The sequence below is a fragment of the Rhodanobacter caeni genome (assembly GCF_039523575.1).
Classification (GTDB): domain Bacteria; phylum Pseudomonadota; class Gammaproteobacteria; order Xanthomonadales; family Rhodanobacteraceae; genus Rhodanobacter; species Rhodanobacter caeni.
The window spans coordinates 55,998-99,214 of sequence record NZ_BAAAFO010000005.1; the positions used below are offsets into that span (position 1 = coordinate 55,998).

Annotated in this window: 27 protein-coding genes (1 of these 27 only partly in view); 20 read left to right on the top strand and 7 right to left on the bottom strand. The window is 63.9% G+C overall.

Going from position 1 to position 43,217, the window contains the following annotated elements; all coding sequences use genetic code 11:
- Positions 1 to 794: the 5' portion of a XylR family transcriptional regulator gene (locus ABD017_RS16155; protein ID WP_343883836.1), read on the bottom strand. 397 nt of this gene lie to the left of the window's left edge; 794 of the gene's 1,191 nt are visible here — the first part of the coding sequence; the start codon lies at positions 792 to 794; the stop codon falls past the left edge of the window.
- 618 nt (positions 795 to 1,412) lie between these two features.
- On the opposite strand from ABD017_RS16155, the gene xylF reads away from it, so the two are divergent.
- From xylF to ABD017_RS16215, 12 genes are all read left to right on the top strand, one after another.
- Positions 1,413 to 2,429, top strand: a complete 1,017-nt coding sequence (gene xylF / locus ABD017_RS16160) for a D-xylose ABC transporter substrate-binding protein (RefSeq protein WP_343883837.1) — start codon at positions 1,413 to 1,415, stop codon at positions 2,427 to 2,429.
- Complete coding sequence (locus tag ABD017_RS16165) at positions 2,419 to 3,993, top strand: xylose ABC transporter ATP-binding protein (protein ID WP_343883838.1); 1,575 nt, start codon at positions 2,419 to 2,421, stop codon at positions 3,991 to 3,993. Before xylF ends, ABD017_RS16165 begins: the two co-directional genes overlap by 11 nt.
- A complete protein-coding gene (locus ABD017_RS16170) occupies positions 3,990 to 5,183 on the top strand; it encodes a sugar ABC transporter permease (protein WP_343883839.1) in 1,194 nt (397 codons plus the stop codon). The genes ABD017_RS16165 and ABD017_RS16170 overlap by 4 nt, the downstream gene beginning before the upstream one ends.
- A 1,253-nt stretch (positions 5,184 to 6,436) precedes the next feature.
- Positions 6,437 to 8,779 carry a glycoside hydrolase family 31 protein gene (locus tag ABD017_RS16175; RefSeq protein WP_343883840.1) on the top strand — a complete coding sequence of 781 codons (2,343 nt, stop codon included), beginning with the start codon at positions 6,437 to 6,439 and terminating at the stop codon, positions 8,777 to 8,779.
- A gap of 385 nt (positions 8,780 to 9,164) precedes the next feature.
- Positions 9,165 to 12,017, top strand: a complete 2,853-nt coding sequence (locus ABD017_RS16180) for a TonB-dependent receptor (protein WP_343883841.1) — start codon at positions 9,165 to 9,167, stop codon at positions 12,015 to 12,017.
- A 71-nt stretch (positions 12,018 to 12,088) separates the two neighbouring features.
- Positions 12,089 to 14,359 carry a WD40/YVTN/BNR-like repeat-containing protein gene (locus tag ABD017_RS16185; RefSeq protein ID WP_425543757.1) on the top strand — a complete coding sequence of 757 codons (2,271 nt, stop codon included), beginning with the start codon at positions 12,089 to 12,091 and terminating at the stop codon, positions 14,357 to 14,359.
- Entirely contained in the window at positions 14,356 to 16,599 is a 2,244-nt protein-coding gene (locus tag ABD017_RS16190) for an alpha-galactosidase (RefSeq protein ID WP_343883843.1), read from the top strand. The genes ABD017_RS16185 and ABD017_RS16190 overlap by 4 nt, the downstream gene beginning before the upstream one ends.
- Positions 16,596 to 18,548, top strand: a complete 1,953-nt coding sequence (locus ABD017_RS16195) for a sialate O-acetylesterase (protein WP_343883844.1) — start codon at positions 16,596 to 16,598, stop codon at positions 18,546 to 18,548. Before ABD017_RS16190 ends, ABD017_RS16195 begins: the two co-directional genes overlap by 4 nt.
- Before the next feature lie 4 nt (positions 18,549 to 18,552).
- Positions 18,553 to 20,190, top strand: coding sequence for a GH35 family beta-galactosidase (locus ABD017_RS16200; RefSeq protein ID WP_343883845.1), 1,638 nt, complete (start codon positions 18,553 to 18,555; stop codon positions 20,188 to 20,190).
- 139 nt (positions 20,191 to 20,329) lie between these two features.
- Positions 20,330 to 23,236: a TIM-barrel domain-containing protein gene (locus tag ABD017_RS16205; RefSeq protein WP_343883846.1), complete on the top strand. Its 2,907-nt coding sequence runs from the start codon at positions 20,330 to 20,332 to the stop codon at positions 23,234 to 23,236.
- Complete coding sequence (locus ABD017_RS16210) at positions 23,233 to 24,177, top strand: 2-dehydro-3-deoxygalactonokinase (RefSeq protein WP_343883847.1); 945 nt, start codon at positions 23,233 to 23,235, stop codon at positions 24,175 to 24,177. The genes ABD017_RS16205 and ABD017_RS16210 overlap by 4 nt, the downstream gene beginning before the upstream one ends.
- A gap of 104 nt (positions 24,178 to 24,281) precedes the next feature.
- On the top strand, positions 24,282 to 26,693 hold the full coding sequence (locus ABD017_RS16215; RefSeq protein WP_343883848.1) for a glycoside hydrolase family 95 protein: 2,412 nt from the start codon (positions 24,282 to 24,284) through the stop codon (positions 26,691 to 26,693).
- 76 nt (positions 26,694 to 26,769) lie between these two features.
- On the opposite strand, the gene ABD017_RS16220 is transcribed toward ABD017_RS16215, so the two are convergent.
- From ABD017_RS16220 to rfbB, 5 genes are all read right to left on the bottom strand, one after another.
- Positions 26,770 to 28,179 carry a mannose-1-phosphate guanylyltransferase/mannose-6-phosphate isomerase gene (locus ABD017_RS16220; protein WP_343883849.1) on the bottom strand — a complete coding sequence of 470 codons (1,410 nt, stop codon included), beginning with the start codon at positions 28,177 to 28,179 and terminating at the stop codon, positions 26,770 to 26,772.
- An 84-nt stretch (positions 28,180 to 28,263) separates the two neighbouring features.
- A complete protein-coding gene (gene rfbD, locus ABD017_RS16225; protein WP_343883850.1) occupies positions 28,264 to 29,208 on the bottom strand; it encodes a dTDP-4-dehydrorhamnose reductase in 945 nt (314 codons plus the stop codon).
- The gene (gene rfbC, locus ABD017_RS16230) at positions 29,205 to 29,762 is read right to left on the bottom strand and encodes a dTDP-4-dehydrorhamnose 3,5-epimerase (protein ID WP_343883851.1); all 558 of its coding nucleotides are present in this window, start codon (positions 29,760 to 29,762) and stop codon (positions 29,205 to 29,207) included. The genes rfbD and rfbC overlap by 4 nt, the downstream gene beginning before the upstream one ends.
- Positions 29,759 to 30,649 carry a glucose-1-phosphate thymidylyltransferase RfbA gene (gene rfbA, locus ABD017_RS16235; protein WP_343883852.1) on the bottom strand — a complete coding sequence of 297 codons (891 nt, stop codon included), beginning with the start codon at positions 30,647 to 30,649 and terminating at the stop codon, positions 29,759 to 29,761. The genes rfbC and rfbA overlap by 4 nt, the downstream gene beginning before the upstream one ends.
- Positions 30,646 to 31,716 carry a dTDP-glucose 4,6-dehydratase gene (gene rfbB / locus ABD017_RS16240; RefSeq protein ID WP_343883853.1) on the bottom strand — a complete coding sequence of 357 codons (1,071 nt, stop codon included), beginning with the start codon at positions 31,714 to 31,716 and terminating at the stop codon, positions 30,646 to 30,648. Before rfbB ends, rfbA begins: the two co-directional genes overlap by 4 nt.
- Before the next feature lie 268 nt (positions 31,717 to 31,984).
- Between rfbB and ABD017_RS16245 the strand changes: the two genes are divergently transcribed.
- From ABD017_RS16245 to ABD017_RS16280, 8 genes are all read left to right on the top strand, one after another.
- On the top strand, positions 31,985 to 33,163 hold the full coding sequence (locus ABD017_RS16245) for a cystathionine gamma-synthase (RefSeq protein WP_343883854.1): 1,179 nt from the start codon (positions 31,985 to 31,987) through the stop codon (positions 33,161 to 33,163).
- A 5-nt stretch (positions 33,164 to 33,168) separates the two neighbouring features.
- The gene (locus tag ABD017_RS16250; RefSeq protein WP_343883856.1) at positions 33,169 to 33,969 is read left to right on the top strand and encodes an ABC transporter permease; all 801 of its coding nucleotides are present in this window, start codon (positions 33,169 to 33,171) and stop codon (positions 33,967 to 33,969) included.
- The gene (locus ABD017_RS16255; protein ID WP_343883857.1) at positions 33,959 to 35,317 is read left to right on the top strand and encodes an ABC transporter ATP-binding protein; all 1,359 of its coding nucleotides are present in this window, start codon (positions 33,959 to 33,961) and stop codon (positions 35,315 to 35,317) included. Before ABD017_RS16250 ends, ABD017_RS16255 begins: the two co-directional genes overlap by 11 nt.
- Positions 35,314 to 36,396, top strand: a complete 1,083-nt coding sequence (locus ABD017_RS16260) for an acyltransferase family protein (RefSeq protein WP_343883858.1) — start codon at positions 35,314 to 35,316, stop codon at positions 36,394 to 36,396. The genes ABD017_RS16255 and ABD017_RS16260 overlap by 4 nt, the downstream gene beginning before the upstream one ends.
- A complete protein-coding gene (locus ABD017_RS16265; protein ID WP_343883859.1) occupies positions 36,393 to 37,454 on the top strand; it encodes an NAD-dependent epimerase/dehydratase family protein in 1,062 nt (353 codons plus the stop codon). Before ABD017_RS16260 ends, ABD017_RS16265 begins: the two co-directional genes overlap by 4 nt.
- Positions 37,454 to 38,371, top strand: a complete 918-nt coding sequence (locus ABD017_RS16270; protein ID WP_343883860.1) for a glycosyltransferase family protein — start codon at positions 37,454 to 37,456, stop codon at positions 38,369 to 38,371. Before ABD017_RS16265 ends, ABD017_RS16270 begins: the two co-directional genes overlap by 1 nt.
- Positions 38,371 to 40,269 carry a methyltransferase domain-containing protein gene (locus ABD017_RS16275; RefSeq protein ID WP_343883861.1) on the top strand — a complete coding sequence of 633 codons (1,899 nt, stop codon included), beginning with the start codon at positions 38,371 to 38,373 and terminating at the stop codon, positions 40,267 to 40,269. The genes ABD017_RS16270 and ABD017_RS16275 overlap by 1 nt, the downstream gene beginning before the upstream one ends.
- A gap of 149 nt (positions 40,270 to 40,418) precedes the next feature.
- Positions 40,419 to 42,965: a sulfatase-like hydrolase/transferase gene (locus ABD017_RS16280; RefSeq protein ID WP_343883862.1), complete on the top strand. Its 2,547-nt coding sequence runs from the start codon at positions 40,419 to 40,421 to the stop codon at positions 42,963 to 42,965.
- 112 nt (positions 42,966 to 43,077) lie between these two features.
- Here ABD017_RS16280 and ABD017_RS16285 read toward each other — a convergent pair.
- On the bottom strand, positions 43,078 to 43,217 hold a 140-nt coding region (locus ABD017_RS16285; protein WP_343883866.1), incomplete at its 5' end, for a transposase domain-containing protein.

The following is a 43,217-nucleotide window of genomic DNA, read 5'->3' on the forward strand; positions in this document are numbered from 1 at the left end:
GTGTCGCTGCAGTCGGCGCCGTGCAGCATGCGGTGCAACACGTGCGCGGCGGTGCGCCCCATTTCCTCGGTGCCCTGTTGCACGGAAGTGAGCGGAATGCGGCTGAGCATCCGTGTCAGCGGATCGTTGTCGATGCCCACAATGGCCACTTCGTCGGGCACCGGGATGTCCGCCATCATGCAGGCCTGCAGCAACTGGCGAGCGCGCGCGTCGGTCACCGCCAGCACGCCGATCGGCTTGGGCAGGGATTGCAGCCAGTTCATCAGCGCCTCGGTGGCGTCGCTCCAGCCGGCGGCGGTGGTGGCATGCCCGTGATAGACGAAACCCTCGATGCCGTCGCGCCTGAGCATCGTGTCGAAAAGCCGTTCGCGCTCCTCGGCCCAGCCGGGGATATCGGGGGCCAGCGGCAGGGAATAGAACGCGAAGTTCTGCAGCCCTTGCTCGATCAGGTGGTCGTAAGCCAGTCGCACCAGTGCCGCGTTGTCGGTGGCGATGTACGGCACGCCCTTCGGGTAGCGCGAGGCATCGCTATAGGAGCCGCCGACGGCGACCACCGGCACGTCCACCTGATGCAGCGCCGCGTAGACCGGATCGTCGACGGCGGTGATGATGCCGTCGCCGCACCACTCGATCAGGTCGCTCACCCGGCAATGGAAATCCTCCTGCATGAACAGGTCCCAGCTGACCCGGGTGGACGCCAGGTAGTTGCCGATGCCGGCGATGACCTGGCGGTCGAATGCCTTGTTCGCGTTGAACAGCAACGCGATGCGATGGACGCCGTGTGGGTGGCTCATTGCTTCACCTTGGGGACCATCCCGTTGTGGTCCAGGCCTGGCGCACCGCGCGCGGCGCAGCCGGATTTCCCGAGGCTAGCACGAGCGCAACGGTTGGGCGTGGTGCATTGCGGTGGACGCACACGAAGAAATGTCGCCCGTCTGCGCGATTTCGTCATTGCGGGCCACGCGGCGTTACCGGCACCATCGACGGTCCTGGGCCTGCCGTCGGATCAGGCAAACGGTCTATGCTGCAGCGACGGCCGATGCGGGGGAAGCTTCGTCGGCGCTTGCGCCGGCCGGAAGGGCGGGAGCGAAGCGGCTCGATCGCAGGGGGTACGCGAAAGACCACTGATAGCGCTACCATCGGCGGGAGGGACCTCACTGGCGAGGGGGGCCGCGGCCAGCGCGGATCGCGTTGCCCGGGAATTCCGATGACCGTGCCGGGACGCAGCCGCGACGGGCATGGACGGCCAAACCCGGTGGCGGCCGTCAGGGCAGGGCGCCGCCGGTGCGGTTGTTGGCGTGAAGCCCGAACTCCTACCATGGGCGGCGGCGTGCCGTTGTCCGCGACATCCATACGGCCGAAGGGCTGGGGTATCCATGAAATCCTCGAACAACGCGAGTGACGGAGCAAGCATGAAACTGACGACTTTACGGGCGCTGGGGGTGCTGCTGTGCCTGGGCCTGGCGGGCCTTGCCAGCAGCTGCACGCAGGGCAGCAAGAAGCCTACGCTGATCGGCTTCAGCATCGACGACATGCGCCTGGAGCGCTGGGCGCGCGATCGCGACTTCTTCGACGCCGCCGCCACCAAGCTGGGCGCCAAGGTGCTGGTGCAGTCGGCCAATGGCAGCGAGGAGCGCCAGGTGGCGCAGATCGAGAACATGATCTCGCGCGGCGTTGACGTGCTGGTGATCGTGCCGCAGAACTCCAAGGTGCTGGGCAACGTGATCCGCGAGGCGCACCGCAACCACGTCAAGGTCGTCTCGTACGACCGGCTGATCCTCAATGCCGACGTCGATGCGTACATCTCCTTCGACAACCTCAAGGTCGGTGAGATGCAGGCGCAGGGCGTGGTCAACGTCAAGCCCAAGGGCAACTACTTCCTGCTCGGCGGCGCGCCCACCGACAACAACGCCAAGATCCTGCGCCAGGGCCAGATGCAGGTGCTGCAGCCGCTGATCGACAAGGGCGACATCAAGGTCGTGGGCGACCAGTGGGTGCCGGACTGGAACCCGACTCGCGCGCTGGGCATCGTCGAGGACGCGCTCACCGCCAACGCCAACAACATCGACGCCATCGTGGCCTCCAACGACGCCATCGCCGGTGGTGCCGTGCAGGCGCTGGCCGCGCAGCGCCTCGCCGGCAAGGTGGCCGTGTCCGGGCAGGACGCCGACCTGGCCGGCGTCAAGCGCGTGGTCGAAGGCACCCAGACCATGACCGTCTACAAGCCGCTCGACCAGCTGGCCAGCCAGGCGGCGAAACTGGCGGTGGACCTGGCCCGTGGCGAGAAGCCTGCGTTCAACGCGCACTACGACAACGGCGAGAAATCGGTCGACAGCATCCTGCTGCAGCCGGTGGCGCTGACCCGCGACAACGTCGACAAGGTGATCACCGACGGCTTCTATACCCATGCGCAGGTCTATGGCAACTGAGGCCGCCGCCCGCGCCGGGGAATACGGCGATTGCCTGCTGGACATGCGCGGCATCCGCAAGACGTTCGGCAGCTTCGCCGCTGTCGACGGCGTCGACCTGCAGGTGCGCGCCGGCGAATGCCTGGGCCTGTGCGGCGAGAACGGCGCCGGCAAGTCCACCTTGATGAAGGTGCTGTCGGGCGTGTATCCGCACGGCAGTTACGAGGGCGAGATCCTAGTCGATGGCGTGCCGCTGCAGGCGCACTCCGTGGCCGACAGCGAGCGCGCCGGCATTGCCATCATCCACCAGGAGCTGATGCTGGTGCCGGAGCTCAGCGTCACCGAGAACATCTTTCTCGGCCGCGAGATCCGCCGCTTCGGCGGCCTGATGGATTACCCGGCCATGCACCAGCGCGCCGAAGCGCTGCTGCGCGAGCTGGGCATCGAAGGCATCAATGTGGCGCAGCAGGTGCTGCACTACGGCAGCGGGCATCAGCAGCTGATCGAGATCGCCAAGGCGCTCAGCAAGCAGGCGCGGCTGATCATCTTCGACGAGCCCTCGTCCTCGCTCACCGCCACCGAAACGCGCACCCTGCTGTCGATCGTGGCCGACCTCAAGCGCCGCGGCGTGGCCTGCGTGTACATCTCGCACAAGCTCGACGAGGTGGCCGAGGTGTGCGACCGCATCACCGTGATCCGCGATGGCAAACATATCGGCACGCGGTCGATGGCCGAGCTGGACACCGCGCAGATCGTCACCATGATGGTGGGCCGCGAACTGGGCCAGATGTTCGAGCGCAAGCCACACACCATCGGCGAGGTGGTGCTTGAGGCAACGAACGTCACCTGCCTGGACGTGATGAACCCCAAGCGCAAGCGCGTCGACAATGTGTCGCTGCAAGTGCGCAAGGGCGAGATTCTGGGTATCGCCGGCCTGATCGGTGCCGGCCGCACCGAGCTGGTGTCGGCGATCTACGGCGCCTATCCGGGCACCTGGAGTGCGGAGCTGCGCATCGAGGGCAAGCCGGTGCACATCCGCAGCCCGCAGGCGGCGGTGGCCGCCGGCCTGTGCATGGTGCCGGAGGATCGCAAGCGCGACGGCATCGTGCCGTTGATGGGCGTGGGGCCGAACATCACCCTGAGCGTGCTCGACCATTACGCGCGCGGCGGCGTGATCGACGGCAACCGCGAGGCGCATGCGTTCCATCACGAGATGAAACGCCTCAACGTGCGCGCCAGCAGCCCGATGCTGCCGATCGCCAGCCTTTCCGGCGGCAACCAGCAAAAGGCGGTGCTGACCCGCATGCTGATGCCCGACCCCAAGGTGCTGATCCTCGACGAGCCCACCCGCGGCGTCGACGTGGGCGCCAAGCAGGAAATCTACCGGCTGATCTTCGACCTGGCATCGCGCGGCATGGCGATCATCGTGGTCAGCTCCGAAATGCCCGAGGTGCTCGGTCTCAGCGACCGGGTGCTGGTGATGGCCGATGGCCGCATCCGTGGCGACTTCATCAACGATGGGCTGCGCCAGGAAGACCTGCTGGCCGCCGCGCTGGAATTGCCGCACAGGATCGATAACGCATGAATGCTTCCGTGAACGTTTCCCCCGCACCCGGCGAGAAGAACCGGATGCCCGGATCCACCCGCATCCGGCAGTTCTTTTCGCAATACAAGATCGTGGCCCTGCTGGTGGCCGTGGCGCTGATCTGGGCGTACTTCTCGTATGCCACCAACGGCGCCTTCCTCACCTCGCGCAACATCTCCAACCTGTTCCGGCAGATGTCGATCACCGGCATGCTGGCGCTGGGCATGGTGTTCATCATCATCGCCGGCGAGATCGACCTCTCGGTGGGGTCGCTGCTGGGCCTGCTCGGCGGCGTGGCCGCCATCCTGGACATCAGCCAGCACCTGCCGTTGCCGGTGACGATCCTGCTGGTGCTGCTGCTGGGCGCCCTGGTCGGCACGTTCAACGGCCTGTGGGTGACGTGGCTGAGGGTGCCATCGTTCATCGTGGGCTTGGGCGGCATGCTGGCGTATCGCGGCGCGCTGCTGGGTGCCACCGGCGGCTCCACCATCGCGCCCTCGTCCGACGCGTTCGTGGTGATTGGCCAGGGCTACGTGTCGCCGGCCACCGGCAACGTGCTGGCGGTGCTGATCCTCGCCTTGCTGGCTTACATCACCTGGAGCCGGCGCAATGCGCGCCAGCGGCTGGATCTGAAGGTCAACCCGGTCTGGATGGATGCGGCCAAACTGGTCGCCGCCGCCGTGGCGCTGTTCGTGTTCGTGCACGTGCTCAACGATTACGGCGGCATCCCGGTGCCGGTACTGCTGCTGCTGGGCCTGCTGGCGGTGTTCTCGTTCATTGCCACGCAGACGGTGTTCGGGCGGCACATCTACGCGATCGGCAGCAACATCGAGGCCACGCGTTTGTCCGGCATCAACGTCGATCGCGTGCGCCTGGCGGTGTTCGCGCTGATGGGCGTGATGTGCGCCTTCGCCGGCCTGGTCAACACCGCCCGCCTGGCCGCGGGCTCGCCATCGGCCGGCATCAACGGCGAACTCGACGCCATCGCCGCCTGCTTCATCGGCGGCGCCTCGATGCGCGGCGGCGTGGGCACGGTCCACGGCGCGCTGGTCGGCGTGCTGGTGATGGCCAGCCTGGACAACGGCATGTCGATGATCGACGTGGACGCGTACTGGCAGATGATCGTGAAGGGCCTGATCCTGGTGCTGGCCGTCTGGGCCGACGTGGTCTCCAGCGGCGCCCGTCGCTGACCCCGTAGGAGCGCACCCTGTGCGCGAGCTCTTGCAGTTTGTAGGAGCGACTTCAGTCGCGACGCTTTTTGGTTTTGATGTTGGATTTAGAGCAAGAGCTTTCGATCGCCTACGGCGCTCGAGTTACTTTTCTCTTGCGTGGCCAAGAGAAAAGTAACCAAAAGAGAAGGCCACCCCGCTTCCGCGCCTCGCAGGCATCCTGCCTGCGAGGTACGCGCGCGGGCTGCGGGGTTTGTCGACAGGGCATCCTGCCCTGACGCCAAACTGGCTTGCATCCATGCAAGCCACCCTGCGGGCTGATCCTCCGCCCGCCCGCCGCTGCAGAGGGGCCCCGGGAAGAGCGCCGCGCCATCGTGGCGCGGACTCGGTACGCCGCGGCGTTGCCGCGGCGAGAGCGTCGTGGCGTGTGGTTTTCGGTGCTTCCTCTTACCTCCGATCGCCCTGAGCGTAGCCGCGCAGCGGCGAAGTCGAAGGGTGCGGTTGGCGGGAGCCCTTCGACTTCGGCCTTCGGCCTACGCTCAGGGCGAACGGTTGGGGTTGGCGGCTCTGCTCCTGCTTTCGCTCTTGCTCCTGCTTTTGAATTTGCCTTTGCTTTCGCTCCATCCCGAGTACGGGCCAGGATGGCCCGTCGCTCTACCCGGGGCCCCTGTGCGGCGGTGAGTTGGGGTCGACAGGCCGCGCAGCGGGCGTTGCCAGGGATGGCAACGCCTTTTCGCGCGGGCAGGAGCCCGCTCGAAAAGCCCGGCCCCGACTCACGGACTTGCCGGGCAGGAAGCCCGGCAAGCGCCAAGCGGGGTGGCCTTTCTCTTTGGTTACTTTCTCTTTGGCCACGCAAAGAGAAAGTAACTCGAGCGCCGAAGGCGATCGAAAGCTCTTGATCGTGCTTCTGCTCCAGCTCGACCAAAAGAGCGTCGCGACTGAAGTCGCTCCTACAAACAGCAAGAGCATCGCGCACGACCGAATGAAGTCCCTCATGGACAGGTGCGCTCCTGCAGGTGAGCGCTGCTCTGAGGCCTGCGTTGCCGAACATCTTCATTGATCGCGACCCCGGTCTTTTGCAGTAGGCCCGCCCGTCGGCACCCGCTGCACGACGGGCCGCGAAACCCCCGGTCTTTATCAAATCACCCAACCCGCATAACGAATTTTGCCGAAAGCGGGGCGGCGGAGCGGGTGCGGCCTATTTGTATGATAAATAGACAGGCATTCCGATGTGCGCCTGGTGGCGCGCGTCCGTAGCAGCGTTGGGGGATGCCGTGCGAATTTCCAGAATTGCCTTGTTGAGCCTGGCCTCGGCCCTTGCCGCCACGGTGGCCACGGCCGATGCCGCAGAGAGAGTCACGCTTGACCGCCACGGTGCGTGGGTCAGCGTCGAGGCGTACGGCCCGAACGTCGTCCACGTGACGATTGCCGCCGACAAGGCCAGGGCGCTGGCGGCGCCCGGCTACGGGATTCTTGCCGACCATGCCGATAATTCGGCCTTCCGGCAAACCCAGGACTCTAGCGGCGACACGTTTGCGTCATCGGCATTGACCCTGCATGTGGACGCGCCGCCGCCGCCGCGCGCACCGGGGATCACCGATCGCTATTTTGCGCCGCAGCTGGCGCCGGTGAGCCTGCAGGTGAAGAACGCCAGCGGCGCGACCGTCGTCGACATGACCGGTTGGGAGATGGCGCCGCATGACGTGGCGGGCGAGGCGACCTATCAGGTGGGCGCCACGTTCACGGCACCCGCCGATGAGCATTACTACGGCATGGGCCAGAACCAGGAAAGCCTGGGGCCGCTCGATCTGCGCGGCCGCGTGATCGACTGCAAGCACTGGTACGACGCGCCCAGCGGCGAAACGGTGTGCGTGCCCTTCATGGTCTCGTCGAAGGGTTACGGCATCATCTGGGACAACCCGTCGGAAACGCGCTTCGTTGCCGGTATCAACGGCCGCACCCGGTTCCAGTCGAAGGTGGGTGAGCGCGTCAGCTTCTTCGTCATCACCGGCGACACGCCGGAGCAGATCTACTCGGCCTACGCGCGGGTGACCGGCAAGACGCCGATCCCGCCCAAGGCCGCCTTTGGCCTGATCCAGTCCAAGGCGCGCTATGACAGCCAGGCCGAGATTCTGCGCGTGGCGCGTACCTATCGCGAGAAAAACTATCCGCTCGACGTGATGGTGCTCGACTGGTTCTACTGGACGCGGATGGGCCAGATGGACATCAACCCGGCGGAATTCCCCGACCCCGACGGCATGAACCGGCAGCTGCACGCGATGGGCATGAAATCCATCGTGTCGGTGTGGCCGCGCTTCGAGCAGTCCAGCCGCTATTTCAAGGAGCTCGACCGCAGGGGCTATTTCCTCAAGGACAAGAACGGCAAGACGGTCGATGGCCTGCCGTTCCGTTCCGATCGCGCCGGCGCGCTGATCGACGCCACCAATCCCGACGCGCGCCAGTGGTTCTGGACGCACATGCGCGACAACATCCTGTCGCACGGCTTCGACTACCCGTGGCTGGATGAGACCGAGCCGGACCTGGTGCCGGACGGCTATTTCTTCTCGATCGGCTCGGGCGACCGCTACCACAACGTCTATCCGCTGCTGCACGTGGAGGGCGTGGCCAAGGGCATGCGCGCGTGGAAGCCGGATGAGCGCGTGCTGATCCTTTCCCGCGCCGCCTACTTGGGCTCGCAACGCACCGGCGCGCTATTCTGGTCGTCCGACATCGACCCCAGCTGGGAAGCGCTGCAGCGACAGATTCCCACCGGCCTCAACATGACCGCGTCGGGTATCGCCTATTGGGGCAACGACATTGGCGGCTGGCAATGGCTGCCGCAAACCACCCATGCCACGAACAAGCCGCTGCTCGATCCTTCCGATGCGCGTGACACGGTAGGGCAGAACAACGATTACCCGGAACTGTTCACGCGCTGGTTCCAGTACGGCACCTTCCTGCCCACGCTGCGCATCCATGGCATGCGCAAGCACACGGAGATCTGGGCGTTCGGGCACGAGGCCGAGGCGATCCTGGCGAAGTACGACAGGCTTCGCTATCGCCTGATTCCCTACATCTACAGCCAGGCCAAGAAAACCTACGACACCGGCGCGCCATTCATGCGGCCACTGTGGATGGATTTCCCCGACGACCCCAAGGTCGCCGACCTCGGCACGCAATACATGTTCGGCCCCGCGTTCCTGGTGGCGCCCGTCACCGAACAGGGCCAGACGCAGAAAGACGTCTATCTGCCCGCCGGCAGCGACTGGTACGACTTCTGGACCAACGAGAAGCTGGCCGGTGGACGCTGGGTGAAGGTGGCCGCACCGATCGACCGGATTCCCGTGTTCGTGCGCGCCGGCTCGATCGTGCCGCTGGGTTCGGACATCCCCTCCACCGCAACGAAGCAATCGATTGCCGAGATTCGCGTCTACCCCGGCAAGAATGCCGACTTCGCGCTCTACGACGACGACGGCACCTCGTACGGCTATGAAAAAGGCCAGGGCACCGTCACTGCGCTGCACTGGGACAACGCATCGCGAAGCTTGCGTGCCACCGGCGGCGATGCGGCGTTGGGCAGGAAGGTCGCGGACCTGGCGAAGGTGATGGGCAAATAGCTGGCGTGGCGTTGCGTCGCGTTGCGGTCCTTGCGCGGCCGCAACGCCTGCGACGGCCGGCCGACCGATCCGGCTCGCGAAGCATCCGGGTCGCCGCGTTTCGCGGGGATTTTGCGTGGGCCGACGCGGTGGTTGCACCTTGTGTTTTGCGGCGTGCGCAAACGAAGAATCGTCGGTCGAATCGCCGATTTCGTAATTGCACCCGTGTTGCGCTCCCTCCAGCATGCGTGCGCTGTCGGTGCAACGGATGCCCTCCAGTGCGCAGCGATTGGAACGGTGCTGGCAATCGGGCGATGTACGCCGAACAGATGCCATCGCCATCGGTGACATGCAGGCGCGGATCACTGCCGCGGCCATCCAAATTCTTCGGGAACAAAAACATCAGATGAACGGGCAATACAGCGACAAATCCAGGCGTTTCGACACGGTGCCACTGTGCCGCCGCGGCCTTTCGATGGCCATTGCGATGAGCGTGGCGATGTTGTCCATGCCGGCGGCGGCGTGGGCGCAACAGGCCGATGCGAGCGCCAGCGCGAGCACCGGCCAGGGCGCCCCGCAGCAGACCAGCAAGAGCGCGGCCAAGCAGGCGGCCACCAGCCTCAGTGCGGTCACCGTTACCGGTGTGCGCGCCAGCATGGCGTCGGCGATCTCGATCAAGCAGAACGCCGACCAGATCGTGGATTCGATCGTGGCCGAGGACATCGGCAAGCTGCCCGACAGCAATGTGGCCGAAGCGCTGCAGCGCATCTCCGGCATCCAGATCGACCGCAACTATGGCGAGGGCAGCACCATCGCCATCCGCGGCCTGACCCAGGTGCGCACCGAGATCAACGGGCGCGACGCCTTCACCGCCAACGGTGGCCGCGCGCTGAGCTTCGAGGATGTGCCATCCGAACTGCTGGCCGGCATCGACGTGTACAAGAACCCGTCGGCGGAAATCATCGAGGGCGGCCTCGGCGGCACGGTGAACCTGCGCACGCACAAGCCGTTCGATTTCGAGGGCCAGAAGATCGCGGTCACCGGCGAATACGACTACGGCGACCTGATCAAGGAAGGCCACCCCTCGGCCTCCGCGCTGTACAGCAACCGCTGGAACACCGATGCCGGCGAGTTCGGCCTGCTGGTGGACGTGGCCTACCAGAAGCATTCGTTCCGCCAGGACGTGATCAGCACCGAACCGTTCTACACCATCCATGCCGGCGCCACCGATCCGGCGACGGGCGAGGTGTATCCGGAAGCGAACTACCCGGGCTTCGAAGGCCGCACGCTGCAGGTGCCGCACGGCGGCGGCGTTGGCGAGACACTGGGCGAGCGCCGCCGGCTGGGTACGTCCGTCGCACTGCAGTGGCGCCCGAATGCCGACGTCGAGTTGTATGCGCAGGCGCTGCGTTCGGATTACAAGTTCCAGTGGAACGACTATTCCTACTTCGCCTACACCAGCGCGCAGGGAATGATTCCCGACCCGAGCCAGCCGTTCGAATTCGGCCCCAACGGCGACTTCATCAGCGGCACCTTCAACGGCACCGGCGGCAACAACGCCGATGGCGTGCCCGACCCGTCCGTCGCACCGACCGCCGGCGTCAGCGTCGACTCCAACAGCAGCCTCACCACGCGCCATTCGGTCACCACCGACTTCTCGTGGGGCGGTTCGTGGAACGCCAGCAACAACCTCACCCTGAAGACCGATTTCCAGTACATCAAGGCCAAGACGGACACGTTCCGCTACATCCTCAACACGCATACCACCACGCCGTATTTCTACCAGGACATCGGCGGGCACACGCCGGTGCTGCACGTGGACAACGCGTACGTGACCGATCCGGCCAACAGCGCGTTCAACTTCCTGCTGGACGACAAGGCCAGGAGCCGCGGGCGCGAGTTCGCCTGGCGCGCCGATGGCGAGTATTCGTTCGGCGGCGATTTCCTGCAGTCGGTGAAGTTCGGCGTGCGCACCACCAACCGCAAGGCGGAAACCGAGGACTCCGGCTACCGCTTCGTGTGGATCGGCCAGCCGCTGGCCAACTATGACGACTCCACCTGGGTGCGCCGTTCGTTTGCCGACTTCTTCCATGGCGACGCCGACGTGATCGGCTCGTTCCTGGCGCCGAACCCGTCGCTGCTGTACGACTACGACGCCTCGCGCACCATGTTCGGGATGGCCGATCCGCTGACCTATCCGGCCACCGGCACCAACAAGCAGGGCGAGAAGACCTATGCCGCCTACGGCCTGATCAACTTCGGCACGTACCTGGGCTCCATTCCCATCGACGGCAACGTCGGCATCCGCGCGGTGCGCACGAACGTCAGCACCCACGGCGTGATGACCGACTCGACCGGCGCGGTGCTGCCGCTCAGCGTCGACAACTCGTACAACTCCTACCTGCCCAGCCTCAACCTCACCGCCCACCTCACCGACACCTTGCAGTGGCGCTTCGCCGCGTCGAAGGGCTTGTCGCGGCCGAGCTTCGACCAGCTCAATCCGATGCTGACCCTGAGCACGCCAAACGCGGAAACGGGCGCGAATGCCTACACCGGCAGCGCCGGCGGCAACCCGTACCTGAAGCCGATGACGGCCAGGCAGTACGACACCTCGCTGGAGTGGTACATCGCGCCCAACCAGATGCTCTACGGCGCGCTGTTCTACAAGGCGGTGGACGGCTTCGTGCAGAGCACGTCGGTGAACGAGCCGCACGTGGACCAGCTGGGCCAGACGCATGATTACAACGTCACCCGCCTGGTCAATGGCGAGAACGGCGTGATCAAGGGCGCCGAGGCGGGCTACCAGACCTTCTTCGACTTCCTGCCTGAGCCGTTCGACGGGCTGGGCATGCAGGTCAACTACACCTACGTCTACAGCAAGGCGCCCAGCCCGGATGCGATGGATACCGACGGCAATCCGTTGCAGGTACCGCTGGAAGGCTTGTCGAAGAACAGCTACAACCTCGTGGCGATGTACGAGAAGGGTCCGGTTTCCGCCCGCGTTGCCTACAACTGGCGCAGCCAGTGGGTGGTCACCACGCGCGGCAACGGTACCGGTGATCTGCCGATCTACGACAAGGCCTATGGCCAGGTCGACGCGTCGGTGACGTACCACTTCTCCGACATGTTCTCGCTGACCGCCGCGGCGGTGAACCTGACCAACACCAAGCGCGCCACGATCTTCGGTGTGGATACGCGACCGCGTGACGTGCAGATCAACGACCGCATGTTCAGCCTGAAGGCGCAGTTCAGTTTCTGATCCCGTTGCACCACGGTGCTGGCAATCCGTACCCCTTCCCGGGTTGTCGGCACCTTTTTCTACAGGAGGCGATGATGAGCCAGGCCCGACCAACCCATCCTTCCTCCCTGCTGTCGCGCCTGCGGTGGCTTGCCTGCCTGTGGGTTTGCGGCGTGTTGCCAATGGTCGCGGTGGCGCAGGACGTGCGCTACGACTGGCAGAGCGTGCGTATCGGTGGCGGCGGCTACGTCAGCGGCCTGGTGTTCCATCCCGCCGAAAAGGGCTTGTACTACGCGCGCACCGACGTCGGTGGCGCGTACCGCTGGGACGATGCGGCGAAAACGTGGCTGCCGCTGACCGACTGGCTCGGCGCGGAGGACGCCAACCTCACCGGCATCGAAAGCATGGCGGTGGACCCGCACGACGCGGGCTGGATCTACCTGGCCGCGGGCACGTATACGACCGCGGCGGCCGGCAATGGCGCGATGCTGCGCTCGCACGATCGTGGCGCGACCTTTCAGCGCGTCGACCTGCCGTTCAAGCTGGGCGGCAACGAGCTGGCCCGCGGCAATGGCGAGCGGCTGGCGGTCGACCCCAACGATGGCCGCATTCTCTTCTTTGGCTCGCGCGATGCGGGCCTTTGGCGCAGCGACGACCATGCGGCACACTGGGCGCGCGTCGATGCCTTTCCCGCGGTGGCGACCTCGTTCGCCTCCACCGCAAAAAACCAGTGGCGGCGCCAGCCGATCGGCATCGTGTTCGTGGTGTTCGAGCCGGCCAGCGGCAAGACAGGGCAGCCCACGCCGGTGCTGTATGCCGGCGTTTCCACCCGCGAAACCAGCCTGTTCCGCTCCACCGATGGCGGCCGGAGCTGGCAGGCGGTGCCGGGCCAGCCGACCGGTTTGCGTCCCACGCACATGCGCCGCAGCCAGGACGGCAGCTACTACCTCACCTACGGCGACGAGCCGGGGCCCGACGACATGAGCGACGGCGCGGTGTGGAAATTCAACCCCGCCGACGGCCGCTGGACCGACATCACGCCGCTGCCGCGCCACGGCAAACCCATCGGTTTCGGCTGGGGCGACATCACGGTGGATGCGCACGATCCGCGCATCCTGATGGCCAGTACGTTCCATCACTACACGCCGTACGACGAGATCTACCGCAGCACCGATGGCGGCCAGCATTGGCGACCGGTGTTTCCGCGCTCGCGCTTCGATCACTCGAACGCGCGCTGGACGGCCGACCACCATCCGCACTGGATGAGCAGCCTGGTGATCGATCCGTTCGATCCTGACCACGTGTTGTTCGTCACCGGCTACGGCGTGTGGGCCTCGCGCAACATGCGCGCGTTCGATCACGGCGGCACGGTGGACTGGTGGTTCCAGGACACCAACCTGGAGGAAACCGTGCCGCTGGGCCTGGCCAGCCCGGCCGAGGGCGCGCATCTGCTGAGCGCGGTGGGCGACCTCGACGGCTTCCGGCATGACGATCTCGACGTGGCGCCGCTGCAGTTCGCGGTGCCGCCGCGCTACGCCAACGGCTACAGCATCGACGTGGCCGGCAAGGCGCCGCGCGTGGTGGTGCGCACGGGCCGCATCCGCGGGCCGGTCAATGCGGTGCGTGCGGCGTATTCGCTCGATGGCGCCGGCAGCTGGCACGCGTTTGCCAGCGAGCCGGGCGGCAACGGCGAAGGCACGATCGCCGTGGCCACCGACGGCCGCAGCGCATTGTGGTTTCCGCTGGAGGCGGGCAACGCCTATGTCACCCGCGACTGGGGCAAGCATTGGATCGCGGCAGAGGGTTTGCCGAAGGCGGCACGGGTGCTGGCCGACCGCGTTGACGGGCAGCGCTTCTACGCGCAGGACATCGCCAGCGGCGCGTTGTTCGCCAGCCACGATGGCGGGCTGCATTTCACCGCGATCGGTGGTGCGTTCGGCAAGGCGGTGAAACAGCAATACCAGGCGCCGCGCCGACCCACGAATGCGGTGGTGTATGCGGTGCCGGGGCAGGTTGGAACGCTGGTGGCGGTGAGTGCCCGTGGCGGCGTGATCCGCGGGCGCGATGACGGCCAGGTGCTGCGCCAGAGCCGCGGTATCGACAGCGCCGTGTCGCTGGGCTTCGGCAAGGCCGCGCCGGGGCGTCGCGAACCGACGCTGTTCCTGGCCGGCGTCGTCGCGGGCCAGCGCGGCCTGTTCCGCTCGGTCGACGGGGGCGTGCAGTGGCAGCGCATCAACGACGATGCGCATCAATACGGTGAGGTGGGTTATGTCACCGGTGACCCGCGCGTGTTCGGTCGCGTGTACTTCGCTACCGGTGGCCGCGGCATCTTCCGCGGCAATCCCGCCGGGGAGCAGCCATGAATCCCGCCGCCTTCGCTCTCTGGTGGCGCGCGGCAGCACGATGGCTGCTGGCGTGCGTGTTGATGGGTGCCGCCTTCATCGCACAGGCGCAGACCATTCGCTACGACGCCGCGACGCGGGTGTTCCGCATCGATACCGACGCGGTGTCCTACGCGTTCGGCGTCAACGAGAACGACCAGCTGCAGACGCTGTACTGGGGCGCGCGGCTGGCGGCGGGTGACGCGCTGCCCGCGGCGCACACCAACGAGGGCAACGTCTCGTTCGATCCGCCCGAGAGCACCAGCCTGCAGGAATACGCCGGCTGGGGTGGCTCCCTGTACGTGGAGCCCGATCTGAAGCTGCGCTACGCCAACGGCAACCGCGACCTGGTGCTGCGCTACGTGTCGCACCGCATCGACGGCAATCGTCTGGACGTCCATTTGCGCGATATCCGCCAACCGCTGGACGTGACGCTGCATTACGTGGTCGATCCGGCCACCGGCATCATCGGCCGCTCGGCATTGATCGAGAACCACACGAAGCAGGCAGTGACCATCGACAGCGTGGCCGCGGCCAGCTGGAACCTGCCCGCGGGCGAGGACTATTCCCTGCGCTACCTCACTGGCCGCTGGGCCGGCGAATGGCAGTTGCAGACGCGCGCGATCACGCCCGGCAATACCGTGCTGGAGAGCCGGCGCGGTTCCACCGGCCACGAGAACAACCCGTGGTTTGCGATCGAACGCGGCGGCGAGTGGGCCGAGAATCACGGCGACGTGTGGTTCGGCGCGCTGGCCTGGAGCGGCTCGTGGCGCATCACCGTGGAGCAGGGCGTGCTGCACCAGGTGCGCGTCACCGGCGGCTTCAATCCGTTCGATTTCGCCTGGCCGCTGGCGCCGGGCGAATCCCTGAGCACGCCCGTGTTCTACGCCGGCTACACCAGCGGCGGCATCGGCGAGGCATCGCGTTTGTTGCACCGGTTCGAGCTGACGCAGGTGCTGCCGCAGCAGCCGAAGCCGCGGCTGCGCCCGGTGCTGTACAACTCGTGGGAAGCCACCAACTTCGCCGTCGACCAGGCCGGCCAGGAGCATCTGGCCGAGCTGGCCGCCAGCATCGGGGTGGAGCGTTTCGTGATGGACGACGGCTGGTTCGGCGCGCGCAACGACGACCATGCCGGGCTGGGCGACTGGGTGGTCAACCCGAAGAAATTTCCGCACGGGCTGAAGCCGCTGATCGACAAGGTGCATGCGCTGGGCATGGATTTCGGCCTGTGGGTCGAGCCCGAGATGGTCAACCCGGACAGTGACCTGTACCGCGCACATCCGGATTGGGTGTTGAATTTCACCGGCCGACCGCGCAGCGAGGGGCGCAACCAGCTGGTGCTGAACCTGGCGCGGCAGGACGTGCGCGATTACGTATTGAAGGTGCTGGACGACCTGCTCAGCCACAACGACATCGCCTTCCTGAAGTGGGACTACAACCGCAACTGGTCCGAGCCGGGCTGGCCGCAGGTGGCACCCGACCAGCAGCGGAAGGTGTACGTGGCCTACGTGCGCAACCTGTACGGCATCCTGGCCGAACTGCGCAAACGTCACCCGCATGTGGAGATCGAGTCGTGCTCGGGTGGCGGCGGCCGCGTCGATCTGGGCATCCTCGGCCACACCGATGAAGTGTGGCCGTCCGACAACACCGACCCGTTCGACCGGCTGTCGATCCAGGACGGTTTCAGCTACGCGTATTCGCCGGCGGTGATGATGGCCTGGGTCACCGATTCGCCGAACTGGGTAAACAACCGCCGCACCTCGCTGGATTACCGCTTCCTGTCCTCGATGCAGGGTTCGCTGGGTATCGGCGCCAACCTGTTGCACTGGACGCCGACGGATTTCGCCACTGCGAAGAACTACGTGGCCGACTACAAGGCGATCCGCGCCAGCGTGCAGCACGGCAGGTTGTACCGGCTGCTGTCGCCGCGCGACAACAGCCCGCACGCGGTTACCGAATCGGTAGCGCAAGATGGTGCGCAGGCGGTGCTGTTCGCCTTCCTGCAGGCCAGCCAGATGAAGTATCCGTATCCGCGCGTGCGCTTGCAGGGGCTGGACCCGGATGCGCGCTATCGTTGGCGCTCGCTGCATGGCGAGCCGGTGGCGGGCACGCTGGCCGAGGCCAGCGGCGCCTACTGGATGCATCACGGCATCGACCTGGCCCTCACGGGCGACCACCAGGCGGCCGCCATCGTGTTCGATCGTGTCGGGGGTGGACAATGAACAGCCGTCTGAATCGTCTGGCCTGGCTGGCGCTGCTGTGCAGTCCGCTGGCCTGCGCCGCGCCGGCGCTGGCAGCATCGCTCGATGTGCCGCTGCTGTTTACCGACGGCGCGGTGCTGCAGCGCGACCAGCCATTGACGGTATGGGGCTGGGCCGCCCCGGGCAGCATGGTGCAGGTCAGCTTCGACGGCCAATCGACGCAAGCCACGGCCAACCCGAAGGGCGAATGGAACGCCACCTTGCCGGCCCATAGCGCGGGCGGCCCGTACACCTTGACGATCGCCGACGGCGCGCAGAAGAACGTGGCGCGCGACGTGATGGTGGGCGACGTGTGGTTGTGTTCGGGCCAGTCGAACATGGAGTTCAAGCTGTCGCAGGCGCAAGACGCCAAGGCGGAAATCGCCCGCGCCAACGACGCCGGCATCCGGGGTTTCACCGTACCCAAGTCGTGGTCGGGCGAGCCGTCCGATCATCTCGCCGGTGGCAGCTGGCAGCACGCCACGCCGCAGACAGCGGGTGACTTTTCCGCCGTGTGCTGGTTTTTCGCGCGCGAGATCCGCGCGCGCACCGGCGTGCCCATCGGCATGATCCACAGCAGTTGGGGCGGCAGCCGCATCGAGGCATGGATGGACGCCGCCAGCACCGGCGTGTCGCCGTCGGTGGTGAGCGCGCAAGCCGATGGGCTGGCAGCCGAGGATCGCCGCAAGACGCAGGCCACATGGAAGCGGCTGGGCGTCTGGGCCAAGGCGGAGGTACCGACCACCGACGGCGATGGCACACCGTCGTGGGCGGCCGCGACGCTGGATACCAGCGATTGGGCATCCATGGCGGTGCCCGCGTACTGGGAAAGGGCCGGCTACTTCGGCATGGATGGCGTGGCCTGGTATCGCACCAGCTTCACTCTCGATGCGGCCGAAGCCGCGCGTGGCGTGCAGCTGGGCCTGGCCAAGTTCGACGACACCGCGCGGGCGTGGGTCAACGGCAAGCGCGTCAGCGCGCAAAGCGACGAATGGAACGTCGCCCGCGTCTATCACGTGGCACCGGCCCTGCTGCACGCCGGGCGCAACACCATTGCCCTAGAGGTCACCGACGAGGGCGGCTATGGCGGCATCTATGGCGACGCCGACATGCTCTATGTGCAGGCGCCGGGCGGCAAACGCCACCCGTTGGCCGGCGACTGGCAGTTCCGTCCGGTACCGGCGTCGGTGACCATCACCACGCTGGATGGCAAGAACCAGCTGGCCACGCTGCTCTACAACAAGATGATCCACCCGCTGATCCGCTACCCGCTGCGCGGCGTGCTGTGGTACCAGGGCGAGGCGAACGCCGGCCCCGGTGACGCCAGCCGTTATCGCGACCAGTTCGCCACCCTGATCAAGGCGTGGCGCGCGGACTGGCGGCAACCGCAGCTGCCGTTCCTGTGGGTGCAACTGGCCAACTGGATCTCCGGCCAGGACACCGCGCAATCGAGTCCGTGGGCGCAGCTGCGCGCCTCGCAATCGGCCGCGCTGAGCCTGCCGGCCACGGGGCAGGCGGTGACCATCGACATCGGCAATCCCGACGACATCCATCCGGTGAACAAGCAGGACGTGGGGCATCGACTGGCGCTGGCCGCCAAACATGTGGTGTACGGCGACACGCTGGTGTACGCCGGGCCGCGCTACACCGCGATCCGCATCGACGGCGCGCGCGCCATCCTCTCGTTCGACACGCAGGGCAGTGCGCTGGCCGCGCGCGGCGGGCCGCTGGGCGGTTTCCAGGTGGCCGGTGCCGATCGGCAATTCCATCCCGCCCAGGCGCGCATCGAGGGCACGACCGTGGTGGTGTCCAGCGCCGACGTGACCGTGCCGATCGTCGTGCGCTACGGCTGGAGCGACAACCCGGTGCACGCCAACCTGATCAATCGCGAAGGCCTGCCGGCCTCGCCGTTCGAAACCCGACCCTGGTGAAGTCATGACTCTTTCCGCACGCCGATCCCTTCGTCGCCTGCTGTTGCCATTGCTCTGCATGGGCGTGGCCACGCTGGCCCTTGCCGGCCCGCTGCGGGCGGCATCCACGCCGCTGCCGCGCGTGGTCACCGCCGATGGCCGCCACCAGCTGCAGGTGGACGGCAAGCCGTACCTGATCCTCGGTGCGCAGGTGAACAACTCCAGCAACTGGCCGGCGATGCTGCCGGCGGTGTGGCCGGCAATCGAGGCGCTGCACGCCAACACCGTGCAGGTGCCGATCGGCTGGGGCCAGATCGAGCCGGTGCAGGGCCAGTTCGATTTCAGCTTCCTCGACACGCTGGTGACCCAGGCGCGCGAGCACGACGTGCGGCTGGTGCTGCTGTGGTTCGCCACCTGGAAAAACAACGGGCCGAACTACGCGCCGTCATGGGTGAAGCTGGACAACAAGCGCTACCCGCGCGTGGTGAAGAAGGACGGCAGCACGCTGGGCTCGCTGTCGCCGTTCGGCGCCGCCACGCTGGAGGCCGACCGCGCCGCGTTCGTGGCTTTGATGAAACACCTGCGCCAGATCGATGGCGACCGCCACACGGTGATCATGGTGCAGGTGGAAAACGAGTCGGGCACCTACGGCACCGACCGCGATTACTCGGCTGCCGGCGACAAGCTGCTGCAGTCGCCGGTGCCCGCCGCCGTGCTGCAGAAGACCGGCAAGTCCGCCGGCAGCTGGAGCCAGGTCTTCGGCAAGGATGCGGCGGAATACTCCTACGCCTGGGCCATCGCCCACTACATCGAGCAGGTGGCCGCCGCGGGCAAGGCCGTCTACAACCTGCCGATGTACGCCAACGCGGCGCTGCGCGATCCGTTCAACCCCGGCCCGCCCGGCGGTTATTCCAGCGGCGGCCCCACCGACAACGTGATCGGCATCTGGCGTGCCGCCGCGCCGTCGCTGGATTTCGTGGCGCCGGACATCTACATGCGCGAGTGGAAGAAATACACCGCCGTGCTGGACCGCTACAGCCGCCCCGACAACGCGCTGTTCGTGGCCGAGACCGGCAACGACACCGCCTATGCGCGCTACGTGTTTGCCACGCTGGGCCACCAGGCCATCGGCTTCTCGCCGTTCGGCATGGACTACACCAAGTACTCCAACTGGCCGCTGGGCGCCAAGGCGATCACGCCGGAAACCATCCAGCCCTTCGCCGCCAACTACGAGCTGCTGGCGCCGCTGGCCGGGCTGATCGCCACGCGGAGTTTCGAGGGCAAGGTCTGGGGAGCGTCCGAGCCCGATGACACCCACGAGGAAACGCTGGACCTCGGTGACTGGCGCGTGCAGGTGAGCTACGGCCGACCGCAGTTCGGTGTGGATCCCCCGCAAGGCAACCCCAAGAAACTCGGCGGCGTGGTGATCGTGCAACTGGCGCACAACGAATACCTGGTGGCCGGCTATCACGCACGGGTGAACTTCATGCCGCCCAAGGGCCATGACGGCCAGCACTTCCTGCTGGAAAAAGTGCAGGAAGGCCGCTACGACGACAACGGCCAGTGGCATTTCATCCGCGAATGGAACGGCGACCAGACCGACTACGGCCTCAACCTCACCAGCCAGCCGCAGGTATTGCGGGTAAAGCTGGCGACGTATTGAAACCCTCACGTCCCGTCATTCCAGCGAACGCTGGAATCCAGTGCCTTCATGCGACTACCGAGGCGCTGGATCCCAGCGTTCGCTGGGATGACGAGCACCATGCCACTCTCGACCGATCCACCGATTGGAGACATGACCCATGTACCGCATTCCCATGAACCCGCTGGTCGGATGCCTGCTGATCGGACTCCTGTCCGGCTGCGGCAGCAACGCCGCGCCGTCCGCTGACAACACCGCCGCGACGACCAAGGCGGCATTCCAGCGCATCGACGACGGCGTCATCGTGGACGTGGGCGACAGCCAAAAGGTGCGCCTGCAGGTGGTGGACGAGTCGATCATCCACGTCACCGCGGTGCCCAAGGGCGGCTTCGATCTGCCCAGGAGCCTGATGGCGCTCAAGACCGGCGGCGGCAGGCAGTTCACCGTTGCCACCGATGCCGGCCACGTGCTGCTGAAGACGCCCAAGCTCACCGCCGAAGTCGATAACGCGACCGGCGCCGTGCGCTTCCTCGACGAAAGCGGCAAGCCGATCCTCGCCGAGCAGCCCAACGGCCGCAGCTTCACGCCGGTAACGGTGGACGGCAAGCCGTTCTACGCCGTGCGCCAGGAGTTCGCCTCGCCCGACGACGAGGCGTTCTACGGCCTGGGCCAGCACCAGAAAGGCACGATGAACTACAAGGGCAAGGACGTGGAGCTGGCCCAGCACAACATCGACATCGCCATCCCGTTCGTGGTCTCCAGCCGCAACTACGGCGTGCTGTGGGACAACAACTCGATCACCCGCTTCGGCGACCCGCGCCCGTACCAGATGATCGACAAGCAGCTGAAGGTGTTCGACGCGGACGGCAAGCCCGGCGGCCTCACCGCCAATTACTACCTGGACGGCAAGCTCAAGCTCAGCCGGGTCGAGCCGCAGATCAACTACGAATACAACAAGGATCTGAAGCGTTGGCCGAAATCGCTGCAGGGCATCGACTCCCAGGGCAATCCCGGCCTCACCGGCGGGCCGGGCCAGACGGTGGAATGGAAGGGTTCGCTGGCCTCCGACGTGGCCGGCCTGCACAAGTTCCGGCTGTACGCCAGCGGCTATTTCAAGCTGTACATCGACGACAAGCTGGTGCTGGACGACTGGCGCCAGAACTGGAACCCCTGGTACCGCGATTTCACCGTGGCAATGCAGCCCGGCGAGAAGCACACCATCCGCCTCGACTGGACGCCGCAATCGGGCTACATCGCGCTCGATCATCTTGACCCGTTGCCGGTGGCCGAGCAGAACGAGTTGTCGCTGTTCTCCGAGCTGGGCCACGCGATCGACTATTACTTCATCGGCGGCGACAACCTCGACGACGTGATCGCCGGCTACCGCGACGTCACCGGCAAGGCGGTGATGCTGCCGCGCTGGGCCTACGGCTTCTGGCAGAGCCGCGAGCACTACGCCTCCAGCGACGATCTGATCAACACGGTGAAGCAATACCGCAAGCTGGGCTTGCCGCTGGACAACATCGTGCAGGACTGGTTCTACTGGAAAGAGGACGCCTGGGGCTCGCAGCAGTTCGATCCGGCGCGCTACCCCGACCCGCAGAAACTGGTCGATACGCTGCACGACCTGCACGCGCACCTGATGATCTCCGTGTGGCCGAAGTTCTACCCCACCACGGCCAACTACAAGGAGCTCGACGCCAAGGGCTACATGTACAAGCGCAACGTCGAAGTGGGCCAGAAGGACTGGGTCGGCAAGGGTTACCTCAGCTCGTTCTACGACCCGTACAGCGAGGAGGCGCGCGACATCTACTGGCGCCAGATCAACGATGGCCTGGGCAAGCTGGGCATGGATGCGTGGTGGATGGACGCCACCGAGCCGGACATCCAGTCCAACATCAGCATCGACGAGCGCAAGCTGCGCATGGGGCCGACCGCGCAGGGGCCGGGCGCCGCGTTCTTCAACTCCTATCCGCTGATGACCACCACCGCGGTGTACCAGGGCAGCCGCAAGGCGTACCCGAACCGGCGCGTGTTCATCCTCACCCGCTCGGCTTTCGCCGGCCAGCAGCGCAATGGCGCGGCCAGCTGGAGCGGCGACGTGGTGTCGCGCTGGAGCAACCTGCGCGACCAGATCTCCGCCGGCGTGAACTTCTCGCTGTCGGGCATCCCCAACTGGACCACCGACATCGGCGGCTTCGCGCTGGAGCCGCGTTATGAAAAGCCGAACGCGAAGGATCTGCAGGAGTGGCGCGAACTCAATGTGCGCTGGTTCCAGTTCGGTGCCTTCAGCCCGCTGTTCCGCTCGCACGGACAGGCACCGCAGCGCGAAATCTACAACCTGGCGCCGGTGGGTTCGGACGTCTACGACACGCTGGCCTGGTACGACAAGCTGCGTTACCGCCTGATGCCGTACATCTACACGCTGGCGGCCGATACCTGGTTCAAGGACGGCACCATCATGCGTGGCCTGGTGATGGATTTCCCGAACGACCCCAAGGTGCGCGGGATAGACGACGAGTACCTGTTCGGCCCGTCGTTCCTGGTGGCGCCCGTCACCGAATACCAGGCCCGCAGCCGCGACGTGTACTTGCCGGCGGGCAGCGACTGGTACGACTTCCATACCGGCAAGCGGTACCCGGGCGGCCAGACGATCAAGGCGGATGCGCCGCTGGCGCGGATGCCGTTGTACGTGCGCGCCGGCGCCATCGTGCCGGTAGGTCCGGCCATCCAGTACACCAATGAAAAGCCCGACGCGCCGATCACGCTGTTCGTCTACACCGGCGCCAACGGCAGCTTCTCGATGTACAAGGACCAGGGCACCACCTACGACTACGAACATGGCGCGTATGCCCGCGTGCCGCTGAGCTACGACGAGGCCAGCGGCACGCTGACCATCGGCAAGCGCGAAGGCAGCTATCCGGGCATGCCCGCCCAACGCACCTTCAACATCCGCTGGATCGCCGGCCCCACGCCCAGCGCCGCCGATTTCGAGGCGAAGCCGGCGCAGAGCGTGCACTATGACGGCTCCGCCATCACCGTACACAAGGACGCGTCGGCCCCATGAACGAAAGCACGCCACCACCGCGACTGATCGGCCTCGACTGGGGCACCACTGGCCTGCGCGCCTACCTGATGGGCGAGGGCGGCCGCGTGCTGGAATCGCGCGAGCGGCCGTGGGGCATCCGCCACCTTCCCGCCGGCGGTTTCGACGCCGCGCTGGACGGCACGCTGGCCGGCTGGCCTGACCTGCCGGTGCTGGCCTCCGGCATGGTCGGCAGCCGCGGCGGCTGGCGCGAAGTGCCCTATGTGGAACTGCCGGCAACGATCGACGCGGTGGTGTTGGCGTTGGATGTCGTCGACAGCGCCAGCGGCCGCCGCGTGCACCTGGTGCCGGGCCTGCGCAATACCACCGTGGCCGACGTGATGCGCGGCGAGGAGACCGAGATCTTCGGCGCGCTGGCGCTGCAGCCGGTATTGGCGGGGCGTTCGGCGCTGCTGCTGCCGGGCACCCACAGCAAATGGGTCAACGTGCTGCATGGCCGCGTGGTCGACTTTGCCACCGCGATGACCGGCGAGCTCTACACGGTGCTGCGCCACCACAGCATCCTGGGTGCCGGGCTGGGCAAGGATGACCCGCCGTTCGACCAGGACGCCTTCCTGCGCGGTGTGCAGAGTGCCCGCGACAGTGGCGCCAGCGGTGCGTTGAGCCGGCTGTTTTCCAGCCGCGCGCTGGTGCTTACCGGCGAGCTGGCCCTGCCCGCCGTACCCGATTACCTGTCCGGCCTGCTGATCGGCGAGGAACTGCGCGGCGCCATCGCCGCCGGCCGCATCAACACCTCCACCCCGCTGCAACTGATCGGCAACCCCGTCTTGTGCCGGCGCTACGTGGTGGCCGCCTCCTGTTTCGAACTGGGCATGGCGCTGCCACCGCGCGGCGCGGCCGCGCTGGGCCTGTGGCAGATCGCGCGGGCGGCGGGGCTGATACCGCACGTCGAGTCCGACTAGGCAGGCCGGTCGTGAGAGCTGTTCCTTCTCCCGCTTGCGGGAGAAGGTGCCCGGAGGGCAGAAGAGGGCGCGCACCGGACGCCCCACAAGTTTGGAGTGATCACATGTCCATGCCCAACCCGCCCGCGCGCCGCCGTGGCAAGGCGCACGTGTACGTGATGCTGACGGCCGTCGCCAGCGTGCTTGGCCTCTTTTCCGGCGCATCGTTCGCCGCGCAGAACCTGCAACTGCACTACGACGCGCCGGCCACCACCTTCAACGAAGCGCTGCCGCTGGGCAACGGGCGCATGGGCGCGATGGTCTACGGCGGCGTGCAGCACGCGCGCTATTCGCTCAGCGAGATCAGCATGTTTTCCGGCTCGCGCTACGACGGCGCCGATCGCAAGGACGCGTTCGCGTACCTGCCGCAGATCCGCCAGTTGCTGCGGGAAGGCCGCAACGTCGAAGCCGAGCAACTGACCAACCAGCACTTTACCTGGAGCGGCGAGGCCGCCAGCGCGCATTACGGCAGCTACCAGGGGCTGGGCACGCTGACGCTGGATTTCGCCGCGAACGCGGCACCGGTCATCGGTTATCGCCGCAGCCTGGACATTCCCACGGCCACCAGTGAAGTGCGCTACACCCAGGATGGCGTGAATTATCGCCGCACGATGTTCGCCAGCGCGCCCGACCAGGTAATGGTGCTGCACCTCAGCGCCGACCGCGCCGGTGCGTTGAACTTCGTCGCCCGCCTGCACCGTGCCGAACGCGCCACGGTCGAGGTCGATGGTGTGAATGGCCTGCTGATGCGCGGCGCGCTGGACAGCGGCGGCAGCGGCAAGGGGCTGGCCTTCGCCGCGCGGGTGCGGGTGATCGCACCCGGCGCCAGCGTGCACGCGGACGCGCACTGCCTGCGCGTCGAGCACGGCACCGACGTCACCGTGCTGATCAGCGAAGCAACCGACTACGACGGCTTTGCCGGACGCCATACCGCGGACCCCGTCGCCGCCAGCGCCGCCGATCTGCGACGGGTGGCGGGCCGCTCCGTGGCGCAATTGCACGCAGCCCACGTGGCCGATTTCCGTTCATGGTTCGACCGTTTCTCGCTGCAGCTGGGCAGCGCCAACAGCGCGCGCGAAGCGATGTCCACGCGCTCGCGCCTCGCTGCCTACGGCGCCGGTGGCGACCCCGGTTTCGCCGCGCTGTATTTCCAGTACGCGCGCTACCTGCTGATTTCCTCCTCGCGCCCCGGCGGCCTGCCCGCCAACCTGCAGGGGCTGTGGGCCGAGGGCACCAGCACGCCGTGGAATGGCGATTACCACACCAACGTCAACATCGAGATGAACTACTGGCCGGCCGAACCCACCGGCCTGGGCGAGCTGGCGCAGCCGCTGTTCGCGCTGACCGCCTCGCTGCAACAGCCCGGCGCCAAAACCGCGCAGCGCTACTACGGCGCGCGCGGCTGGGTGGTGCACACGCTGACCAACCTGTGGGGCTTCACCGCGCCCGGCGCCGAGGCCAGCTGGGGCGTGTGGCAGGGCGCGCCCGCGTGGCTCGGCTTCCACATCTGGGATCACTACCGCTACAGCGGCGACCGCGATTTCCTGCGCCGCTACTACCCCGTGCTGCGCGGCGCCGCGCAGTTCTACGCCGACGTGCTGATCGAGGAACCCGGCTACCACTGGCTGGTGACCGCGCCATCGAGCTCGCCGGAAAACACCGTCTACATGGACGATGGCCGCAAGGCCGCGATCGTGATGGGGCCGACGATGGACGAGGAGCTGATCCGCTTCCTGTTCGGCGCGGTGATCGAGGCGTCGCAAACCCTGCAGGTGGATGCCGATTTCCGCCGCGAGCTGGAAGCCAAACGGGCGCGACTGGCGCCGATCCAGATCAGTCCGGACGGCCGCATCCAGGAATACCTCAAGCCCTATCGCGAGGTGGAGGTGCACCATCGCCACGTATCGCACCTGTGGGCGTTGTTCCCCGGCGATCAGATCGACCTTGCCGAAACGCCGAAGCTCGCCGCCGCGGCCGCGCGCTCGCTGGACGTGCGCGGCGACGACTCCACCGGCTGGTCGGAAGCCTACAAGGTGAACCTGTGGGCGCACCTGGGCGACGGCAACCGCGCGCTGCATCTGTTGAACGTGCTGTTCAAACCGGCCTCGCGCGACACCCGGCTGGGCCACGAATGGGCCGGCACCTACCCGAACCTGTTCAACGCCGGCCCGCCATTCCAGATCGACGGCAACTTCGGCGCCACCTCGGGCATGGTGGAAATGCTGATGCAAAGCGAGGTGGGACAAATCCACCTGCTGCCGGCCTTGCCCGATGCGTGGCCACAAGGCGACGTGCGCGGCCTGCACGCGCGCGGCGGTTTCGTGGTGGACATGCGCTGGGCGAAAGGCAAGCTGGTCGAGGCCAGCTTGCGTTCACTGCGGGGCGGCGATTGCGTAGTGCGCTACGGCGAGCGGCAAGTGTCGCTGTCGACGAAGGCGGGCCGGACCTACCGGCTGCAATCCCGCGATTTCCTGTAGGAGCGACTTCAGTCGCGACCGGGATACGACAGGACCCGGTCGCGGCTGAAGCCGCTCCTACAGGGGGTGTCGGGAATCAGGCGCGCCCGTAAACGTCGTCAAACCGCACGATGTCGTCTTCGCCGAGGTAACTGCCCGATTGCACCTCGATCAATTCCAGCGGCAGCTTGCCGGGGTTGCGCAGGCGGTGCTTGCTGCCCAGCGGGATGTAGGTGCTCTGGTTTTCGCCGAGCAGGAACACCTTGTCGTCGCAGGTGACCTCGGCGGTGCCGGAGACCACGATCCAGTGCTCGGCGCGGTGGTGATGCTTCTGCAGGCTGAGGCTGGCGCCGGGCTTGACCACGATGCGCTTCACCTGGAAGCGCTCGCCTTCCTCCAGCGAGTCGTAATTGCCCCACGGGCGATGCACTACGCGATGCAGCGAGTGCTCGCTGCGGCCGGCGGCCTTCAATTGCTCGACGATCTTCTTCACGTCTTGCGCGGCATCGCGATGCGCCACCAGGGTGGCGTCGGGCGTGGTGACCACGATCAGGTCGTCCACGCCCAGGGTGGCCAGCAGGTGGCGGTCGTGCGAACGCAGCAGCGAATTGCGGGTATTGATGGGCAGCGTGTCGCCCTCGCGCGCATTGCCTTGCGCATCATGCGCCGAGGTCTGCCACAGCGCCGACCACGAGCCGATGTCGCTCCAGGCGCAGCTGACCGGAATCACCGCCGCGCGGCGGGTCTTTTCCATCACCGCGTAATCGATCGAATCGTCCGGCACGCGGGCGAAGGCCTCGCGGTCGATGCGCACGAAATCCAGGTCGGCCGATGCCTTCGCATGCGCCTCGCGCACCGCGGCCAGCATTGCCGGCGCATGCGTCTCCAGCTCTTCCAGGTAGCGCGCCGCCTTGAACAGGAACATGCCCGAGTTCCAGTCATAACCGCCATTGGCGACATAGGCGTGCGCGGTGGCAAGATCGGGTTTCTCGACGAACTGCTCCACGTGGTAGCCGTCGCCCACCGCGTCGCCATGGCGGATATAGCCGAAGCCGGTTTCCGGCCGGTCGGGGCGGATGCCGAAGGTCACCAGCCAGCCCTGCCGGGCCAGCGGCAAGGCTTTTTCCACCGCTGCCACGAAGGCAGCGGTGTCGCCAATGAGATGGTCGGCTGGCAACACCAGCAATACCGCGTCGGCATCGCGCTCGATCGCCTGCAGCGCGCCCAGCGCAATCGCCGGCGCCGTGTTGCGCGCCAGCGGCTCCAGCACGATGGTGGCGCCCTCGATGCCGGCCTGCAGCAGCTGGTCGGCGGCCAGGAAACGGTGATCGTCACTGGCTACCACGATCGGCGCCGCCACCTGCGGCAACTGCCGCGTGCGTGCGATCGCCTGCTGAAACAGCGTGCCTTGGCCAGCCAGGGCCAGGAACTGCTTGGGCAGGTTCTTGCGCGAGACCGGCCACAGGCGGGTGCCGCTGCCGCCGCTGAGGATGAGGGGAATCAACATGTCGTTTTTCCGCGGGTTGCCATGGAATGCGTGGATTGTGAGCCAACCATCCGCGCTTGTCTTTGCCGGCCACCCTCGCGGCGGCTATCCCGCCGTCGGCGTCGAGCGGGCCAGCCCGGCCATGACCTTGTCCAATCCCTCGCGCCAGTCGGGCAGCGCAAAGGCGAACCGGCGCTGGAATGCCTGATTGTCGAGCAAGGACCAGGCCGGCCGCTGGGCCGGCGTGGGGTAGTCGGTGGTGGCAATCGGCAACACGCGGGGCGCGCGGGCCAGCAGCCCGCGACTGACGGCCTGCGCGAAGATCGCACTGGCAAACCCGTGCCAGGTGGTGGCGCCGCTGGCGACCAGGTGATGCGTGCCGCGCAGCGCGCGCCGTTCGACCGAGCCCGCGGCCAGCCAATGATCGAGCGCGGCAAGGCTGGCATCGACGATGAGCGAGGTGTCGGTTGGCGCCCCGTGCTGGTCGGCCACCACGCGCAGTTCCTCGCGTTCGGCGCCCAGGCGCAGCATGGTGCGCAGGAAATTGTGGCCATGCGCGGCATACACCCACGCGGTGCGAAAGATCAGGTGATCGGCGCCGCTGTCACGCAAGGCCTTTTCGCCGGCCAGCTTGCTGCGACCATAGGCGCCCAGCGGCGCGGTGCGCGCGTCCACCTCGTAGGGCTGCGACTGGCCGCCATCGAACACGTAATCGGTGGAATAGTGGATCACCAGCGCGCCGTGCGCGGCGGCCCATTGGCCGAGCGCGCCCACCGCCTCGCCGTTGACGCGGCTGGCCAGCGATTCCTCCTGCTCGGCGCGATCGACGGCGGTATACGCCGCGGTGTTGACGATCACGTCCGGTTGCACGCGATCGAGCAGGGCGGGAAGCGATTCGGGAACCGACAGGTCGGCGACTTCGCCACGGCTGCCGTCGACCAATACGCCATCGCGGCTGGCGGCAAGAAGCTCGCCACGCGCGGCCAGCTCGCCCTGGTCCAGAAACGTGCGGCCAAGCTGCCCATTGGCACCGAGCAGCAGGGTTCTCATGCCTCGAAGACCGGCAGGCGCTCCGGCGCCACGTCGTGCAGGAATGGCGTGGCTCGATCCTTGTCGGACAACAGCGGGTCGCTCACCGGCCAGTCGATGCCCAGTGCGGCGTCGTTCCAGCGAATGCCGGCGTCGGCCTTGGGGTCGTACAGCGCGGTGCATTGGTAGCTGAAGGTGGCGAAGTCGGACAACACGCAAAAGCCGTGCGCGAAACCTTCCGGCACCCAGAAGTGGCGGTGGTTTTCGGCAGTGAGCATGACCCCGGCCGACTGGCCGAAGGTCGGCGAGCCGCGGCGGATGTCCACCGCCACGTCGTACACCTCGCCCTCGAGCACACTGACCAGCTTGCCCTGCGGGTTCGGCCACTGGTAGTGCAGGCCGCGCAGCACGCCCCTGGTCGATCGCGATACATTGGATTGCACGAACTGCGCGGTGATGCCCGCGTCGCGGAAGCTGGCCTTGTTGTAGCTCTCGTAGAAAAAGCCCCGCGCATCACCGAACACCTTCGGTTCGAGAATCATCACGCCGGGCAGCGCCGTCTCGACGACCTTCATCGCACCAGCCCCTGGGTGCTGAGCTGCTGCAGATACTGGCCGTACCCCGTCTTCGCCAGCGGCGCGGCCAGCGCGAGCAGTTGCTCGGTGTCGATCCAGCCGTTCACGTAGGCAATTTCCTCGGGGCAGCAGACCTTCAGGCCCTGTCGGTTCTCGATCGTCTCGATATAGCTGCCTGCCTCCATCAGCGAATCGTGCGTGCCGGTGTCGAGCCAGGCGAAACCGCGGCCCAGTTGCTCCAGGTGCAGCGAGTTGTCGTCCAGGTAGCAGCGGTTGAGGTCGGTGATTTCCAGCTCGCCGCGCGACGATGGTTTCAGTTCGGCGGCGTAGTCGCAGACGCGTTCGTCATAGAAATAAAGGCCGGTGACGGCGTAGTTCGACTTGGGCCTGGCGGGTTTCTCCTCCAGCCCGATCACGCGGCCATCCTGGCTGAACTCCGCCACGCCGTAACGCTCAGGGTCTTTCACCCAGTAGCCGAACACGGTGGCGCCACGATCGCGCGCCGCCGCGCGCTTGAGACGCTCGGTGAAGCCATGCCCGTAAAAGATGTTGTCGCCCAGCACGAGGCAACTCCGCTTGCCGTCGATGAAGTCGCGACCGATGGTGAACGCCTGCGCCAGGCCATCGGGCGAGGGCTGCACCGCGTACTGGATGTTCAAGCCCCACTGCGAGCCATCCCCCAGCAGGCGCTGGAACATCTCCTGCTCGTGCGGCGTGTTGATTACCAGTACGTCGCGGATGTCCGCCAGCATCAAGGTGGCCAGCGGGTAGTAGATCATCGGCTTGTCGTATACCGGCAGCAGCTGCTTGCTCACCGCGCGGGTGATCGGGTGCAGCCGGGTGCCGGAACCGCCGGCCAGGATGATGCCTTTCTGCGTATTGATCATGATCCGAGGCGCTCCATGCGATAGCTGCCGTCGAGCACGCGGTGGCTCCACGACTGGTTGGCGAGATACCAGTCCACCGTCTGCGCGATGCCGCTTTCGAACGTCTGCGACGGCCGCCAGCCCAGCTCGCCCTGCAGCTTGCTGGAGTCGATCGCGTAACGGCGGTCGTGGCCGGGACGATCCTTCACGTAGGTGATCAGCGATTCGCGCGGCTTGCCCTCGGCTAGCGGGCGACGTTCGTCGAGCAGCGCGCAGATGGTCTTGACCACCGTGATGTTCTCGCGCTCGGCATTGCCGCCCACGTTGTAGGTCTCGCCGACGCGGCCGGCTTCCAGCACGCGTCGGATCGCGCTGCAGTGGTCGCCCACGAACAGCCAGTCGCGGATGTTCCTGCCGTCGCCGTAGACCGGCAGCGACTCGCCGGCCAGCGCCTTCTGGATGATCAGCGGGATGAGCTTTTCCGGAAACTGGTACGGGCCGTAGTTGTTCGAGCAGTTGGTGGTCAGCACCGGCAGTCCGAAGGTGTGGTGGAACGCGCGCACCAGGTGGTCGGAGGCGGCCTTGGAGGCGGAATACGGCGAATTGGGCGCGTACGGCGTCTGTTCGGTGAACTTGCCCTCGGCGCCCAGCGACCCGTAAACCTCGTCGGTCGACACATGCAGGAAGCGAAACGCGTCGCGCGCGCCGTCACTGATGCCGCGCCAGTAGTCGCGGGCGGCCTCCAGCAGCGCCAGCGTGCCCACCACATTGGTCTGCACGAACTCGGCGGGGCCATCGATGGACCGGTCCACATGGGATTCGGCCGCAAAGTTGACGATGGCATCCGGCCGGTGTTCGGCCAGCAGTTTCGCCACCAGGTCCCGGTCGCCGATGTCGCCCTGCACGAACACGTGGCGGGCGTTGCCTTCCAGCGACGCCAGCGTGTCCATGTTGCCGGCGTAGGTGAGCTTGTCCAGGTTGACCACGCGCAAGCCGTCGGCGATGGCCTGCAGGACGAAGTTGGCACCGATGAAGCCGGCGCCGCCGGTGACGAGGAGTGTCTTTTTCCCTGTGACTGGGTTTGTCATCACATCTTTCCGTGGGGGCGAGGGGAGGCCTCAGGGCAACGCGGTTGCCGGGCAGATCGCAAATGATGCCCGTTCCCGCCGGGATGACCAAGTGTCGGCAACCGTCGGAGATGCGCCGTGACATCCATAACTCCATGAAAAGAAAGGCCTCTTTCGCAGCTACATGAACGCGAAGCGTACAGGCCATCTCGGCAATCGTTGGTGTAACGGCTAGAATGGCGGGCTTGACCCCATGGACGCAACCCAAAGTGGGCGGCGGAATTCGACGATGAAAAGCGACGCAAAGCGCAACCAGCAGGGCATGGGGACGCGGGCCATCCACGCCGGCCAGCACCCTGATCCGAGCACCGGCGCCATCATGACGCCGATCTATGCCACCTCCACGTACGTCCAGCGGAGCCCGGGCAAACACAAGGGCTACGAGTACTCGCGCACGCAGAACCCCACCCGCATGGCCTACGAGCGTTGCGTGGCGGATCTGGAAGGCGGCGTAGCCGGCTTCGCGTTCGGCTCCGGCATGGCGGCCGCCGCGACCGTGCTGGATCTGCTCGATTCGGGCAGCCACGTCATCGCGATGGATGATCTCTACGGCGGCAGCTACCGCCTGTTCGAACGCGTGCGCCGCCGGTCCGCCGGGCTCGACTTCAGCTTTGTCGACCTCAACGATGCCGCCGCGCTGAAAGCCGCACTGAAGCCCAACACCCGCATGATCTGGGCCGAAACGCCGACCAACCCCACGCTCAAGCTGGTCGATCTGGCCAAGGTGGCCGCGTTCGCCAAAAAGCATGGCCTGATCCTCGTGGTCGACAACACGTTCTGCTCGCCGATGGTCCAGCGGCCGCTGGAATACGGTGCGGACCTGGTGCTGCATTCGGCCACCAAGTACATCAACGGCCATTCCGACATGGTGGGTGGCATCGTGGTGGCGGGCAGCGACGAGTTGGCCGAAAGAATGGCGTTCCTGCAGAACTCGGTGGGCGCCATCGCCGGCCCGTTCGACGCCTTCCTCGCAATGCGCGGCCTGAAGACCCTGCATCTGCGCATGAAAGCGCACTGCCAGAACGCGCTGGAACTGGCCAAGTGGCTGGGAAAGCACCCCGCCGTCGAGCGCGTGATCTACCCCGGCCTCAAAAGCCATCCGCAACACGCGCTGGCCAAGCGCCAGATGCACGGCTTCGGCGGCATCGTCACGATCGAGTTGAAGGGCGGCCTCAAGGCGGCGCGCCGCATGCTGGAACGCTGCGAACTGTTCGCCCTGGCCGAATCGCTGGGCGGCGTCGAAAGCCTGATCGAACACCCCGCCATCATGACGCACGCTTCGGTGCCGGCGGCCAACCGCAAGCGCCTGGGTATCAGCGACGGGCTGGTGCGGTTGTCGGTGGGGGTTGAGGACTTAGATGATCTGCATCGTGAACTGTTGCATGCACTTAACACCAGCGAACGGTGACACTCGTGCGTGAAGATCAAGGTCCGTTTTCCGAGCTCATCGAAAATTGGTTTCTGCTCAAGCGTCTAATAGCACGTGACATCAAGGCGCGGTATCAAGGTTCGATGTTCGGTACGCTGTGGGCGTTCGGCACTCCGCTACTGTTGCTTTTCGCCTATTGGTTCGTACTTGGGGTAATGCTCCAGGCAAAGTGGGGGGCGGTCCCTTCTAAGCTGTATCCCGTCATACTTTTTTCTGGGTTGATCGTCCATTTATTCGGTGCGGACGTCCTGGGCCGGGCACCCATGCTGATCATCGAAAACGGAACCTACGTCAAAAAAGTGGTGTTTCCGCTGGCGACGCTTCAATGGATGGCTGTGGCGACCGCTGCATTCCACCTACTAATAAACCTGCTGATCCTGTTGGCCGGGCAGCTCTTGATTGCTGGCCATCTACCAGCGACTTGGCCCTTGATCATCGTGGTGATTGTGCCTTTGTTGCCGTTATTGCTCGGATTGTCATGGTTCCTGTCTTCAATAGGAACGTTTTTGCGCGACGTGCAACAGGTCATTCCGCTTTTACTGACATTGATGATGTTTCTTAGTCCTATATTCTTCCCGATGGAATTGGTGCCTGAGCGGTATCGCTATTTGATGTACATCAATCCGCTAACACTCATCATTGTGCAGGTACGCGTGGTGGCGATCGAAGGAAGTTGGCCGGACTTTACTGCGCTCAGTATTTATGCGGTGTGTTCGGTAATTTTCATGTATGCGGGGTACTGGTGGTTCTGCCGCACCAGGAAGGGATTCGCCGATGTCATCTGACGATCCTATTATGACTATAACCGCGATATCGAAGAGTTATCTGCTATTCGAAAAGCCATCGCATCGCCTGTGGCAGATGATTTTTCGTGGAAAGCGGCGCTTCTTCAAGGAACATGAAGTGCTGCGCGATATCAGTTTCGAAGTACCCCGGGGACAAACCTTGGGGCTTGTTGGCCGAAACGGAGCGGGTAAGTCGACTTTACTCAGCATCCTGTGCAAGACGCTCACGCCTACATCAGGAAGTGTCCGAGTACGGGGGAAGGTGGCGGCTTTGCTGGAGTTGGGGGCCGGGTTCAACCCTGAATTGACCGGCCGCGAGAATATCGACCTGTGCGCTCAGATCTATGGTTTGTCTCCGGAAGAGGTCGAATCGCGGCGCGGGATGATCATCGAATTCGCCGACATCGGTGAATATATCGATCGGCCAGTGAAAACGTACTCGAGCGGCATGTTTACCCGGCTCGGTTTTTCGGTAGTGGCAAATGTCGATGCCGATATTTTAATTGTGGACGAGGCGCTGGCAGTTGGAGATGCCTATTTCGTGCAGAAATGCATGCGTTACCTGCATCGTTTCCGCACAGATGGTGGCACCCTCATATTTGTCAGCCACGACATGGGCTCAGTGACGGCCTTGTGCGACCGAGTGATCTGGCTGAAGAATGGCGTCATTGCGATGGACGACATCCCGAAGGCCGTTGCGGGAGCTTATCTGGCGGATTTGTATCGAGCGGAGGAAAAGGAGGCCGATGTGGGTGTTGCTGCCATATCCCACGAAGGGGGGGCAGATGGCCTCGACGACGATGCAGTCGTAGATCCGCGTACCGATCTCGTGAATGGGTCCAGTCTGCGCAACGACATCGAGGTCTTCCGTTTCAGCCAAGGACATGATTTCGGAGCCGCTGGTGTGGTATTCGAGCATGCCGCGTTTGTCGACGCCTCCGGACACAAGCTGGGCTGGCTGGTCGGCGGGGAAATAGTTCGACTGAGATTGAGATTGCGTACGCTAAAGCCCGTCCAGTCGTTGATAGTCGGTTTTGTGGTCAAGGACAAGCAAGGTCAACCATTGTTTGGCGACAACACCTTTCTTCAGTACGTGGATCGGCCAGTGTCTGCGGCTGCGGGGGTCAGTGTGCGGGCCTTCTTTGAATTCCGGATGCCGATCCTGCCGCTCGGCGATTATGCGGTCAGCCTAGCCGTGGCCGACGGCACACAGAGCGATCACGCCATGCACCAGTGGATACACGACGCGCTGATTCTGAGCAGCAGATCGACCAGCATATCCACCGGATTGGTAGGTATCCCGATGCGCAGGATCGAATGTGCCATCATTTCGGCAGAAGCGCCATGAGTATCGGAGTCGTGCATCGCAGCAACAACTTTGATGCGGTACGCATTATCGCTGCGCTGGTGGTGATTTTCGGTCACGCGCATCCGCTGTCGGCGCATCCGGACGATGCGATTCTCGGCAATGCGGTCCAGAGCGTCGCAGTGAAGATATTCTTTGTGGTCAGTGGCTTCCTGGTGGCCCGAAGTTGGGAGTCAGACCCCCATCCGGGGCGCTACCTAATGCGCCGCGGGTTACGCCTGCTGCCAGGTCTGGCACTGGTGCTGTTGCTGACGACGGTCGTGCTCGGCCCGATCTTTACGACCTTGCCGGTGCCCGCCTACTTCGGCCACGGCGGCACATGGCGCTACTTCGTCTACAACATGGTCCTGTATCCGATATACAGCCTACCGGGCGTGTTTGCGGACAACATCTATCCCAATGCGGTCAACGGATCGCTCTGGAGCCTCCCGGCTGAAGTTTCAATGTACCTGTTGTTGCCGGTGGTTTTCCTGACCACGGTGATTGACCGCTCACGCCGGCTTTTGATCCTTACGACGTGCACGCTGGCGCTGCTTTCCCTACTCTATCTGTCGCGCTCCCCGGCCGATCAGCAAATTGTCTTCTGGGGCACTGGTTCGCGTTCCGTTGCCGACGTGGGCCCTTACTTTTTCATTGGCGCGATGTATTCGGCAACTTCCATGAAGCGCTGGCTGAGTGCGCCGGTGTCGATCCTGCTGGTGGGCATACTGGCATTGTTCCAAACACCCGATTATCTGCTGCAGCAGGTCGGCCTGATGGTCGTGCTTCCCTACGCGGTGCTGTCCTTTGCCTCGGAGCCGATACCGGTGATCAGCAGGATGGGCCGGTTTGGCGATCCGTCCTATGGCGTGTACCTCTATGGTTTTCCGGTGCAGCAGGCGCTGTTCCACCTTGGTGGACCGGCAATGGGGCCACTCGACAATGCAATCATTGCGACGATCATCACCCTGCTGCTTGGCTATGCATCCTGGCACCTGCTGGAAAAGCGGGCGCTGGCGTTCAAACCGTCCAGAAAGAAACCCGTTCTGAAAAGCCCTTGCAAGGAATTACCCCAGTCATGAAAGACTGCATCTTGTTGACCGGCGGTGCCGGTTTCATCGGCAGCGCGCTGTCGCATCTCATCACGGGCCTTGGTGCCCTGCCGGTCGTCGCCATCGATTCGCTGCACCCGCAGGTTCATGCGCGGGGCATTCGTCCTCCCGAGCTGCACGACGATGTTCGCCTAATCGTGGCCGACATTTGCGAGCCGACGACGTGGATCTCGTTCCTCGCGGAATGGAGGCCCAGCATCGTAGTTCATCTCGCGGCGGAGACCGGAACCGGGCAGTCCTTGAGCGAAGCGAGTCGGCATACGCATGTCAACGTTACCGGAACAGCGCGCATGCTTGATGCCTTTGCCGCGGTGGGTCATGTGCCGCAGCGTTTCGTGCTGAGCAGCAGTAGAGCCGTGTATGGCGAGGGTATATGGGTTAAGGCGGATGGAACCCGGGTGAGTCCAGGGCAGCGCTCCAAGGCCATGCTTGACGCCGGCCAGTGGGATTTCGTCAATTCAACGGCGTTGCCATTCGTGGCGGACTCCACGCCGGCCAATCCGACCAGCATCTATGGTGCAACCAAGCTGGCCCAGGAGCAGATTATCCGCTCTTGGGCACTCAGCTTCGGTTCGGAGATCGCCATTTTGCGATTGCAGAACGTGTATGGCCCCGGCCAGTCGCTGGACAATCCTTATACCGGCATCGTTTCACTGTTCTCGCGCCTGGCACGGGCCGGCAAGAGCATTCCTCTATATGAGGATGGTTTGATGCGGCGTGATTTCATTTTCATTTCCGATGTGGCGCGCGCCCTGCGCGCGGCGATTTACGAACGGCAGGCGGCGGGACAGATTCACGACATTGGCTACGGCAAGCCGACCACGATTGCGGATGTCGCCAGCCTGATAGCGGCACATTACGCTGCTCCGGCACCGCATGTGTGCGGGAAATACCGCAACGGTGACGTGCGCCATGCCGGTTGTGAGGTGACGCGTGCGAGGGCGATCGGCTGGCAGCCGGAGGTCGAATTGGCCGATGGCATAAGTCAGCTGTGTGAGTGGATTGACCAGCGTCTGGAGAATGTGTGATGGCCGAGCTTTCAACTGCCCCGTTTCTGGGGACGCTTCGCGTTCATTCGGTGCTTTATGGCAATGAGCCATCGCGTATCGACCAAGCGATCGCACATCTCGAACGTGCTGCCGACATAGCCATAGCTGGTGGCGTGTTCAGCGAAATCTCGCTGGTCTACGGTGACTGTTCGCCAACATCGGAGTTGGAACCGGCTGTCGTTGCCTACGCCAGGCCGGGCAGCGCCCTGCATGGCGTGGAATACCGGTATTTCGATGCCAACCTCGGTTCGGCCCAGGGCCACAACCGGTTGCTCGAGGACCTTGTGGATGACTACGTTTTGATCATGAATCCGGACATCATGATGGCACCCAATGCGCTGGTCGAGTTGGCGAAGTCGTTTGTCGATGCCCGAGCAGGCATGGTGGAAGCGAAGCAGCTGCCCATCGAACATCCCAAGGAATATGACCTTGTCAGCGGCGAGACGTCTTGGGCAGCCACCGCGTGCACGATGATTCCAACATCCCTGATTCGGGAATTGGGCGGATTTGATCATGAAACATTTTTTCTCTACTGCGATGACGTCGATTTTTCATGGCGTGTGCGTCTCGCTGGCAAGAAGGTGATCTATCGGCCTAGCGCAGCGGCGTTTCACGACAAGCGTCTGGGTGCCAAGGGCAAATGGGTTGCTGGTGCTGCCGAGAAATATTATTCGGCGGAAGCGGCATTGATGCTTGCCTACAAGTACCACAGGGAAGATATCGTGGCCGATGTTCTCAAGTATTTTCGAATCACGAATGATGAAACTTTGCTTGCTGCAGCGAAACAATTCGAAACAAGGCGCGAGACAGGAAAGCTTCCAATGCAGATCGATCCAAGCCACAAGGTTGCAGTTTTTCAGGATGGCGCATACGCCCCGCACCGGTTCGTGATGTGATGGATCAATACGACAACGCGTATGCCGAGGACAACGTCTACGGTCACGTCGCAGATCTCGTGGCCCGATTTGGGCCGCAGCCGGGCAGCATTTTTCTGGACTTCGGTTGTGGTTACGGCCGGCTGGCCGAAGTATTGCGCGACCGCTATCAGCTGCATTACATCGGACTCGATATCAACGAACCGGGTCTGCTGTCGCTGAAAGAACGGGGGTTCGACACTATGTTCGTGGACCTGCGGGATCCTGACGCGGCGCTGTCGCTGATCGATCAGTATCTCCCGCAGGCGTCACGCGTTGGGGCACTATGCATCATCGATACTCTGGAACATATCGCCGAACCGATGAAAGCCTTGCTCATGTTGCGCAACATCGCGCAGCGACATGGTGCGCCGCTGATCATCTCGGTGCCCAACGTGACGCATCGGGACATTGGCTTCAAGCTGGCGATGGGAATGTTCGATTACACCGAATCGGGCCTGCTGGATTACACCCATCTGCAGTACTTTACGGAACAGCGCGTGACGGAAATGATGGTTTCCTCAGGTTGGTACGAGGTGCACAAGAAGGACGTGCTTTTGTCGAAAAGCGACCAGTACTTTCCGCGGGAACATGCCATTCTCAGCGAGAACGCGCCGTTGCATCAATTGGTCGCGCGTCTTAGATCGCAGGTGGATCATACCGCCCAGATCAACCAGTTCGTTCGCGCCTTCCTGCCGGGGCCGCAGGCCGCCACTACGCTGCAAGTGCCGCTGCTGCGGGAACGCGAGCCGGAGCGGCCATTCCTTACGGTGGTGACGAGGACCCAGGGAAGGCGTATCGCGACTCTCCGCGAGACGCTGTTGTGCCTGTCTGCCCAAACCTGCCAGGACTTCGAGGTTTGCATTATCGGGCATGATCTTGACCTGGAGAGCCAGCTGGTTGTTGAGCGGCTGATTGCCGACCTGCACGGGTCGATGCGGGACAGGGTGCGTCTGGTTCGTGTGTATAACGGCAGCCGAGCCACGCCGCTGAATGCCGGTTTCGAAAACGCGCGTGGGCATTATGTCGCGGTTCTTGATGACGATGATCTCGTTTTCGGCAACTGGGTCGAAACTTTCCGCGAGCTAGCCGAAACGCATGCCGGGCAGTTGTTGAGGTTGGTCGCGGTGGCACAACACTGGGACAAGGTGACGCCTGCCCACAGCATGGTGGCGTCGCGAGCCACGGGGCCCATGCAGGCGCTGTATCCGGAGGATTTCGACTTGGTGGCGCACATAGTCGAAAACCGCAGCCCACTACATTCGCTTGCGTTCCCTCGATCGGTATTCAGCGACCTGAAATTTCGCTTTGACGATCACCTGACAACAGCGGAAGACTGGGATTTCATTATTCGAGTGGCACCCTTGACAGGTGTGGCGACTTCCAAAAATGTCGGCTGCATTTACCGCTTGTGGAAAACCGAGGAGACTTCCTCCACAGTGCACAACGAGCTCGAATGGCGGGCCAACTACTTCTATACGTTGCGCAAAATCGACAAAACGCCGTTGTTGATGCCGCCGGGTTCGGTCATGCGCATTCGAAATATGTACGAGGAGTTGAAACGCCTGCAGGCAGACGGCGCAGCGCTGAGCCACCAGCCACAGGCGTGGCTGCCCGGCCCGGATTCGGGCCCAGACAGCGAATATATGGAGGCTCTGCGCCATCGCTATCATGAACTCGTTCACTCAACATCGTGGAAGCTGACTGGTCCGCTTCGCAGTTTCGTGTGCTTTATCAAACGTCGTCGCCGCGCTAAGGAAGAGAAGATTTGGTTGCTCAGTATTTCTGACTTGGAATACTTGATTCGGAGCATTGAATCATCTTCATCATGGCGAAAGACTCGCTGGCTACGTGAGCTCAGTAGGGTGTTTCGCGGTTGACTGATGAGTCCACTTGTTGTCGAGGCCGGTTGCTGGCTTTGTTCCATAATTCCAATGAGGCGTTTAGTTATTCTCAGGCGTTTTGCCGTGCTACCTCGGCCTCACGGACGGGGTTTTGCCAGGTATCGCAAATGTAGAAGGTGAGGGAATTGAAAATACGCGTCGATGTCTTTCTAACAATATTTCTTCTTGCGCTTCCTGTATTTGTCACCTATACGTGGCAGCTGCTTGCATTGGCGTCCTGGAGTAATTGGGAATTCATTCAAGGTATTCTTTTTGCAGTTGCATTGTGCTCACTGCTCACCGCGCTATCTCAGTGGCGTTTGTTCGGCTCGCAGACGTGGATGTTTTGTGTATTGTCATATGTCTTGTGGCTAATTTTGGTTTTTAGTGAAGGTATTTCCTATTATCTACAGGCGGACACCTTTAACGATCGGTTTTTCGGTAATTTAGACCCGAAAAACCTTGTGACGAGCCTGCATGCCTTCCCCGTGGTGATGGGGGGTGGGTTGGTTGTTTTAGTCCTGCTGTCCGGTATGTCTGGGATGGCGTTCTATCGCCTTGGTAGGAGGGGTAAATCGGATATAGTTCGAATTCCAGCTACGATTAAAGGTGGCGTTGTAGGAGCGCTACTGGTACTTATGGTCGCAGTTGAGTCCGCGCCACATAGATTAGTAAATTATGTTGCGAACTACAGAAATTCATTTGTAGTTGCTGACTCGCCGGCCGCTGAGGCCGTTTATGCACAGATCAATGATCAGCCAGTCAGCCGGTCGCGGTTGCGAGCCGCGCCTGGACGCAACGTGGTGTGGATATACATGGAGTCGTTGGAGCGGATTTATACAGATAACCAAATTTTTCCAGGATTAACCCCCAACCTTAATCGATTACGAAGCCAAGGATTGGACTTTACTGGTATGGAGAGCTTTCCTGGCGCAACGTACACCATCGCGGGCATGTTCGCTTCTCAGTGTGGTGCTCCGCTCATCACAAGCCCGTTCTCAGCGTTCGATGCTGGATCAGGCAACAATAATAGCGAAGATTCATTTCAACCTGACCTCGTTTGCTTTGGCGATGTGCTTCATGCTGCTGGCTATCAACAGGTCTTCATGGGAGGGGCTCCTATAAGCTTTTCCAGCAAAGGATTGTTCTACAAGTTGCACGGATATGATCAGGCGCTTGGCAAAAATGAGCTGGAGGCTGATTATCAGGGGAAACTACCTAAAAGCGGGTGGGGACTTTATGATAGTGACCTATTTGATCTCGCCATTAAGCAGTATAAAGCGTTGGAGAAGGCGGGAAAGCCGTTCAATTTAACCGTGATTACGCTGGATACCCATCCGCCGCATGGCCGACCATCGGCGAATTGTGTGCCTTATGCAGAAAGTCCCAATAGCGTTTTGCAGGCGACCTACTGTAGTGATAGTTTGATCGCAAGGTTTATTAAGGAATTATCGAATGAGCCGAAGTTTAGAGATACCGTTGTCGTTTTGATGAGCGATCATTTAGAGATGGCGAATGACGCGGACCCGCTTTATCCCAAAAGCTATCACAGGCGGCCGCTTTTTTTTGTTCTGAATGCTGGAGAAGGTGAGCGCAAGACAAAGATCTACCATATGGATGTGGCTCCTACGGTATTAGGTCTCATGGGCGTGCGAACCAATGCTTCGTTCATCGCGGGCGCCGATAGAAGTGCGGTTGGAAGTTCCGATAGTGCGCTCACGCCTGACCAAGTGACCTATGCGGTCCTGAGGAAAATATTATGGTCGAGTTCAAGTGGCCTGACAATTTGTGATGACGATTCGTTACTTACCTGGGCAGCCGATAATATGTTCCGTTTGGGCGGCCGGGATTTGAAAATGCAAGAGCGGGGATCGATGGCGGTTGCGCTTGACAGCGATCAAGCCCTGACCTTCTTTGTCACTGCGAAACACGCAAGCGCGTTGATTGCGAAGGATGCTGACGTTGATAAGTTACTCGCAGAGCGTGGTGACGCTAGCGCACTGCTAATTCGACCATTGGTGTCGGCTCAGAAAGATGGGCTATTTTCGATCGACTGGGTGGGACGCAATGGGGCGAAGGCGCACATTGCCACAGTGCCACGTTTGCTGGGGGTTTCAATCCGGTCGCCGCAATGCAGGCAATTGATCGAACGGGTCGATGCTGAGAAGGCCGAGAAGGAATTCGACTTCAGCAAGGAGTTCAGTGTATCCACGGCGCCTCGTACGCCGGAGCTAAGTTCGCTGCCAGCAGTCATTGAATTCAATAGCAATAGGGATCTGCAGCCATATCGCACGGAAGTGAATTGGAATCCGCCCGAGCCTTGGGGTAGCTGGACGTTGAGAGAGGCAGCTTTTTTAGGGTTTTCCCTGCCGCGCGCACAGTGTCAACGCGCCGAGTTGGAGTTCACAGTACAGCCTTATTTGACCGCGTCGAGACCTGTTCTAAACGTAGGTTTGATAGTTAACGGTAATCGTGTTGCAGATTGGACGTTCGACCGTAGTCAGCCAGCTGTTCAGACTATCAAGGTACCCGTAGTTACTGATGATGCCGATTGTCGTGTAAATCTGCGCTTTGACTACAGTCGTCCAGGTTCCACACCTCCTCCCTATCCTGTCGGAGAGAATCAGACTGAACTGCAGCTCTACTTTAGGTCGCTGCGCGTCAATGCCTCAGCTGAAAGTTCGCTGCATTAATGGCTCGGGCAGCTGTGAATGGGTCATCTGTTTGGCGGCTACGGCTGTTTCGATGGGAGCTGTCGATGCAACGTAAGCGTCCGCCCACCACACCTTGCCGCGCGGCAGGCGGCTATGCCAGCGGCAGCAGCGTGTGGAGGTCGCGGTCTTTGGTGGTGGGCAGACGGGTGAGCACGTCGGTAAGCCAGGCGTGGGGTTCGATGCCGTTGGCCTTGGCGGTGGCGATCAGGCTCATGATCGCGGCGGCGCGCT

Bases quoted from the DNA above. Each gene is read 5' to 3' on its own strand.
- ABD017_RS16180 (WP_343883841.1), top strand. From the start codon at position 9,165: ATGAACGGGCAATACAGCGACAAATCCAGGCGTTTCGACACGGTGCCA.
- rfbD (WP_343883850.1), bottom strand. From the start codon at position 29,208: ATGAGAACCCTGCTGCTCGGTGCCAATGGGCAGCTTGGCCGCACGTTT.
- ABD017_RS16270 (WP_343883860.1), top strand. From the start codon at position 37,454: ATGGCCGAGCTTTCAACTGCCCCGTTTCTGGGGACGCTTCGCGTTCAT.
- ABD017_RS16170 (WP_343883839.1), top strand. From the start codon at position 3,990: ATGAATGCTTCCGTGAACGTTTCCCCCGCACCCGGCGAGAAGAACCGG.
- ABD017_RS16220 (WP_343883849.1), bottom strand. From the start codon at position 28,179: ATGTTGATTCCCCTCATCCTCAGCGGCGGCAGCGGCACCCGCCTGTGG.
- ABD017_RS16195 (WP_343883844.1), top strand. From the start codon at position 16,596: ATGAACAGCCGTCTGAATCGTCTGGCCTGGCTGGCGCTGCTGTGCAGT.
- ABD017_RS16215 (WP_343883848.1), top strand. From the start codon at position 24,282: ATGTCCATGCCCAACCCGCCCGCGCGCCGCCGTGGCAAGGCGCACGTG.
- rfbA (WP_343883852.1), bottom strand. From the start codon at position 30,649: ATGATCAATACGCAGAAAGGCATCATCCTGGCCGGCGGTTCCGGCACC.
- ABD017_RS16245 (WP_343883854.1), top strand. From the start codon at position 31,985: ATGAAAAGCGACGCAAAGCGCAACCAGCAGGGCATGGGGACGCGGGCC.
- ABD017_RS16190 (WP_343883843.1), top strand. From the start codon at position 14,356: ATGAATCCCGCCGCCTTCGCTCTCTGGTGGCGCGCGGCAGCACGATGG.
- ABD017_RS16265 (WP_343883859.1), top strand. From the start codon at position 36,393: ATGAAAGACTGCATCTTGTTGACCGGCGGTGCCGGTTTCATCGGCAGC.
- ABD017_RS16255 (WP_343883857.1), top strand. From the start codon at position 33,959: ATGTCATCTGACGATCCTATTATGACTATAACCGCGATATCGAAGAGT.
- ABD017_RS16210 (WP_343883847.1), top strand. From the start codon at position 23,233: ATGAACGAAAGCACGCCACCACCGCGACTGATCGGCCTCGACTGGGGC.
- ABD017_RS16200 (WP_343883845.1), top strand. From the start codon at position 18,553: ATGACTCTTTCCGCACGCCGATCCCTTCGTCGCCTGCTGTTGCCATTG.
- ABD017_RS16185 (WP_425543757.1), top strand. From the start codon at position 12,089: ATGATGAGCCAGGCCCGACCAACCCATCCTTCCTCCCTGCTGTCGCGC.
- rfbC (WP_343883851.1), bottom strand. From the start codon at position 29,762: ATGAAGGTCGTCGAGACGGCGCTGCCCGGCGTGATGATTCTCGAACCG.
- ABD017_RS16165 (WP_343883838.1), top strand. From the start codon at position 2,419: ATGGCAACTGAGGCCGCCGCCCGCGCCGGGGAATACGGCGATTGCCTG.
- rfbB (WP_343883853.1), bottom strand. From the start codon at position 31,716: ATGACAAACCCAGTCACAGGGAAAAAGACACTCCTCGTCACCGGCGGC.
- ABD017_RS16275 (WP_343883861.1), top strand. From the start codon at position 38,371: ATGGATCAATACGACAACGCGTATGCCGAGGACAACGTCTACGGTCAC.
- xylF (WP_343883837.1), top strand. From the start codon at position 1,413: ATGAAACTGACGACTTTACGGGCGCTGGGGGTGCTGCTGTGCCTGGGC.
- ABD017_RS16205 (WP_343883846.1), top strand. From the start codon at position 20,330: ATGTACCGCATTCCCATGAACCCGCTGGTCGGATGCCTGCTGATCGGA.
- ABD017_RS16260 (WP_343883858.1), top strand. From the start codon at position 35,314: ATGAGTATCGGAGTCGTGCATCGCAGCAACAACTTTGATGCGGTACGC.